The organism is Fusibacter sp. 3D3, assembly GCF_001748365.1.
Classification (GTDB): domain Bacteria; phylum Bacillota; class Clostridia; order Peptostreptococcales; family Acidaminobacteraceae; genus Fusibacter_A.
The window spans coordinates 1-57671 of the sequence record NZ_BDHH01000023.1 but is presented as its reverse complement, the minus strand read 5'-3'; the positions used below and the strand labels follow the sequence as shown (position 1 = coordinate 57671).

Below are 57671 nucleotides of genomic sequence, written 5' to 3'. Positions count from 1 at the left end.
TGGCTAGGACTATAGGGGTCCCTTCTATTCGGATTATGTTTGTGCATATTTTACCGAATATTATGTCTGCATTAGTGGTTGCCAGTTCCATCGGATTGGCATCGGCGATATTGTCAGAAGCAGGGCTAAGTTATTTGGGACTGGGTGTGCAACCCCCAAATCCAAGTTGGGGCAGGATGCTCAGTGAGTCACAAAAATATTTAATCAAAGCGCCTTATTATGCACTTGCTCCAGGCGTGATGATAACACTAGCCGTGTTGGGCTTTAATTTGCTCGGAGATGGCATTAGAGATTTAAGAGATCCTAGAAAGTAAGGTGACGTTATGAAAAAGATATTAGAAGTCAAGAATATGAGTATTGACTTTATCCATAAAAAAACGAAAATCAATGCAGTTTCTAAATTGTCTTATGAGCTCTACGAAAATGAAGTTTTGGGGATCGTGGGAGAGTCTGGTTGTGGGAAAAGTATTTCGGTGATGTCCTTACTGGGCTTATTATCATCAGGCGCAAGCGTTGAAGCGGATCATATTCAGTTCAAGGGTCGTGATATTAATGGGCTGGACGTGAAGGCACTTTCTAAAATTAGAGGGCAGGAGATTGCCATCATATTTCAAGAGCCGATGACTTCACTCAATCCCTTGATGACTGTTGGAAAACAAATTCTTGAAATGTATGAACTGCATACGGATTTATCATTAAAAGAAGCCCTGAACGAGACCTTAGAGATGATGGAAAAAGTGGGCCTTAAAAATGTGAGCTCACTTTATCATGCCTATCCGCATGAATTATCAGGCGGGATGATACAACGCATCATGATTGCCATGGCTATGGTTTGCCAGCCAAGTATCTTAATTGCGGATGAACCCACAACTGCACTGGATGTGACGATACAAGCTCAAATTCTCAATCTGATGAGAGCTTTAAATCAGAAAAGCCATACAGCGATTCTCTTTATTTCACATGATCTGGGTGTGATTAAAGAAATGTGTGACAGAGTGATGGTGATGTATCTGGGTTATGTAGTGGAAAGTGGCGATGTGATGGCGGTATTAAATGCACCTTATCATCCGTATACAAAAGGGTTGTTAAAATCTATTCCCAATCCCCAAAAAAGGCATGAACGGTTATACAGCATTCCGGGAAGAGTGCCCAATATGTCAGATAGACCAGTGGGCTGTCCTTTTTGTGAACGCTGTGAAAAGGCGACCGAAAAATGTAGCGCGCAACTGCCTGAATTAAGAGAGCTGGACAAAGGACATCATGTGAGATGTTTTTATCCAGAAATGGCCTCAGAAATGGAGAGCTTGTAATGTGTGAAAAAATACTTGAAGTTAAACACTTGAGTAAATCTTATCCATTGCCTAAAAAGAAATTGCTACAGAAGACGCGTGAGAAAAGTGTCATTATGGATATATCATTTGATATTACTAAAGGGGAAACCTTTGGTCTAGTAGGTGAGTCTGGCTGTGGTAAGTCGACCACTGCTAAAATCATCACACAATTGGTTAAAAAGGGCCGTGGGGAAATCCTATTTGAAGGTAAGAATTTGGAAACAAGGGAGCGACAGGTTCAAAATAATATAAAAAGAAATATACAGATGATTTTTCAAGACCCATTTGGCGTTCTGAATCCTAGAAAAACCATTGGATGGTTTTTAGAAGAACCGTTGAGAATTCATGAGGATCTCACTGCGGCAGAGCGAAGAGCACGTGTTCTAAAGATTTTGTCAGAAGTTGGGTTTGACGAACACTATTATGACCGATATCCGCATGAACTCTCTGGAGGTCAAAGACAAAGGGTGAGCATCGCTTGTGCTTTGATGCTCAATCCCAAACTCATTATTGCGGATGAACCGGTGTCTGCACTAGATGTTTCCGTACAGTCGTCAGTGCTGAATCTAATGAAGGACTTGCAAAAAAAGTACGCCTTAACCTATCTGTTTATTTCTCATGATCTAAATGTCGTGGCCTATATGAGTGATTGGATCGGGGTAATGTATCTGGGTGAGATCGTTGAGTTTGCAACTGTGGATGCCATATTTGATCAGCCACTTCATCCTTATACGCAATCGCTAATGGCTTCAATGCCCTCTGTTTATGGGGATAAAAAAAAGGAAAAGGTTCAAAGTTTAGGCGAAATCGGAGAAGTGGTTTTAAACGCCGACGGATGTCCTTTTTATGGGAGGTGTCCTAAAGGCAAGACCATATGCAAAATGCAAAAACCAATTAATAAAGCTGTTTATGAGAGCCATTTTGTAAGCTGTCATTTGTATTCAGAGTAAATAAGGAGAAAAGGGAAATGATTATAGGCATAATATCGGATTTACACGTGGATGTGAATTTTATTGAAGGGGATACGATTGAGGATGCCCTCCTAAAAGTGATTCACGAAAAAAAACTTGAGGTTTTAATTGTTGCTGGGGACATCTCTAACGACTATGTCAAGAGCTTGGAAGTGATTGACTATATAGAGCAGAATACCCCTTGTAAATGTCTTTTTGTTCCTGGAAATCATGATCTTTGGAATTTGGAACATGAGGACATGATTCATACCAGTGATATTTATGAACAGCTTAAGGCACATGACAGTTGCCTATGCGATGCCCCATATATATTAAATGATGAATATGTCATCGTTGGTGATGTGGGGTGGTACGATTATAGTTATGGAAGTGATGCGTACACGTTGGACCAGTATCTATTGGGAAAGCAATCTGAGCGTCAATGGCAAGATAAGAAGTATATCAAATGGCATGTTTCGGACAAAGAGAAGACTTTAGAATTTTATGAAAAGTTGGCCATGCAGTTGAGTCGATATCCTGATAAAAAAGTAATCTTTGTGACACATATGGTGACACATCAGCGGATGACTGTACCGCTTCCAAAAGAAAACTGGGATTATTTTAATGGCTTTTTAGGGAGTGGTCAATATGGAGAACTGTTTCATGATCAAGTGAAATATATTGTCATGGGACACGTCCATTACAGAGCAGATTTTGAAGAAAAGGGTAAAACTTATATTTGTAGATGTTTAAATTATAGAGAACAATGGGGAGCGGCGCAAGATGCAGGTGAAAATGTGATGGAAACCATGAAAATTTTAGAGCTCTAGCTTAAATATAGCGTAAAAAAAATAATTGAAAGATGCCTCTTATGGTAAACAACACATTGTATTTGTGGTTTACCATAAGGGGCGCTTTTTTAGCAGGAGTGATTATTGAGTCAATCACTTTATTGAGATGAGTGAGAAGTATATTGTGAAGTGAAGCGGACTGAGTATATGCTTTGATAATTCAAAAAAATGAAAAGGCCTTTAAAATTAAAGGCCTTTAACATTAGCATTTTTTTATTTTTGATTGCAACCTAATACGTTGAGCATTTTATGCTTAACCATACCGTAGATTGCTTCTCTAGCAGGTGCCAAGTATTTTCTAGGGTCAAAATTACTTGGGTCTTTCGCGAATTGTTGTCTGATTGTTCCAGTAAGTGCAAGTCTTAAATCAGAGTCGATGTTGATTTTACAGATACCGTATTTGCCAGCTTCTCTAAGTTGTGGCTCAGGGCATCCCTTTGCATCTACTAATTGACCACCAAATTCGTTACACATTGCAACGTATTCAGGAATTACAGAAGAAGCACCATGTAAAACTAATGGAAATTCTGGTAGCAATCCAGAGATTTCTTTTAATCTTTTGATGTCTAATTGTGGATCAGAATCAGCAGCGAATTTGTATGCACCATGACTTGTTCCAATCGCAATTGCCAATGAGTCACAACCTGTTTTTTCAACGAATTCAACAGCTTGTTTAGGATCCGTATAAGTTGCATCTTCAGCGGATACACTTACAGCATCTTCGATACCAGCAAGTCTTCCGAGTTCAGCTTCAACAACAACACCTCTTGCATGAGCATATTCAACTACTTTTTTAGTGAGTTCAATATTGCCTTCAAATGATAAATGAGAACCATCTACCATTACAGATGTAAAGCCATCATCAATACATGCTTTACAAATTTCAAAATCTTCACCGTGATCAAGATGAAGTGCGATATCAAGCTCTGGATGCTCGATTAAAGCAGCTTCAACTAATTTTTTCAAGTAAACAGGGCTTGCGTATTTGCGGGCACCTGCAGAAACCTGAAGAATCAATGGGGATTTTGTTTCAGCAGCAGCTTTAACGATACCTTGGATAATTTCCATGTTGTTTACGTTAAAGGCACCAACTGCATAACCGCCTTCATAGGCTTTTTTGAACATTTCTTTTGTCGTTACTAATGGCACTGTAATCACTCCTTTTAATATATGGATTAAGTGCAAATTTTGGTTACAATTTTTTATAAACAAAACACCTGCTATATATGATATTATAAAGCATATGCCGTTAAATGGCTAGACTAAAATAAAAGGATTAGAGAGATATATGAATTTGCCAATTGCGTTTTTAGAGAGAATGAAAATAAGGATGGGCACGGAATTCGAGGCTTTTTTGGCGTCTTATGAAGGCCCGATCTATACTGGGCTCAGGGTCAATACCCTCAAAATTTCAGTGAAAGCTTTTCTTGAAATTTTTCCTTATCCGCTGGAGCCCGTTCCTTGGACAGAGGATGGCTTTTATTATCGAGAGGAAGATCCAGTGACCAAACACCCTCTTTTTTACGCGGGACTTTATTACATTCAGGAACCGTCAGCAATGTCACCTGTGACTGTGCTGAGACCTGAATGTGGAGACCGGGTATTAGATCTTTGTGCCGCCCCTGGTGGGAAAACGCTTCAAATTGCTTCGTATACTCAAGATTCGGGATTACTTGTAACCAATGATATCAATGATAAACGCGTCAAGGCCATCGTGAGAAATGTGGAGAAATATGGCGTTAAAAATGTGTTGGTTCTCAATGAGGACCAACATGCAATCGCTAAAGCTTTACCTCATTTTTTTGATCGCATACTCATTGACGCCCCCTGTTCAGGTGAGGGGATGTTCAAGAAGGACCATAAAGCTGTAAAAGCATGGGAGGCCTATGCTAATGAAACTTGTGCGAAGATGCAGAGGGACATATTAGAAGTGGTCCCTAAACTGGTAAAAGAGAATACCAAACTGGTTTATTCCACATGTACTTTTTCAGAGGTTGAAAATGAAGCACAACTGTTGTTTTTAGAAGCGATAGATCAAGGGTTTAAGAAGCAAGCGATCGATTCCGATTTTTTTGATGTGACGGATGGGGTGGCACATTTGTGGCCTCACTTGCTCAAAGGTGAGGGACATTTTATAGGTGCAATGCTCTATCAAGGCGAAGAGGATCATGAGGTGTCTATTGAAACCTCTGAAAATGAGGTCACTTTTAAGAATCCAATTCAGGATGGAAAAATGAAGTCAGATAAAATAAAGCGTTCTCCAAACTCAATCGGTGACATTATGAATAATGCACTAGATGCTTTTAAGGTCTTTTCAGATCAATATTTGAATAAGAGCATTCAAGGCACTTTTAGTATAGAACGCGATAAAATTTACTTATTACCAGAACAACAAGTTAAAGTGAAGGCCTTACATGTGGCGCGATACGGCTGGCTTTTAGGCGAGATTAAAAGGGATAAATTTATACCGAGCCAAGCTTTTGCAATGGGGATTTGTAGGACTGATTTTAAAAATGTCATTGATATGCCCGCCGCTTCTGTTCAGGTTCTAAAATTTCTTAAAGGCGAAACACTGGATTATGATGCGGTGACAGAAGCGGGGCCTTTGTCAAAGGGATTTTGTCTGTTTTGCACAGACGGTTATCCGCTCGGGTTTGTGAAAGTAGAAGAAAATCTTATCAAAAATTTATATCCAATTTCATGGCGCATGATGTAAATCGGTAAAGGACGTTACAATATTTTAATTGAGGAGAAATACAATGGGTGAAAAAGTAAGAGTCGACAAACTGCTCTCCAATATGGGGAAGGGATCGAGAAATGAAGTGAGAGATGCGCTTAAATATGGACAGGTCAAAGTGAACGGCAATGTGGTAAAAAGCGGTAAGATCAAAGTTGATGTGGCAGAAGACGAAGTGCTTTTCCAAGGCATCAAAGTGTGTTATCAAAAAAACATTTATTTGATGATGAATAAGCCACAGGGCGTCATATCTGCAACAGAGGATAATCGGCATAAGACGGTAATTGATTTGCTTCAGGAGGATGTCAACTTTTATAACGTCTTCCCTGTGGGCAGATTAGATATCGATACAGAAGGTTTATTGCTGTTGACCGATGACGGCGATCTTGCCCATAATTTGCTTTCACCCAAAAAACATGTGCCAAAGCTTTATTATGCGAAAATAGATGCTCAGGTGACTGATTTAGATGTCAAGCAATTTGCAGAGGGCATCACGATAGATGATGGCTATCGGTGCAAGCCTGCGCAGCTTCATATTATATCGGCAAATGCGTCCGAATCTGAAATTGAATTGGTAATCTATGAAGGCAAATTTCATCAAGTCAAGCGTATGTTCGAAGCGGTTGAAAAGAATGTCCTCTTTTTAAAAAGAATGAAAATGGGGACGCTATCGCTTGATGAAACCCTTGATAAAGGGGCTTATAGAGAACTGACTGAAGCTGAGCTAGAAGGCTTAAGAACGGGGCATATGGCATGAAGAATCGCAATAAAAGGAGCTACTGCTCATCTAATTTCTTAGATTTGCAACAGCTCCTTTTTAAAGCATCACGGCTATATTCGTTTTCTATCGGCTTTGACCAGCAAGCACTTTGATAATGGTGTCAAGTGGATCGCTTTTACTGATTTTAAAGGTACCTGCTCTGAGCTTATTATCAAGTTTGAGCGCTACTAAACGATTCACAAAAGTATCAACATCAGCTACATAGCCTTCTGAAACCAATTTTTTACCAATACTATAACCTGTTGCACCGTCAGGAACCTCAAAAGCATTGATGGTGTCTGGTGTGGTAGCAGGTGGTGGGGATTCCGGAGTTGTATTGGAAACGGGATCACCGGCTGGTGGTGTATCACCGGTGGACTCTGGCGTACCTGATGCCGGATCAGACGAAGGCTCTGCTGGATCTGTAGTTTCACCTGCGGGATCAGTAGGTGTATCTGTCAAGGGATCTGAAATACCATTTGGATTGATCTCAGGAATGATAACCTTGATAGGGGGATCGGTTTCAGCTTCAACAGTGGGCCCCGTTAAGGTCTCTTTTAAATTGACATCTAAGGTATCCGAAATCTTCCATGAGACCGAAACAAAGATAACGGCAATTATAATTAAAGATACAACTATATCGCTTAAATCATATAAAATGTCTTTTATTTTTTCTATCATGGGACGCTCCAATTTATAAATATTAGTCAGAAGTTAAAAAAACGTGTCTTCATCTATTAGAATATCATAATTTATTCATTTCTTAAAGTAATGTTCTTTTCAAATTGATTACTTTCGTGTTACAATTTTTGAAGGAGGCGTGGACATGTTTGGAAAACTCGAAAAATCAGATATACAGCAAATTGAAGCCTATTTAGAAAACAATTTTGAAGAAACCCTATATTTTCAAAATGTTTATGAAGCATTAAAGCAAAATACCATGCAGGGCACTTTTTATGGTTATATACAGCAGGGTGATCTCGTTGGATTGTTCTACTTTTCAAATAAAAATTCTTTAACAGTACATTATTCAGATTCAGTTGTATTAGGCAACCTTAGTCTTTTGAAGGCCATTAAACACCATAAGCCCAAGTATATAAAAGGTGAAGTCAGTGTGATAGAGGGCATCTATAGAGTCATCTGTAGAACGCTTGACTCCATTCACGAAGACGACAGTATTTTAATGCGCTATGAGTCAAATCAAAAAATAGAGGATATCAAAATCCCGTTTGAATGGATTAGTGCGGCATCAGGAGATGTTTTTCAGGAGCTCAAATTCTTTATAAATGTTGAAAATCAGTTTGGGCGAAATGTAAAGTCCATTAATGACATCTCAAAAGATCTTAGGGAAATGTTGAAACAAAAAAAATATTACCTCGTTAGATCAAACCAAGGGTTAATCGGTCAAGGTTTAATTGAAGAAGAGACCAGCTTGATAGGGATCATTGGTGGTATTTATGTGGATCCCATGTATAGAAAGAAAGGCATTGGTGAGGCAATTTCGTTAAAGTTAACACAGCAATTATTGGAAAAAGAAAAAACACCATACCTGTTTGTTATGACAAATAACAAGAACGCGATACATCTTTATGAAAAAATTGGGTATAAAGTGAGTACCCCCTACCGAATATTAACTGTGAGGTATCAATGAAAACCATAATAATAACCAAAAATGAAGCAGATCAGAGATTGGACCGATTTTTACTCAAATATTTTAACAATACCACTAGAACCAATGTATACAAACTTATCCGTAAAAAGATGTTCAAAGTGAACGGCATCCGTGTTAAAGAAGATTATTTTCTTAAAGATGAAGACAAACTTGATATTTTTTTGCAAGATGAGACCATTGAAGGTTTGATGAAGGAAATTGTGACCGTAAAACCAGATCAAATCGGTCTGGATATCCTATTTGAAAATGATGATATGCTCATTGTCAACAAACCCAAGGGCATGTTAACACATCCAGATAAAGATGAATATAAAAACACGTTAGCCACAATTGTGCATTACTATCTTGCAGATCTATGCACGAAAACATTTAGACCGGCTCCGGTGCATAGACTGGATAAGAACACCAGTGGTCTTATTCTCTTCGCGAAGACTTATGAAAGTTTAAAGTTATACAATGCACTTATGAGAGAGCGCAAAATCGGCAAGTACTACTTGACTGTGGTAGAGGGCACCCTAAAAGGACCGGGCGAGGTGAAAGGGTATTTGATTAAAGATGAAGTTAAAAACAAGGTGACCATTTTAAAATCAAATCAAGATGAATCTAAGTTTTGCCATACCAAGTACAGTGTTTTGAAACGCTATAGAGCGTATACGCTCGTAGAAATAGAACTTTTAACGGGTAGAAGTCATCAAATTAGGGCCAGTATGGCGAGTATTGGACATCCTATAGTGGGAGACGTCAAGTATGGTGGCAAGAAAGTAGACGACATTAGCACGCAGCTCTTACATGGTTATAAGCTCATTATTGATGGCAAAGTATATCAAACTCAATCCAAAGAAATTGAAGCATTTGTTCAAAAACTATAGTAAAAGTTGGTGATTGCATGACTGAATCAATGCAAGTAATGAAGAAATTAATTGAACGCTATGACTACGGTGGTGCATTTGAACTGTTAAAGGAAAAGGGGTTTGAAAGATCAGATGCCGGTGTGTTGATGGATTCTTGTCGATATGCTGTGAATTTTGACTTTGAAACAGCACGTAAGATTTTGAATCATGTTTCTGAAAAGACAAGAAACAATGAAACGTGTGTAGCACTAAAGAAAAATTTAGAAGATTTGAATAACGGTCAGCCTGATGCTTTGTTTTCTGAACTCTTAGAAAACGTCAAATTTCAAATTGTCAATGAAGAATATATTGATTTTTTAGGGCGTGTCTATCGGTTTAAGGAAGCAGTATACAAATATATGTTTATCAAAAAGCATTTAAAGGATCGTACTTTCACATTTCACATACGGTTTATACAAAAAAAAGAAGTCTTAAAAATTCTTAGAAATCACTATAAAATTTTCAATAATAATTTGATTTACGGCATAAACACCTACTTTAGAAAGTATGCAAAACAAGATGTAAAAGGTGAACGTGTCATTAAGGTTTTAAGCTCAGAGAAAATGAATCAACTGATAGAGTTGAGACATGAATCTTTGATAGGACACGGGTTTAAAGGGGTGAGTATTGACGAAATTCAACGTGTCTATGGAAACCCCTATTGTGTTTTGGATGATTTTAGAGAATGCTTAGAATTGCTTGAAGTGGACATCTACAGATACAAGTACTCCTATCTAAATGAATACATCATCACTTTACTTGAGAATGAGTATTATGGCTATGTTCAAGCTTCAAATACTCAGATGGCACATTTTGAATAAACATAAATGGAGGCAAAAATATGATCAAAGTCAATGTAAGAGGATTCGGAACATTTGAACTTGAAGAGGGCGTAACCTATGAAAGTTTGGCCAAAAAAATACAAAAAACAGAAAAGCCTTTGATTGTGGCCGTTAGATGTGGCAATATCCTCAAAGAACTGACAGAAGTTGTTGAGGTGGGCTGCGAAATACAAATGGTTGATTTGGCAACATCAGATGGTGAAAAAATATATCAGAGAAGTTTGTCTTTTATCATGATCAGAGCTGCAATTGAAAGTTTTAAGGCTATAAAAGTCAAAATAGAACATTCTTTGAGCAAGGGCTTATACTGTGAATTTGAATACGAGCGCAAATTGACACATGATGATTACGAGGTTATCAGAGCAAAAATGCAAGCGATTATTTCTAATAATGAACCTTTCATAAAAAAGAAAACCTCTATAGAGATGGCTAGAAATGCATTTGAAAACTATAAGATGCAATCTAAAGTAGATCTTTTAAAATACCGCGATACTGATTATATCAATTTGTATCAATGCGGAGAACTTCAAAATTATTTTTATGGTTATATGGTGCCAAGCACTGGTTATATTCAGAGTTTTGATATGGTTAAATACGACAATGGCATGATTTTAATGCATCCTACAAAATATTCTCCTTTTGCACCCCCTATTTTTGTTGAATCGCCTAAAATTGCAGATATTTTTAACGAAAGCGAACGTTGGGGTGAGATCATGGAAATGGCTTATGTCAGCAATCTCAACAAGCTCATTGAGCAAGAGGCACATCCAGAGCTCATTCAAATCGCTGAAGCCCTCCATGAAAAGAAAATCGCTTATATTGCAGATCAGATTTCGAAAACGGGGAAGCGTGTTATTTTAATCGCAGGGCCCTCTTCTTCTGGTAAGACGACATTTGCCAATCGATTGAGGATACAGCTTAAGGTCAATGGCCTTCATCCAATTACCATTTCAACAGATAATTATTTTGTGGATCGAGAAAAAACGCCAAAAGACGAGCGCGGCGATCTTGATTTCGAATCTATCGATGCGGTAGATGTTGTAAAGTTCAATCAAGATTTGATGATGCTATTAGATGGTGAGATGGTGGATTTACCCGTGTTTAATTTTCATGTGGGTAAACGGGAAATTAGAAATAAACCGTTTTCTATTAAAAATGATCAACCCATTATTATTGAAGGCATCCATGGATTAAATGAACAACTGACAAGCAAAATATTTAAAAGAGATAAATTTAAAATTTATGTCAGTGCGTTAACGCAACTCAACATAGATGAGCATAATAGAATACCTACAACTCAAACGAGGCTTTTGAGACGAATTGTAAGAGATAATCAGTTCAGAGGGCATTCGGCTAAAAAGACAATTGGGATGTGGAGCTCTGTCAGAAGAGGTGAAGAACGCAATATCTTTCCGTATCAAGAAGAAGCCGATGCGATGTTTAACACGGCATTGCCATATGAACTGGCTGTACTGAAAAAACATGCTGAGCCACTCCTGAGAGAAATTACACCAAGCGATTCAGAGTATGGGGAAGCCGTCTTGCTCCTTAAATTTTTAAGCTATTTTAGGTCTATTGACGATGATGAGTTGGTGCCTTATGTATCCATTTTAAAAGAATTTATCGGAGGAAGCTGTTTTGATGTTTAAAATTTGGGGTGAATGATGTATCAAATGCATATAAAGGGAAAACAATATCAAAAAATATTGATCATTTGTGCATGCCTGATAGGGATGCTATTATTAGAGCGTTTTTTGTTGCTGGGATTACTTCGGACGTATTCAAAGATCGTACTTGGTGGGATTGTGATGTTCAATATTGTCATCTGCTCTTTTCTGGCCAATACGGCTTTTTATGCAAGTCGGATCAATATTAACAGGCAATTCATGGCGATTGCTTTTGGGACCTATCTATACGTGATAAACATGGTCATTGCAGTTACTATTCTGATGAGCAGTAACATCATACTGGTCCGAGAGGTAACCTTTTTTTTAACGACGGGAAAATTACTTTTTTTAGCTGGATTGGTGATTCCTTTTATGCTTGCAAAGAGCCCTGTTTTTAAAGAAATTTCATATTTGAAAATGGCTTTTATTTCAATACTGATCATGATGGTAGTATTTTTTCTTTATGCGGTGACTTTTCGGCTTTTGATCATGCCTGATGAGATCATATACTTTATGAATATTCTCTATCTTTTAGGATTGATGATTTTTTTGTTAGAACTCATCTTGAACGAACTGATAGAAAGCAGTATCAACACCTATATGATGATTTTTAGCTTTTTCCTGTTGTTTATTGCTCAGTTTTATCTGACGGTGCTGCCGCTTTCAACACAGACGCTTATCCAAAGTTCAGTGATCAATGCAGTTGCATTGATCATCCTTGTAATAGAGATTCACGCATTCAATATAGAAATCCCAGAAGCCAAAAATAGAAAATTGCAAAAACAGTTTAATATCTACTCAAAGTACTTAAAGCGTATTATTGATAAGAAAACACTACTGGTAAGAGAGGTCAACCAGAAAATCATCGATGAACTCGAATATGCTAAAATCATTCAACAATCTTTACTGCCAAGCAATAAGATTACACATAGAGATGTTAGCTTTACATCTGCATATTATCCCTGTGAAAGACTAAGTGGCGATTTTTATGACATTTACAGTATAGATGATGACAACGTAGCGCTCTATCTACTGGATGTATCGGGACATGGTATTTCAGCGGCATTGATGACCATGCTCAGCAATAATTATCTCAAATCAAATGAGCGTGTGATCAAACGGTTTAGAGGGATGCACCCCGACAAAAATCTCAAATACTTTTATGAACAATTTAATCGCATGAATTTTCCCGATGAAATGCACATGGTTATATTTTATGCGACACTGAATTTAAACACCAAAGTGTTGACTTATTGTTCTGGAGGCATGAATTGCAATCCGATTAGATTTAAAAGCGATGGTAAAGTTGAATTCCTAGATCAGAGTAGAGGTTTTCCAATTTGTAAACTTGAAGGTTTTTTCACACCAGAGTATACCAGTGAAACCATCCAATTACAGCATGGAGATCGAATCCTTTTCTATACGGATGGATTGACAGATAAGGAGAAAAATGCAATTTTTGATACGGATGAAATAATTGAATTGTTTGTAACATCTAGGGACTTAACCTCCAGGGAGATAAACGATATTATAGTAGATAAAATCAACGCTCAGAGAGGTGATTTAAACGATGACATTACTTATATCCTTATGGATATTTAGTGGCCCGAAGCATTATTATTTCTAGGTTCTATTGACTGGCTTAGTTTAAAGAATTATAATGTGTGTATAAAATAATTTTTACGAGAAAATTAATTTATATGGGTTGCAAAGCAAATTTTAGATGGGGAAGGTGCTATGAAAGAAGTTCTTGTTCTTAAAGATTTAGAACAAATCAAGGCCGTATCTCAGCAATACCGTTTGGAGATTTTAGAAGCATTTGACAGCAGTGCAAAGACAGCAAAACAAATTGCAGAGGTTATGGATGAACCTCATGGTAGGGTTAATTACCATATTAAAATGCTCGAGAAAGTTGGGATCATCGAGCTCATTGAAGAAGTTACTAAATTTGGTGTCGTAGAGAAATACTATTGCCCAGTAGCCTACAAGCTCATTATTGATAGCACTGCTGTCACATTAGATGATGAAATGAGTGATTCTATTAATAAAGTTTCTTTAGCTTTCTTTGAGACCATTTCTAGAGAGTTTTACGACTCCATTGAGAATTTTTCAAGTGGACCCTCTCGAAAAATTTCTTATTCGGTGGATTACTATCTCACGGATGAAGAAGCAAAAGAACTTTATGATAAATTAAGTCACGTCGTGGATTCCTATCTCAAGGGTAAAGAAGACCCAAGAGCAGGAGCACATAGACACTTTGCGGCTCATATGGTGGTACCATTACCACCGAAGGTATGATGAGTAGCTATTCCAATTTTAAGGGGGATTACAATGAAAAAATCACTAGTATTATTGCTTGTATTTGTGATGGTCTTTTCTTTAGCGCTCACAGGTTGTGGCGGTGCTAAAACTGAACCAGCTCCAGCAGATAGTCAAGCACCTGCTGCAGAACCAACAGGCACAGATGCAGCAGAGACTGCACCAGCACTTGATGCAACCCAAAACCCAGCGCTATCAAGAGGTAACGTTTTAACGGTTGCAACATCTTCTTTAGACGGAAAATTCAATTCAATCATGTCAGATAATGTCTATGATTCTTGGGTTACCGAATTAGTATTTGAGCCACTTATCAATAATGATGCTCAAGGCAATCCGATTCCTGCTGCAGCAAAAAGCTGGGATATTTCTGAAGACAAGCTCACTTACACATTTCATTTAAGTGAAGGTATGACTTTCCATGATGGCACACCTGTAACAGCAGATGATGTTGCTTTTACTTACACGACAGTTGCGGATCCCGATTATGATGGTCCAAGAGGAACCATTGTAAATGATATGGTTGGTGTTGAAGCTTACAGAAAAGGCGAAGCAGATTCAGTTGAAGGGATCAAAGTAATTGACCCGAATACAATCAGCTTTACAATCGTAGAACAAAATGTTCAAAAAATTTGGGATTTTAACTATGGAATTTTACCACAACATATTTACAAATATGACAACTGGGAGTCATTCAAATCGACTATGAACAATCCTGTGGGATCTGGTATCTTGAAATTTGAAGAATTCAAAGTGGGTGAATATGTAAGACTCTCTAGAAATGATAATTTCCATGGTCAAAAAACAAAGCTAGATGGTGTTATTATTAAATTGCAACCAACAGAAACTGCGACAGCTGCATTCGCTGCTGGTGACATCGATTTAGTAAACCCACCTGCAAATCTTGAAAATTACGATATCATGACTTCAACAGGCCTTGGTACAGTTCAAGAATTTACAGGTAATGGTTACAACTTTGTTGGTTTCAATTTAAGAAACCCTAAATTATCTGACAAACGCGTTAGACAAGCTTTAGCGTATAGTTTGAATAGAGAATTATTTATTGAAAACCAATGGGAAGGTTTCGCATCTACGTGTAACACGCCAATTTCTCCTGTATCTTGGGCATTCCCTGATCCAACAATTTTAAACAACTATGATTATGATGTTGAAAAAGCAAGAGCTTTACTTGATGAAGCGGGTTGGAAGGATACAGATGGAGACGGTATTAGAGATAAAGATGGCGTTAAATTGTCATTAGTATGGACGGCTTATAACGATGTAGATTGGCCACTTAATCTAATTGCACTTGCAAAAGAAAATTGGAAAGAGATCGGCGTTGAACTTGAGCCTGAATTGATGGAATTCAATGCAGTTGCTGAACGCGTATTCGATAAGCAAGAATTTGAAATGTTCAACATGGGCTGGTCTTTATCTATAGATCCAGATCCAACACCAATCTTTGGTGGAGAATCAGATGTTCTTGGAGGTTACAATGCAATTGGTTTCCACAATGAAAGAGCAGAAGAAATCTTCGCTTTAGGCACTCAAGAATACGATCAAGATAAAAGAGCTGAATTGTATAAAGAGTGGGCAGTTATTGCCAATGAAGAGCTCCCATACCTTTTCAACGCTTATAGAAATGAAACTTGGGGCGTTAATAACCGAGTTAAAAACATGGAATTAGGACCATACTATAGATGGACCTATACGATTAAAGATATTGAATTAGATTACGTTCAATAATTGGATCGGATATCTTTTTAAGCAAGATGGACCATTTAATAATAAAACAGCAATGCACCATAATGAGATATAGGATAGCCCAGCAGTAGCTGGGCTATCTAAATATTCGGAACATGTTAATAAATTGTAAACAAAATTATGGATTTGTAAAGAATGATCACAAGACCTTAACGATACGTCATTATTCGCTTGAAACGTTAAAAAATGAATGGCTATGTGCTATAATAATCTTGTTATTTTTAATGCATAACAAATATATTTTTTTACCCGTGGATATAAAAAATTTTTTATGACAATACGCTAAATTTAGAAGGGGTGTTTAAATGAGAACGTATTTACTGAGAAGAATACTGCAAATAATTCCTGTAATGTTTGGGATTACAATACTTATATTCTTTATTGTACATGCTGCACCGGGGGATCCAACGACTAAGATGATGGACCCTAAAATGACTGTGGAAGAGAAGATAAGACTTAAAGAAAAATTTGGGGTGGATAAGCCCGTTATTGTTCAATATGCGGATTGGATTACTGAAGTGATGAAAGGTAATTTGGGTTTTTCTTGGAAATTCCAAAGACCTGTTGCTCAGGTTATGGGAGAAAGAATGTTATCTACATTCTATTTGGCAATCGTCTCATTGTTACTCGCATTGCTTGTGGGCATACCCGCCGGAGTCATATCCGCCACGCGGCAATACACCGGTCTCGATTACTTCTTTACGATTTTTGCACTTATAGGGATATCGATACCAAGCTTCTTCTTTGCACTTTTGTTAATTAAGTTTTTTGCAATTGATCAAGGCATATTCCCAATTTCAGGGATGAGAACACCTGGGGCATCGGATTGGGCCGTGTGGGAACAAGTTAAAGATGTATCGGTTCATACTGTATTGCCAGCCATCGTTTTGGGGCTTGGATCTACAGCGAGTTTCATGAGATATACGCGTTCAAGTATGCTTGAAGTTATTCGTCAGGATTATATCAGAACGGCACGTTCTAAAGGTCTTAGCGAACGTGTGGTGATTTATAAACATGCACTGAGAAATGCATTGATTCCTATTATTACACTATTAGGATTTTGGATTCCAGGACTCTTTTCTGGTGCTTTAATCGTAGAGCAAGTGTTTGCATGGCCTGGAATGGGGCTGTTGGGTTATCAGGCTGTCACGGATAGAGATTATCCTCTATTAATGGGCGTAAACCTATTTTTAGCGTTTTTAACCCTTATTGGAAACTTGCTTGCAGATTTATTCTATGGATTAGCAGATCCGCGAATTAAATACGATTAGGAGGAGCAGTCGATGTCAGAATCAGTCAAAAAGAAACAAGAGGCAAACGCGAAACTTGATGCAAAGCAGAAGATTGAATCACCGTGGACGATTGCATTCAGAAGATTAAAAAAGAATAAACTGGCAATGATGAGTTTGGCAATTTTAGGTGTGCTGGTGTTGTCTGCGATCTTGGCGGATTTTATTACACCATACGATAGGGACCAAATCAATTTAGCGGATAAAGAAGTGCGTGGCAAAATAATGGAGCTTCCTGTTAAAAAAGAAGCCCCAAACTCTAATTTTATTTTAGGAACAGATGAATTGGGGAGAGATATCTTTACGAGACTTGTATATGGCGGGCGTATTTCTTTAACCGTTGGACTTGTCGCTGTATTTTTACAGGTGATCATAGGCATTATTGTTGGCTCTGTTGCGGGATTTTATGGAGGCATCGTAGATGCCATATTGATGCGGATCACGGATATTATCATGTGTTTTCCATTCTTATTAATTGCGATTACGGTGGTTGCCATTTTAGGACCAAGCATTTTTAACGTTATGCTCGTTATTGGTCTATTAGGATGGACAGGTATCGCAAGGATAGTTCGCGGCCAAATATTATCCCTTAGAGAACAAGAGTTTATGGAAGCAGCTGAAGCATTAGGCATCAGAGATTCCAGAAAAATCTTTAAACATCTTTTACCAAATGTAATGGCATCCATTATCGTCTTTGCAACAATGGGTATGGCAAGTGCTATTTTAACGGAGTCCGCATTATCTTATTTAGGTATGGGTGTGACACCACCAACACCTACTTGGGGGAATATGATGCAGTCTGCAAGGTCAATTTATTCATTGCAACACCATTGGTGGTTATGGATCCCACCAGGTTTCTTGACGTTCATTACCGTAATGAGCTTCAATATCCTAGGTGATGGTTTAAGAGATGCCCTTGATCCAAAGATGAAAAGATAGGGGGAGAAAAGATGGCGTTATTAGAAGTAAAAGGGTTAAAGACTTATTTCTACACGGATGGCGGTGTGGTTAAAGCGATAGATGGTGTTGATTTTACAGTGGATGAGGGGGAAACCCTTGGTATAGTTGGAGAATCTGGCTGCGGCAAAAGCGTCACATCCATGTCTGTTTTAAGGCTTGTGGCAGGACCTGCTGGGAAAATTGTTGAAGGGAGTGTTGTCTTTGACGGCATGGATATATTGTCGCTTTCCGAAAAAGAAATGAGAAGTATCAGAGGCAATAAAATCTCGATGATTTTCCAAGAGCCGATGACTTCATTAAATCCTGTTTTCACCATTAACCAGCAAGTATCAGAGGTGTTGTTGCTTCATAAAAATTTGACTAAAGAGCAGGCGAGACAAGAATCTATAAAACTACTTGAAACGGTGGGCATTCCAAGAGCTAAAGATGTCGTTAACGATTATCCTTTTGCACTTTCTGGGGGCATGCGTCAACGTGTTATGATTGCAATGGCACTTGCCTGTAACCCAAAACTTTTGATTGCAGATGAACCCACAACGGCCCTGGATGTAACCATTCAAGCACAAGTACTCGATCTTATGAATAAATTACAAAAAGAATTTGGCACCGCAATTATGTTCATTACACATGACTTAAATGTCATAGCAGAGATGGCAAGTAGAGTGATCGTTATGTATGCTGGAAAAGTGGTTGAGGAATCTTCTATTGTGGAATTATTTGATAAACCTTATCATCCTTATACTATTGGTCTGATGAAATCAAAACCGGATCTCAAGACTTCAGATGAGAGACTGTATATGATCCCAGGCGTTGTTCCCAATCCGCTTTACAGACCTGCTGGATGTCAATTTAACTCTAGATGCGAATATGCAATTGAAAAATGTTTCCAAATGGAACCTGATTTAATTGAAATTGGCGCCAGCAGAAAAGTACGTTGTTTCCGTTGGCAAGAAGTTCAAGAGTTGAGAGGTGGCAAGTGATGAGTGAAAAAGTTAATGTTAAATCGGATGCATTGCTGAGCATTAGAGGTTTGAAAAAATACTTTCCAATCAAATCAGGCGTGACCAGAAAAACAATTGGACACGTCAAAGCCGTTGATGGCCTTAATTTTGATATTAAAGCAGGTGAAACGTTTGGTCTCGTTGGAGAATCGGGCTGCGGTAAGTCAACCACAGGTAGAACGCTGTTGAGATTATTAGAAGCAACCGAAGGCGAAGTTATTTTTAATGGTGAAAATATCTTGAATTATGACAAAGCAAGATTAAGACAGCTCCGGACAGAAATGCAAATTATTTTTCAAGATCCCTACTCTTCGTTGAATCCAAGAATGACTGTTGGTGAGATCGTTGGAGAGGCATTGTTAGAGCATGGCCTCGTTAAAAACAAAAAAGAACTTGAAGAACGTGTTGTCTCTATCATTGAAAAGTGTGGCTTAAGTGGTTATCATATTAAACGCTATCCACATGAATTTTCAGGTGGTCAGAGACAGCGCATTTGTATAGCGAGAGCACTTGCATTAAACCCTAAGTTTGTCGTTTGTGATGAGGCGGTATCTGCACTGGATGTTTCCATTCAATCGCAAGTGATCAATCTTTTGAAAGACTTACAAAAGGATATGGATTTAACCTATTTGTTTATTTCTCATGATCTTGGTGTTGTTAAATACATCAGCGATAATATTGGCGTTATGTATCTAGGCAGTATGGCAGAGATGGCTGGAAAAGATGAATTGTTTGAAAATCCAATGCATCCTTACACCCAAGCCTTATTATCAGCCATTCCGACATCACATCCCCTTGAGAAAAAAGAGCGCATTATCTTACAAGGCGATATTCCATCACCTGCAAATCCACCTTCTGGTTGTCGATTCCATACAAGGTGTCCTAAAGTAATGCCTATTTGTAGTACGGAAATTCCTGCTTTTAAAAATGTCGGGGAAGGGCATTTTTGTGCTTGTCACCTATACAAGTAGAGGCATGTTGTATTAGATGTAAAACCACTATTTTGAAGATATAAGGAAGGAAAAGCGATGGATCCAATAAATTGGGAAGCTTATAAAGGGCTCCAAGACAAAAAGGACGACAGTATCAACAGACTTGATATGAAAGATGTCATTGCCATGAGTATTGCGATGCTACAATTGGTTTTACCCATTGCTTTAGGCTTTATTGTCATTACGTTTTTGACCATTCTTGCTTTTAAGTGGTTCTTTGGGTGATAAAATGAGGTTTTAATTAATAGAAAAGAGCTACACTAATGATTTTTCAGGAGACCGGTCCTCGGCTTGAGCCTGCGGAGCTCCTTCTCAAATCATTAGTGTAGCTCTTTTTCATATCTATAAAACTGCATTTTAGAGGACATAAAAGCAAGCCTGTGTAGCCTCCTACTAATAGTCTTTATACAGCGCACTCAACTTTGTAATCTCCACTTCGTGGCCTTCAAGTTCGTTTGGCGTTTCTAAGAAGAAGGGGAGGTGGCGGAGTTTGGAGTGATTGATTACACGCGTGAGTGCTTCGATGCCGATGGTGCCTTGACCTATGATTTCGTGACGGTCTTTGTGGCTTTCGAATGGCACTTTGCTATCGTTTAGATGTATAGCTTTAAGGTGATCAAGACCGATGATTTGGTCAAAGTGCTCTATGACATCATCCGGTTGATTTACGATGTCATAACCTGCACTATATAGATGACAGGTATCAAGACATACGCCAAGCACATGGCTTTGAGTGACTTGATCTATGATTGATCTGAGTTCTTCGAAAGTTGAACCAATTTCGGTGCCTTTACCAGACATGCCTTCAAGCAGTACATATAATTTTTCGTCTCCTGTGAGTACCTCATTTAAAAGTGTGGTGATGCGCTGGATACCATACTCTATGCCTTTGCCAGTATGCGAACCTGGGTGGAAATTATAAAGGGCACAAGGTAATGCTTCTAAGCGTTTCAAATCATCTGCAAAGGTTGATTTTGCAAAAGCATAAACATCGTCCTTTTGTGCAGCTTGGCTAAAACCTTTTGCGATGGAAATATGTGGTCCTAATCTTAACATAAGCGCTCCTTTTCTAAAATATACTCTTATTATGTGAAAGTATTAAAGTTTAATCAACGGTTAAATAGGCAATAGGCTAAAAATTAAGGGTGATATTAATGCTTATTTACCCTATAATAAAGTTAGTACATCAAAAATCATAAGTGTAAGTATTTCGAATGCGTTCTATTTGCGATTACAAAAGAATAGAACAAAGCCTATAAAAACACAGATGATTTGCAATATAGTAAAATGTTTACAAGAGGGCCTTTAATGGATCAAAATATGAACAATAATAAAGCAAATGCTAACACGAATTATGGTACTAATATACGCGCATTATTTGCTCAGATGGATAATATCTTAATTCGGGGACAGCTTTCATACTATGATTTTTTGTATATGGGATTTGATGAGCTAAAAAAAATGAGTGTTCATGAACGCAATCTGTTAAAACATATAAAACTCAACCCTTTCAAAACTGAGTTTGAGCCAGAACCCGATCAGCGCTTCTTCTTTAGAATGCTTGAAGCAAAGGTCAATTCAGATGAGAGCGTCCTTCTTTTATCAGTGGCACTTCCTTATCCAAGGCAAAGAGCAGAAGTAAGTAAATCAAAAGGATTTATAGAGGGGTCGAGTTGGTATTATGATTATCATACTATTTTAAGGGCGCGCATGAATCAAATTCTGGTTATGTTTTCGGAGATTGGAAGGGACGCTGTTAAGGAAAGTGGATGCTTTGTGGATACTTCGGACTATATTGATCGAGAACTTGCCTTTCTCTGCGGCCTGGGCAATTATGGTAAAAATCAAATGTTGATCCACCCAGACTTAGGAACTCAGTTTCATATAGGACATTTGTATATAATATTGGAAGAACGTATGGATCCTTTACTTTCTAAGATGGAATCTGAAATCGAATTGGACGGTAGAAGATTATATAGTGGATGCCAAAATTGCGATAAATGTGTAAAGGCATGTCCAGCAGAAATTTGTGGGACCATACAAATGAATCGATTGGAATGTATTTCCTATTTGACACAGACTAAGAAAACACTGACCTTCGAAGAAATGAAAATGATGCGTAACAAGCTTTATGGATGCGATATCTGTCAAAATGTATGTCCAACGAACTTGACTCAAAACAAAAGCGGGGTGAATTCACTAAATATAGACCACTGGCAATTAAATGATTTTGAAGGGATAGAATTACTAGAAACATTAAAACTGTCGCAAAGCGCATTTAAGCGCCAATATGGCGACCGCGGATTTGCTTGGAGAGGCGTTAAAGTATTCAAGAGAAATGCTTTGATTGCAATGGGGAATTCAGGAGACAACATTTTTTACGAAAAACTGAAAATGTTTTCAGAACTCAAGGAAGATGATTTTTTGAAGTCATATTATGAATATGCACTTAGAGAGACGAAGCCTGATTAAGTTTTCAAGGTGAGCGAATCCTTGATTTTGTCCACGTCTTTTTTAATTTTGTGAATGGTAATGTGCAATATGGGTATAAGGTCCATGTATAACCAGAAAAAAATATTTATAACTCGTTAAAATAAGGGTATAATAGTTATTATAATACAGGAGTGGAGGGTTTGAGATATGATGCTTGATAAAAAAGAGGGAATATTACTCGAAAGTGGAACTGGTGAAGTTGAAATTCTACATTTTACAGTTGCAGGAGAACATTATGCTATCAACGTTGTAAAAGTAAAAGAATTGTTGCAGATCGAAAATGTTTCTAAAGTACCGAATTCTCATCCAGCGGTATCAGGCATCTCTTTGATTCGAGGCGAGATGATTTCTGTTGTGGATTTGATGTATGTCCTTGAAAACAGAAAGAATGAAAAAGTAAGAGGTGGCATGACTTTAGTTTGTGAATTTAATAAAATCAAAGTGGGTTTTGCAATTGATTCAGTACTGGGCATTCATAGGATTGGTTGGAACAAAATCATGAAACCAGATGACATTACTTCTAATTCACTCATTATTGGCAATATTAATCTCAATGAACAGATCATCATGTTGTTGGATTTTGAAAAAATCGTCATGGATATCAATCCGAATACAGGCATCAACATGGAACGTGCTAAGAATATAGCGGTTAAAGATCGTTCTAAGTATAAGATTGTCTTGGCAGATGATTCACCGATGATTCGCAAGGTTTTATTGGATACATTGACCTCAGCTGGATTTACGAAGCTCAAGTTCTTTGACGATGGGATGCAAACCTACGATTATCTCATGCTATTAGCAGAGAAAAAAGGTGAAACTTTTGTAGATGATATTGATCTTCTGATTACAGATATTGAAATGCCTCAGCTCGATGGTCATGCACTGACGCGAAGAGTTAAAGAACATAAGATTCTTAAGAAGTTGCCTGTTATTATATTCTCATCATTGATCACCAATGATTTACTCCACAAAGGCGATGCCGTAGGCGCTGATGCGCAAATGAGCAAACCTGAAATTGAAAATTTGGTTGTGCTCATAGATAAACTGTTAAAAATAAAAGGTTAATGAGATTAGATTTAAGCCTATTAACACACATAAAACCCTAGAAATGATCGCATAGAAATGCGTCTTAATTCTAGGGTTTTTATATTTTAGAATGAATAATGAATTATTTTTGTATAAAAGTGTAAACGGAGGGCCCTTATACAAGAATAGATACATATGAAAATTAAGTATTATTAAACAAAATACTTAATATCATATTGACGTGTATAAAATCATAAAGTATAATAAATCGAGTGAAAAGTTTAGTAATAATAAACAACAAAATGGAGCGTTTTAAGAAAGTAAGAATGCTTATAAATCTTGATGATACAGTTAACATAAGTGGATATTTGTTCACTTTTCAGACCTACAATAAAGGAGAATTGGTTGTGAATATTGGAGAAAAGATAAAAAGGCTCAGACTTGAAAACAACCTAACACAAGAAGAATTAGCAGATCGATGTGAGTTATCAAAAGGATTTATATCTCAGCTTGAAAGAGATATGACGTCACCTTCGATTGCGAGTTTGGTGGATATACTTGAAAGTTTAGGGACGAATTTACAAGAGTTTTTTAGTGAAACTGTAGATGAAAAAATCGTTTTCAGAAAAGAAGATTTTTTTGAAAAAGAGGATGAAGAAGTGGGTTATAGGCTAGAATGGATCATTCCAAATGCTCAAAAGAATATGATGGAGCCCATTATGCTGACTTTGGCACCAAATGGCGCCTACGATGAACACGACCCTCATGAAGGCGAAGAATTCGGATTTGTAATATCGGGTTCTGTGGTAGTGAGATTAGGCAGCAAAAAGTATGTGGCCAAAGCTGGCGATACTTTTTACTACAAAGCGAATAAGAACCATGAAATTGTAAACAAAGGCAAACGTGAGGCGATTATTATATTAGTGGGAACACCGCCAAATTTTTAGACATCGGAGGACGTTATGAAAGATAAAATTGTAATGGGGAGAAGCTTAACTAAAAGCTATAATGGCATAGAAGTTGTAAAGGGCATTGATTTTTGGGTTAAAAAAAATCAATTTTTGACCATTTTAGGTCCAAGTGGTTGTGGAAAAACAACGACACTTAGAATGCTTGCAGGGTTTGAGAGTCCCAGTAGTGGTCAGATCTTTTTTGAAGGCAATGAAATCACAAGTCTGCCACCCTATCAAAGACATATCAATACAGTTTTCCAGAAATATGCGCTATTTCCTCATATGAATATCTATGAAAATATTGCATTTGGACTTCGAATAAATAAGGTTTCAGAAAAAGAGGTTAAAAGCAAAGTTGCAAAAATGCTTGAACTTGTTAATTTAAGCGGATTTGAAACGCGCAAAGTCAACTCGCTATCAGGTGGACAACAACAAAGAATTGCAATTGCAAGAGCACTTGTCAATGAACCTAAGGTGTTATTATTAGATGAACCTTTAGGCGCACTTGACTTAAAACTCAGAAAAGACATGCAAATTGAACTTAAAAATATGCAAAAAGAACTGGGCATTACGTTTATTTATGTGACCCATGATCAGGAAGAAGCTCTGACGATGTCAGATAAAATAATCATTATGAATCAAGGTGAGATTCAACAAATAGGAACGCCGACTGATATTTATAATGAACCCGAAAATGCATTCGTGGCGGATTTCATAGGTGAGAGTAATATTTTGGATGGCATTATGCATAAAGATCGACTTGTGACCTTTGCTGAAAAGCAATTTGAGTGTGTCGATGGTGGCTTTAAAAAGGATGAACCTGTGGATGTTGTTATTAGACCCGAAGATATTAAAATGGTAAATGTAGACGAAGGCATCTTAAAGGGTGTTGTTAAGTCAGTTGTTTTTAAAGGGGTTCACTATGAAATGATCATAAAGGGCGCTTCAAAAGAATGGATGATCCATAGTACTCAGATGGCTGAAGAAGGGAGTACAGTTGGACTGTTGATACTGCCTGATGATATTCATATCATGAGCAAGGAGGCAGGATATGCTTAGAAAAATAGCGTCAAGTTCTTATTTAGTGTGGAGTTTTTTATTCATTATAATTCCAATTCTAATGATTGGTTTTTTAAGTTTTACATCATCAGAAGGAAGCGTCAATACAGGTTTTTCCTTTGACAATTATAAGCGATTTATGGAACCCATTTATTTGAAAGTGTTGCTTCGATCGGTGGAAATCGCTTTTAAGGCGACGCTCATCTGCTTTTTAGTGGGATATCCCATGGCGATGATCCTTGCTAAAATGGACAGTAAAATTAGAAATTTAGCCGTGATGTTATTTGTAGTGCCCATGTGGATGAACTTTTTATTAAGGACATATGCTTGGATGACAATTTTGGGCAAAAACGGTATTTTAAATAAATTTTTATCTTTATTTCACATAGCACCCATGACATTTTTATATTCTGAAGGGGCAGTTCTTTTGGGAATGGTTTATAACTTTTTGCCCTTTATGGTTTTGCCAATTTACACTGTCCTGACAAAGATGGATAAAAGTTTAATAGAAGCGGCTGAAGATTTAGGCGGCAACAAAGGCACTGTATTCAGAAAAATTATTTTTCCGTTATCCTTGCCCGGTGTCGTTTCAGGCTTTTCGATGGTGTTTATGCCTGCAGTGAGTACATTTGTCATTACCAATTTACTCTCTGGAGGACAATATATGCTTGTTGGCAATCTCATCGAGCAACAATTTTTGGCGGTGAATGATTGGCACTTTGGTTCTGCAATTTCGATGCTCCTTATGGTTTTAATCCTTCTAACCATGTCTGTAATGAATCGGTTGGGAGCGGGGATTGGTGAAGAAGGGAGTGCAGGGCTATGGTAAGAAAGTGGATTAAATGGTTCTATACAATGCTTATCTTTGCCTTCTTATACGCCCCTATAGTGGTTTTGATGGTATTCTCGTTCAATGATTCAAAAAACACGGCTAAATGGGAAGGCTTTACTTTCAGATGGTATCAAACGTTAAGTGAAAATGGGTTGATTATGAAAGCACTCTATTATACAGTGCTTGTGGCCATTGTTTCTGCCCTTATAGCGACAGTGATGGGGACACTGGCTGCCTTTGGTATTCATTATATGAAAACTTGGCGTCAAAAGCTTGTTTTGAACATCAACAGTATTCCCATTTTAAATCCCGATATTGTAACAGGGATATCGCTAATGACCTTGTTTGTGGCTTTTAAAATGGAATTAGGACTCGTTACGATGATCTTAGCGCATGTGGCCTTTAATGTACCCTATGTGGTCCTGTCGGTGTTACCAAAGCTCAAACAGATGTCTGGAGATACTCTTGAAGCGGCAATGGACCTTGGGGCAACACCTTGGTATGCGTTTCGAAAGGTGATTTTACCAGAAATCAAATCGGGAATTATCACAGGTGGGCTGATTGCCTTTACACTTTCAATTGATGACTTTGTGATCAGTTATTTTAACACTGGCAACGGTGTGACGAATTTGTCGATTGCCATTTACTCTATGGCAAAACGGGGCATAAAGCCAGAAATAAACGCACTTGCAACACTTATGTTCATATTCGTATTGGTGATGCTGATCTTGATTAATAAACGCACAAAAATTGAAGAAATTTAATCGTATAGAGGCGAGATAGAGAATACTCATTAGAGAGGAGAAAAGTGAAATGAAAAAAAGCATAGCGCTATTAGTAATGATTGCACTTTTAGCAACTGGATTTGTAGGGTGTAAAAAAGAAGATCAAGTCGTTTTAAACGTATACAACTGGGGTGATTACATCGATGATAGTATATTCGATACTTTTGAAACAGAAACGGGTATAAAAATCAATTATGAAACATTTGCCACAAATGAAGAAATGTATACGAAACTCAAAAAGGGTGGCACACAATACGATGTTGCTATTCCATCGGATTACATGATAGAGAAGATGATTAAAGAAGAGATGCTTGAAAAAATTGATTTATCTAAAATTCCTAATTTTTCTAATATTGACGATCAGTATAAGAACTTAGCTTTTGATCCTAAGAATGAATATTCTGTGCCTTATTTCTGGGGAACGGTGGGTATTATATACAATACAAATCTGATTTCAGAAGATATAGATTCATGGGATGCACTTTGGGATGAAAAATACAGTGGCATGTTCACCATGGTGGACTCACAAAGAGACTCTATTATGGTTGCGCTAAAAAAACTGGGATATTCTATGAACACTAAAGAGGTAGCGCATCTTGAAGAAGCGAAGCAGCTGCTGATTGAGCAAAAACCATTAGTACTTGCATATGTAGGTGATAATGTTAAGGATATGCTCATAAGCGAAGAAACTGCCATGGCTGTGGTTTGGTCTGGTGAAGCCAGTACGGTTATTCAAGATTACGACTATTTTAAGTATGTACTTCCAAAGGAGGGTTCAAATAAATGGTTTGATAATATTGTCATTCCAAAAGGCGCGAAAAATATAGAGGCTGCGCATCAATTCATCGACTTCCTCTGTAGAGGTGATATCGGCTTTAAAAATGCGGATTATGTAGGGTATTCTACTTGTAACAATGAAACATTAAAATTGATTGATCCTGCCTTAATCGATACGACCTATGCATATCCTAAGGCAGAATGGACGAGTAACTTTGAAATTTTCTTAGATCCGGGTGATTTTGTTAAGGAATATGATCGTATTTGGACTGAAATAAAAGCGAATTAGTCACTTGAGGCTAGAGCTCTGATAGTGTTACGAAGTTAGCGAAGCGGACTGAGTATACGCTTTGATTAAAGTGTATCCAAAAGCCCAATGACTTGGGCTTTTTATCTACGAATTTATGAGGAGGCAAAATCTTGATTATAGACGGACGTGAAATTGCAAAAAAAATAAAAAGCGATGTAAAGCAGCGCATTGAGGGGTGTGAAAGCAAACCTAAGGTGACTGCAATCCTTTTAGGGGACAATCCTTCTTCTGAATCGTATCTAAAAATGCTTGAAAAAACATGCGAGAGTGTCGGCTTTGGATGCGAGATTTGTAGACTACCCAATACGACATCAGAAATGCAGCTCTTATCGTTAATAGATGAAAAGAATAAAGATGAAAAAACAAATGGGATTTTGGTACAGATGCCATTGCCAGCCCATATTAGTGAAGAGCAGGTGATCATGCAAATTGATCCGATAAAAGACATCGATGGATTTCATCCGATGAACGCTGGCAGACTCTTTAAAGGGGAAAAAGCCATGAGGCCATGCACACCACTAGCCGTGATCACTATTTTGGATGCTTTAGATATGGAGTTAACGGGTAAGAATATAGTAGTTATTGGCAGAAGTAATATTGTAGGGAAACCACTTGCGATTATGTTAATGCAAAAAAATGCCACTGTTACAGTTTGTCATTCACGTACAAAGAACCTTGCCAAGCATACAAAGTCGGCTGACATTGTGATACTGGCAGTGGGTAAACCAGGATTCTTAAAGCAGGAAATGGTTACCGAAGAGACGGTTGTCATTGATGTTGGTACGAATGAAGTGGATGGAAAACTGGTCGGAGATGCTGATTTTGAGTCATTAAAGGATTATGTGAAGATGATTACACCTGTACCTGGAGGTGTGGGACCCGTGACAAATGCAGTCCTTTTATTAAATGTTTTGGAGCACTTTAAATTTTAGATAAGTGGTGAAGTTGCTAAAAGGAGAAGGGATACCTGTGAATATTTTTGGTGTTATATTAGCAATTGGATCAGTGATTGGAACCTTAATTTACTATGTGAACCAATCCAAAGAGCACATTGAGATTGATCCCTATCATGATTATGAAGCAATATTGGACGCTGCATTGGCTTATAAAGAAGAACGAGAAGAGTATGCTAAAGATTTCTCGAAATTGATACCCTATCTTTCAAAAAAAGAAATCGTATCATCAGGGCGATACGCCCTGTCATTAGATGGTAAATTTTTAACAATCGCTCATTTAGAAACTGAAGACGCCGCCAAACTCATCAATGAAATTGGTGGTGAATCCTATATTAATGGAAAGTTTACGTATTTGACTTTAATGCGCAGAAATGATTTGAGCAAGATAAAACCGATTGCACATTTTAATATAAAACCAGATTCAAAAATCAATACCACAAGCGTGCTACAATATGATACGAGCGGCTGTGTTGCTGAAGATAATGAAATTGTTGAAAAAAGATGGGAAAACAAACAAATGACCTTCAAAGAACCTGGTGTTTATACGATACGGTTAAAGATTAAAGACCGAAATGGAAATTGGTCTGATTCTTTTGAACGGGACATTAAGGTTACTGAGGAAATTGGAATTAAAAGTATTGAATGTTATGATTCAACGATGTTTATCCTCTATAGAAACGGTAAGGTCATCTCAAAAGGCAAAAATGAGTTTGGACAATTGGGGATTGGTAATTTGAATGCGATCCCTGAACTTAAATACAACAGCTTGCATGATGGTGTTTCGCAAATCGCCTGTGGTGAGAATTTCACAATATTCAAATTAAATGATGGTACGCTTTGCGCATCTGGTAGCAACCGTTATGGTGAACTGGCTTCTGGAGATAAAAATTCGAGTCGAACGCTCAATGTGATCTGGGGATTAGAAAACGTCAAACAAATTGCTGCGGGCAAACATTTTGCAGCGGCGTTAGATTTTGATGGCAATGTCTATGTCTGGGGAGATAATTCTGAGAATCAGCTTATGAAAGAGGATTTACAAGACTCTGTTATGCCGTTAAAATTAGAAGGAATTGAGGGTATAAAATCCATAGCACTTGGGTCGAATTTTGGATTCGCTGTAAAATATGATGGCACGGTTATTGGATGGGGAGATAATACCCACGGTCAACTTGGACTTGGGTTTAAAGGCCGTATATCAGAGCCAGCGATGACGCTCTACAAAAATGTTGCTTTTATGACAGCAGGAGAAAAATTTTCAATTGCAGTAGCTGAAAGTGGACGGGTCTATGGTACGGGGAATAACGCATATGGGCAACTTGGGACAAAAGGTAAATCAGAGATTTATTTTCCAACAGAAGTTTTGAAAGTTAAGGATATAGCGACCGCTTATGCAAAAGAATCTGTGGTTTTAGCGATCAACACAGTCGGGAAAGCATTTATTTGGGGTAATTTTAGTTCTCCTGGTACAAAACCCATCAACGAACCCGAAGAAATTCCAGGTGTTAGTTATATCTCTGTTGCAGTGAATACAGGGAAAAAATGTTATCTGTTGGATGGCAACAATAAGTTACAGTCCATATCTGATATGTCGGGCAAGAATGAAATGCAACAACTTTATCAAAGTTTTTATGAATTTTGTGATTTTGAAGTAAAATTTAAATAAAGCGTTTAAAGCTTGTCTTTTTTATGTATAATAGTAATATGACTCATATAAGAACAAGGAGAGATTGGAATGAGGGAGAGAAGAAAAGCACACAGAATACCTTATCAAGCAGTTATGACAGTAGATGAGGTTTATAATCAGCAAGATGTCATCAAAGAATCCAGAAAAATTTCAATTGAAGTTGTGGATATTTCCAAAGGTGGTATTGGGTTCATCGCAAAAGAGGAATTGCCATTAAACTATTATTTTAATGCTAAAATTGATTTGGGAAATGGGCGTCAATTTTACAGTGTTCTCAGAATCATGCGCAAAGAATTACTGCCTCAAGGTTATAATTACGGCTGTGAGTTTACAGGATTAGCAGATATTCTCTCTCTTTATATTGATGAGTTTGAAGAAGAAGTTCTTAATGATGAATAAATCTACTTGTAGTAACAGAAGCCAGCGATTTCGCTGGCTTTAATTGTCAAAAATATAGACAGGTTGTTTAAAATGAATTGAAATGGAGGTCAAAGTGAAAGCACTATTTACTTACGATTATGGCGATGAACAAATGGCTCAGATTGAAACACTAGGCTATGAGATTCTGTATATTAAAGAAAATGAAATTTCTAATAAGCTGTCTGAGATCATCGCTTTTGATCCAGAAGTGCTCGTCTGTTATGATCCGTTTGCGCATTTACCTCTTAAGCAATTAACGCAACTTAAATGGATACAACTTTCCAGCATCGGCGTGGATCAGGTGCCGATTGATATTGCTTTAGAGAGAGCGTTTATAATCACGAACAATAGAGGCGGCTATGCCATTCCCATGGGGGAATGGATCGTTTATCAGATGCTTTACCATTACAAGTTTGGTCAATACTTTCAGCAGATGAAATCTGAAAGAAAATGGAAAATTAATACTGAAATTCGAGAATTGACACACAGAAAAGCACTTTTTATTGGCACTGGCACGATTGCAAAAGAGGCGGCAAAAAGGCTTAAGGGATATGACATTAAGTGTATTGGCATCAACACGGATGGACGGGACACGGTGTATTTTGATAATTGCTATCCCATGTCCTCACTGGATGAAATTTTAGGAGAAATGGACTTTGTTATTTTGACAATTCCACATACCAATAGGACTGAAGGGTTGATTTGCAAGACGCGTCTAAGCATTATAAAAGAGGATGCAGTGCTTATAAATGTAGCTAGAGGGCGTCTTATTGTGGAAGAGGACTTAGTTGAAGCCTTGGATCAAGGTAAATTTTTAGGGGTATCTTTAGATGTCTTTGAAAATGAACCTTTAGAATCTACGCATAAACTTTGGCATTATGACCGTGTGACCATAACACCTCATAATTCATGGATATCTGAATTTAGAAATATAAGACGATTTGATTTGATCTATAGAAATTTGAAAGCTTTTCATGAAAATCATGAATTGGAAAATAGAGTGGATTTGAAAAGAGGTTACTGATAAAATGCCAGAAAGAGACGTCAATAAAATCGATATAAGAAATTTAACACAGGAAATGCTCACAGAACAATTGGTGGCACTTGGGGAAAAAAAATTTAGGGCAAAACAAGTATGGGATTGGATTAATAAAGGTGTTCAGTCGTTTGATGCAATGAAGAATTTGCCCAAAGGCCTGGCAGAACTATTGAAAGCACATTACTATTTGGATAATGCGACCATTATTGAACAACTAGAGTCTGAAGATGGTACGATCAAATCACTCCACAAACTTTTTGATAACAACGTGATCGAGTCCGTTTTTATGACGTATAAACATGGCTATAGTGCCTGTATTTCAACACAGGTCGGCTGTAGGATGAAATGTGTATTTTGTGCTTCAACACTTAATGGAATGGTTAGAAATTTAACAGCGGGGGAAATGCTTGGGCAGCTCTTTGAGATGCAGAATATGACTGGAAAGCGGATTGATCATGTGGTTTTAATGGGAAGCGGAGAACCCCTCGATAATTATGACGAAGTGATTCTGTTTTTAAAGATGGCATGTTCAGAAAAAGGTCTTAATCTATCGGGTCGCAATATAACGCTTTCAACTTGTGGCATCGCGCCTCAGATTTATAAACTTGCAGACGAAAAGCTTCAAATCACACTTGCGATATCGCTTCACAATCCATTTGATGAGGAAAGAACACAAATTATGCCCATTAATAATAAGCATTCAATCAGTGCACTTATGGCGGCAGTGGATTATTACATTATGAGCACGAATAGACGTGTTACTTTTGAGTATGCGCTTATTGAAGGTGAAAATGATTCAGATAAACATGCGGAGGCGCTGGGGACTAAATTAAAGGGCAAATTGGTACACGTTAATCTTATTCCAATTAACGCTGTTAAAGAAAAACAGATGCGACCTTCACAAAATTCTAGAATTAATAGATTCAAAATGATATTAATGGATAAGTATAATGTAAATACAACCGTCAGGAGGGAACTTGGATCTGATATCAATGCAGCGTGTGGTCAATTGAGAAATCAACATATTAAAACAAACGTATTTTTAGAATAAAATATTTTTAATGTTTTAAAGGAGAATCTGTTATGTATCTAGAATAATACATTAAGTGCTAAAACTAAAGGAGGAGATTCACATGGTTACTTTAATAGCGGGAAAAAAGGGAACAGGAAAATCCAAAGAAATAGTTAAGATGGCAAATGACATGGTTGCACAGGTAAAAGGCGACGCTATTTTCATTGATGACGATAACAGAGCGATGTACGATTTGCTTCATGAGTTAAGATTTATTAACATAAAAGAATTCCCAATAGAGACAGGTGAGGAGTTTCTCGGCTTCATCTGTGGCTTGATTTCCAATAATTACGATATTCAAAAGATCTTTATAGATGGTATTTTGAATTGTGTCAAAATAGAACCGGACAGATTACCTGCTTGGTTTAAGAAAATCGAAGACATATCAACCGCTTTTTCTGTTGATTTTATTATAACGATGAATTATGAGTTACCACTTCCAGAAGCTTTACAGAACTATATGCGCTAGTTGAATCCTTTACTTATCCAAAAAGGTCACCTGCAATTGGCTAAATTGCAGTGTGACCTTTTATATTTATAAGAATTTTTTCCCAAGATATTGCTTGACAAGTTCTTTATCAGAAAAATCATCGATGATGATTTCTTCACCAGTCTCTTCAAAAATAACTAAAATTTCAGTATTGCCATCTTTGAAAGCTTTAATGACAGTGTCCTCGTTGAGTTCACGCACTTTGTTTTTGTGATGTTTGATTTTCTCGAATTCTTTAGTATAGATGGCACCAGTAAGCCCGATGACTTTAGTATATTGATTCATTTATTCCCCTCCTTGCCACTCCTATTATACAGGAGATTATTCTGTAATTCAATTAAACTAAGAATGGTTAAGAAAAGTTTACTAATTTTTAATTTTAGAACATCTTTTATTTGGTATAATAATAATAGTACGGATTTACAGAGAAATCTATAAGGAGATAAAATATGAGAAGAAAGAAAAAAGTCATGGTCTGCGTCACACAACAGAAATCGTGTGAGCGACTAATTGATTATGGTGCTAGCCAGATTTCTTCTGAACACGATGAATTGCACGTTGTGCATGTCGTTAAAGAAAATTGGAAGTTTTTCGGACAACTTAAGGAAGAAGATGCTCTTGAGTACTTATTTGACGTATCCAAAAGTCATCAAGCTTCACTTTCTGTTATTAAAGCAAAAGATATTGAGAAAACACTTTCTGATTATGCTGAGAAGTATAAAATCAACTGCATTATCATGGGGGAATCTTTTGAAAAAGATGAGCAACAAAATATGATCAATAGGCTTCAAGAGAAGACTAAATTTAAGGTGAATTTTCAAATTGTTCCGCTTAATTTCGATGACGAAAATGATATTATTTCAATAGAATAGAGGGTTAGAGTGTTCGGGTGAAATTGGATTTTGACACTTTAACGATAGAGGCGATAAAAGAGATGCTATAGAGGTTGAATAGCATCTTTTTTTTAGTGCGTGCAACTAGAATATAATAAATTTAGGTAAGCAAAACGTTATGTAAATGTTAAAAAATCAACTGTATAAATATATTTTTATAAAATAGTTACAAATTTTAATAAAATGTTTGTATTCCCTATCTTGTGGTTATAAAATAGAAGAGAGTTAAATTATATTAATAGGAGGCGACACATGTTTAATGGTAAAAAAGTACTTGTTATGATGATGACTTTAGTTTTAGTCATGTCAACAATCTTACCTGCAATGAGTTTTGCAGAAGAAGCAGTAACGATTGATATTTACTCATTTAATGATTTTCATGGGGCATTAATTGAAAGTGGTAAAAATGTGGGGATGGCTAAACTTGTTGGTGCAGTAAATGCATTGAAGGCAGCAAATCCAAATACATTAGTTGTTTCTGCTGGAGATAACTATCAAGGCTCTGCAATGTCTAACCTTTCATATGGGGAACCGGTTAGCGAGATGTTAAAACTTTTGGGTGTCACTGTATCTGCAGTTGGAAACCACGAGTTCGATTGGGGCACAGACAAAATCACCAAATGGACTGAAGATGGTAATTTAACTTTTCTTGCATCTAACATCTATGATAAAACTACTGGAGAGCCTGTAGCATGGGCTAAACCATATGTGATTAAAGAACAAGAGGGTAAGAAAATCGCATTCATTGGTCTTACAACTCAAGAAACTGCTTACAAAACAAAAGCAGATAACGTTTCAACTTTAGAATTTAAAGACCCTGCTGAGGCTGCTCAGATATGGGTAGATTACTTGATGGCAGGTAAAGATGCTGCGGGTAAACCAGATGCAATTATTGCTTTAACACATATACCCGCATCACAAGAAGGTTATGGTGAAGATGTCAACAAGCCTGTAACGGGTGATGAAATTAGTGCAATTACTGCGGTTAAAGGCATTGATGGCGTTGTGTGTGCACATAACCATGCAACAGTAGCGGGTTATAGCAATGGGGTAGCTGTTGTTGAAGCTTACTATAGTGGTAGAACACTGGGTCATTTATCTTTGAGTTTTACAGGATCAACTTTGAAAGTAACGCCTTCTGTTGATAATTTGTACAAAAGAAGTGAAGAGATCACTCCAGATCCAGTGGCACTCGCAGCTTTTGAAAAATGGAACAAAGATTTGGCACCAACGCTAAATGAAGTTTTAGGAAAAGCAGATGGCACTTTCACACATGATAGATACACAGGGGCATCTACAACTGTTCTTGGAAGATGGGTATGTGAAACGATGGCAAAAGCTGCTGGTACACAAATCGGACTTCAAAACGGTGGTGGTTTGAGAAGAGACATCCCTGCAGGCGATATCACCTATGGTATTTTATATGAAGTGATGCCATTTGATAATACACTTGTAACTTTAAAATTATCAGGTGCTGACCTTCTTAAAAACATCGAACATGGTATTGCAAATGCTGAAATTGGAAATGCATCTTTTTCTGGTCTTCAAGTAGATTACAATTCATCACTTGAAGCGGGGAGCAGAGTTCTTTCATTAAAACTGGCAGATGGTACACCTGTAGCAATGGATCAATACTATACCGTTGTGATTAACGATTTTATGTATCCAAAAGGCGATAATTTTGACTTTACAGGCGCGATTGATGTTAAAGATACCTTTATTCCAATCAGAGACGTACTTGTAAATGAAATCAAAGCATCTGGTACGATTAAGGCATTGCCAGCGGGTTATGCTAAAGATTATGTCAATGAATCGGCTAAAGCATATGACACATATACAGTTCAAGAGGGTGATGTGCTTTGGAAAATAGCAAAAAAACTAGGCACAACTTATCAAAATCTTGGTGAAATTAATGGCCTTAAAAATGTGAACTTAATCTACGTAGGTCAAAAATTATTAGTACCACAAAAATAGAGTTAAAAATGAGCTGAATCAATCACTAAGGAGCTTTTATCAGACGATTTTAAATCGTTATGATAAAAGCTCCTTTTTCATCTAATGTCATAGATGAAAAGCGGTAGATGAAGCAAAGTCATGGCGTAATTTGTTAACCCAAAAGGGCATTTTTATGGTAAAATAAGATGAAAATACGATGCGAGGCGATTCATGAGATATCAAAAGTACAGTGCTTATTTAGTTGAAAAATATGGCGAAAAAGTTTACAAGATTCCAGTTAATTTGCCCTGTTCTTGTCCAAATAGAGATGGTACTTTGGGTAGTGCTGGCTGTATATTTTGTGGTGATGTGGGTGCTGGATTTGAAGCTCAACCTTCAGAGTTGTCTATCTCTCAACAGATTAATAGGAATTGTGAATACATTCAAAAAAAATATAAAGTCAATAAATTCATGATTTATTTTCAGAATTACACCAATACTTATATACCGATAGAACAATTTGAGGCTAATCTACATGAGGCTGTAAGAACGCATGTCGTTGGTTTGAGTATTTCAACGAGACCAGATTCGATTTCAAATCAGTATCTTGAGGTTTTAAAAAATATTCAGGCAATATACAACATAGATATCGAAGTGGAGCTTGGATTACAATCTATTAATATTAATACTTTAAAACAAATTAATAGAGGCCATGGGCTTGCTGAATTTATTGATGCAGTTCAGCGGATTCATACGTATGGCTTTACGGTGTGTGCGCATCTCATTGCAAATTTGCCTTGGGATACCGATGCGGATTTCATTGAAGCAGGTCGCGTTTTATCCGCTTTGAAGGTGGAGTCTGTAAAAGTACATTCACTATACATTTTAAAGAACACAAAACTTGGCGAGCTTTATAACGCGGGCGCAATAGAACTCATATCAGCGGAGGCTTATTTAGAACGTTTGGTAAAATTTATACAAAACATTTCAAGTGAAATGGTCATTCAGAGACTATTTGCTAGAGCACCAGAATCTCAAACCTTGTTTTGCAATTGGGGTATGAGTTGGCGAAAATTACAAAATCAATTCGAAGCAATACTTGAGGAGAGAAATATTGATCAAGGGATGCACTTCGAACTTGGGCTTAATAAAAGCGTTAAAGTAGAGTGAATTTTACGTTTAGGAGGGGTATTTATGAAAGTCATAAGAGAATGGAAGACCATGTTAATTCCATATGAACAAGCAGTTGAAGAATTAAAAGTAAAATTTAAAGCAATAAGGAATCAGTATAGAGAATTGAGTGAATATTCTCCGATAGAATTTGTGACTGGGCGTGTAAAGAAAATTTCGAGTATTATAGAAAAAGCTGAGCGCAGTAATATTGCCCTTGACCGTATAGAAGAAGAAATGGAAGATATTGCAGGATTAAGAGTGATGTGCCAGTTCATTGACGATATTTATCGTGTTGTAGATTTGATTCATGAAAGAAGCGGCAAGGACTTTGAAGTCTTATATGAAAAAGATTATATTAAATCGCCGAAAGAAAGCGGCTACAAGAGTTATCACATTATCGTACAATATCCAGTACACACGGCACTTGGCACCAAGAAAATCTTGTGTGAATTTCAAATACGAACACTGGCGATGAATTTTTGGGCAATTATTGAACATTCTCTAAGTTACAAGTACAAGTCTCAAATTCCAGATAATATTAGAGAAAGACTTCGCAATTCTGCAATTGCAGCAACTCAGCTTGATGAGGAAATGACTGCAATCAGTAAAGAAGTCATTAATGCACAGCTTTTGTTTGAAGAAAAATCGAATACGATAAGAGATATTACAACGCATATTCAAATCTTATTTTCTCAAGGCTTTGAACGTGAAGCAATTGATTTTGAAAAGCGATTTGAGAATATTAAAGATGATGATAATATGTTAGAATTAGAAATACTTTTGGCGGATATCAAAAAAGCACTTCCAAGATATAATCTCTTTGAGAAAGGTGCGCTTAAATGAAACGTTGGATGCAGACCCTTTTTTTAAAGCCTATTCGTTATGCGATTGATACGTATAATCTCATAGAACCAGGGGATCGCATTTTAGTAGGTGTTTCAGGTGGAAAGGATAGTAGTTTGCTTTTCTTTGCACTTGGACTTTTAAAAAAGTTTAATATCTATGACTTCGAACTGACGGGTTATATGGTCGATCATGGGATGTTAGAAGGGATAGAACCACATCAAGACTTTTATAAAAATATGGGATTATCTATAATAGTGCATGAAGAGCCATTTGTTTTCCTTTCAAATGATGTCAGTCCGTGTTATACTTGTTCACGTATGAGAAAAGGGATTATGCGAAAGTATGCTCTAAATAATGGGTATAATAAAATTGCATTTGGTCATACCAAGGATGATGTTGTGGAGACTTTCATGATGAATCTGATAAAACAGGGCAGAATTGCTGCAATTCCACCTGTTGTTAGAGATGAGACATCGCATCTCAAGATCATTAGACCGCTCGTATTTTTAGATGAAACTTCAATTGTGAATGCAATCCATACGCTTGAGGTTCCCATTGTAGCATCAAAATGTGAGCATGCAAAGACCAAGATCAGAGAACGTTCAGAAAAGATGATCTCAATAATAGAAGCTGAATTTCCTGAGTACTCAAGTCAAGTTATAAAAGCACTTTCCAATATAGACTTGGAGAGAACACTTGTAAAATTAGAGGAGCAATGAGTTTCATGAGCGTTTATGTGATAGGGGATCTACATCTTAGCTTTAATACGGATAAACCAATGGACGTTTTTGGAGAAGATTGGATAGAACATTATAAAAAAATAGAGATAGACTGGAAAGAGCAGATTAAAGATGAGGATCTTGTTATTATTCCTGGAGATACCTCGTGGGCTATTAGTTTTGAGGAAGCGCAGACGGATCTCAAGTGGTTAGATGCATTGCCAGGCAAAAAGGTTTTGGTAAAAGGCAATCATGATTACTGGTGGACCTCTAAGAAAAAAATGGACGATCAATTTGAGTCAATTTTCTTTATACACAACTCTTTCTTTGTATATAATGATTTGGCAATCTGTGGGACAAGAGGATGGTTATGCCCTAACGAAATACAATTTTCAGATAATGATGAAAAGATTTACAAAAGAGAGGTCATTAGACTTGAAAATTCATTAAAGCAGGCAGTGGCGCAAGGCTATGATCAAATTGTAGTGGCATTGCATTTTCCGCCAACAAATGATAAACGTGAGCCATCAAGGTTTACAGAGATTATAGAAAAATATCCTGTGACACATGTGGTTTTTGGCCATATTCATTCAAAAGAATATTTTAATGCCACACTTAAAGGCCTTTATAAAGGCGTTTCATATTATTTAACCTCATGTGATTATTTAGAATTTAAGCTTCTTAAGCTTGAGATTTAGAAAGGTAAAACATTGAACAGAGTTTATGAATTTGGTAATAAAAGGTTGGAATTGATACAGAGATTAGAAGTCGGAGAATTAGATAAAGAAACGTTTATTTTAGAAAATTACAGGCTGATTGGCAGTTATACACCTCAGAATTTTAATGTGAACTCTGTGGAAGAAGGTGTTGTGAAGTATCATTATTTCAATACTAAAGCGAAGAAGCTCATGCTTGAGGCCGATGAGCTGGAATTTAGAGATCCTAGGATGTCGGATCGTCTTAAAAATAATGCTTATGACTTTTATGTAAAGAAAGATAAGATCACACTGGCCATGCTTGAATATGTTAATTTTGAAGATGTAACCGCTTATTTTATTAATATGAACTCAAAATATCTTGAAGGTTCAATCTATGAGATTTGTTTTAAGGAACATGATAAGGTGATATTACATTCTAGGGATCGACGTATTTTATACAAGCTTAAATGTGCAGGTTGTTATGACGAAGAAACGCGCGATTCCATAATTGGCGATTATGTCAATACCAAAATTTAGATAATGGCGTTCCTATAGTGTGTCTGCACTATGAGAACGCCATCATGGATTAAGATACATTTTCATACCTATACGCCATGGAAGCTCCTTGAGTATGCTGCTTCACTTGGCGATGTTCACGATGTCGCTATAAAAAAAGGTTGTCCGATTTGGACGACCTTTTTTTATGAGATATCATCTATGGTTAGAGCATCAAAACTCAGTTTCGCATAACCCTCTACCCTATGTTGTATCGCATAGTCCGCCAAACTAATTCTTCCAAATAAATAATTTTAATTTTCCAATTATTTCAAAAAGGATTTTCTTCATTTATAGCGAATTATACAAGTATCACTAATTCGAGGAGAAATTCTATGGACGTTACTTTTGATCAAATCACACCTTATCGTAATGGTAAAGCAGGTTTAATAGCTGGCCTGTGTCAACAAATTGGACTGGATAAAATTTTTGATGAATTACTAACACCGCACACAGGACGACCATCGGATATTTCTTATGGTGTGCTGGCTCAGATGATGCTAGTTACTATGGCTGATGATCACCATCCACTTAGTAGAATCGGTGATTATTTCAAGACCATTGATGTAGGCTCGATCTTTAATACGCCCATCGACCTTGGYAAACTTAATGATGATAGATTTGGTGGTTTTTTAGATTTAATGCATGAAGCAGGTGGCTCTAAAATCATGTCCGCTATTGCGGTTAACGCTTTTAAACATTATGGAATCACCTTAAGTAGCGTGAACTTTGATACAACCTCAAAAATTATGTGGGGCGAATATAAAACTTCTGAAGGCGCAGTTGGAACGATTGATATTACTTTTGGGCATTCCAAACAACATCGTCCTGATAAAAAACAGATGAAATTATCCATGGGAACAACTCAGGGCATTTGCATCGATGGGAAAATTCACTCTGGAAATATGAGTGATAAAACTTATAATGTAGATAATCTGGAACGTGCCGTTGAACTTAAATCTCTTTTTAAAAGAGATGAAAATCCKTTTTTCTATATCGCAGATAGTGCTGCATTTACAAAAGATTTTTTGCAAAAGGCTCGCACCCTTGAGATGGACGTCATTACACGTATGCCAGATAATATTTTAGAGTGTAAACACGCCATTGAAAAAGCRCTTGATCAACTCGAAGAATTAACAGTTTWCGARATACCTTCTTCAACCACGCCATCAATCTATCGAATCCTCTCAGATCAGTGYGTATATCAGGATATAACGCTTAATATGGCGGTCTGTTATTCTCAAAAACTTGAAAAAACTAAGAGTGAAACAATTAAAAAACGTGTTTTAAAAGAACGTGAAGACCTTGAAAAACAACTTAAGTTATTATCAAAACGACCATTTGCATGTCTTGATGACGCATTAATCGAAATGGATGCTTTTAATAAACACGCTCTTAAGAAAAATAAATATCACACAATTTCACTTGAGTCTAGCGAAGAAACCATTAAGAGAGCTGGCCGCCCTAGTAAAAATCCAGAATTAAACACAACAAGAAATGTATACAAAATTCTTTATGAAATAAAACAAGAAACAGCTGTGATTGAACGTGCTATAAAAGAAGAATGTATCTTTGTAGTYGTTTCAACCAATCTAGACTTTAGCGGATATGATATTTTGCGCGAGTACAAAACACAAGGTGCTGTTGAACGCAAATTTCAGTTTCTGAAGTCCCCACAGTTTGTAAATTCATTATATGTTGATTCACCAAGACGCGTTGAATCTTTGGGGTACTTAATGCTCATTCTAATGCTTGTTTTAAGTGTTGGCGAATACGTTGTTAGAAGAGAAATGAACAAAGAATCTGCTACCATTATTGGTCCTGGAAACAAGAAGATGACAAGACCYTCTTTGATWGCKATTTTTCGTATTTTCTATTCAGTAGAATCGGTAGCGATCAATATAAACGGCAAGCTACACCGAGGATTAACTCAACCCTTGATGCCCAATGTCAAATCTGTAATGAATTATTTAGGAATACCAGAAGAAATTTTCATCCGTGGTTAAAAATAAAAACCATAAATTAACTATTGGGGATGTACGACACGTTCAGCGGACTATGCGTTCTAAAAAGAATTTTGCTTTTTATGATCCTATTTATAGCTTTAAGTAATAAATTTACTTTTTTTTACAGGTAGCATTGTTTCTTTCAATCAATCTGATAATTGGATTTGGGAATTGACGATTATCTTATGCCTCTCAATCATCTACAGTATAATAGAATTTTTTTATCTAAAAAATCTAATCCTTATTAAAAAAAGTTCAAATAATCTATTTAATAATATTGCTTTCTTTGTATTTCAGATTATAATCTTTTTAAGTTATAATCTGAGTATTTATCCTCAATTCGAAAATCATAATGATACGAGAACCTATTTTTCAATTTTTATCTTTTCAATATTAATCAGTGTAACGAGATCTAATTTTATGAAAAAGGTGATTTCAAATTAGAAAGCATTTCCAACTGCATACTATAACAGTCAGTAAAATATTGCTGCAGATTAAAAATCAATTATAAGTTACATAACGCATGCATTGGTAATGAGAAATTGGAAAAAAAATATTTTATGAAGATACAACAGATGTTTAAAGAATTAGAAATGGACGAAATGATGGATGTGAATGGTGGAGCTACTGCAACCGATATGGGCGATGGAACTGGAAATACAGTAGATAGAGGATTTGTTAGCAACATGAAATCTGGACTTGAATCTTATTGGAAAGAATCTAGAGAATATTTACCTAAAATTGGGCACGTATCTACAGGGGACCATTACGGAGTTGGTACTAATGTAATTTCGAACAAAGAAAGATCTGGCGGTAGTTTACAAATTGGAAATCACGAATTTAACATAACATTCAAAAACTAATGCGTTAATTTTTCAGCAAGGTGCAGTCATTCTATAAAATTAGTTATAGGATACTGTGCCTTATTCTTTAATAAGAGAGGCTCATACTATAATGATTAATTTTCTTAAGTCCCGCAGAAGCAATGACTTCCTACTGCTTTTTTTAAGTTGTGCCATCATAACTTCTATTTTAGTGCCGCCAACAATGACTCTGAATTTTTTGATAGCTGCGATGGTTATGATCATTTATTTAATTTCTATGTTTTTTACAAAAAAATATACCGCTACAGACGTTGAACACTCTTTTAAGCGTGCGATCTATTTGAGTATCAATCTCCTATTTCTAAAGAATATCATTTTTTCCGCGACTGAGCTTGCGCCGAATATAAGAAATGGCATTTTTGTGGAAGGACAATTGGCACTCCTAACACTACTCATTCCAATTAATTTCTTTCTATTCTATTACTGTTTGGAAATGGGGTTCTCTGTAGCTGAATTAGGCTTTAAATTTTCAAATATAAAGTTTGGAAAAACGATCATCATGATCATTACGACGATAAGTCTTTGTTATTTATTAATGCTGCTCAATCACAAGAAAATACTTTTGCCTCAAATAGGCACAACTTCATTCCTAATCAGCTTTTTAATCGCTATTATTGTACCCGCTTTCGCAGAAGAAGTCTTATTTCGCGGCGTGTTTCTCACGCAATTATTAGAATCTACTTCAAATTTAAAGTCTAAGCATTTAAGGATGATGCTTATTATTTCACTCGATTCATTTTTCTTTATTATTTTGCACTCATGGCTCTATATTGGTCATTTCAATTGGCTAGTGGGCGCTATTGTCATCTCCATTTTCGGTTGTATCTCAAGATTTTATATGGGAAATATTATCTATGCTATTATTTTACATGCTTTTATGAATACTATTTTAACTTGGTAAGTGCACCTATAGTGTACTTACTACCTCTTTGGGTGTACACTTTGGGTATCCGACACCAAAAGAGATATGCATCATCGGTTGAAGGTTGATTAAATTCTTAACAGGATCTACAAAATAAGCGAGCAAAGCATTAAAAACCAATAATTGTCCAATGGTCAAATTGCCCCGCATCGCATTTAATGCACCGATCCATAAAATAACAATGCCGCCGCCAATCGCCATAAGTGTATCAATCATAATCGTCAGTGTGGCACCTGAAATGGCATCTCTTATCTTACCCGCATCCATAAATCGGGATATAATCTCCCCGACTTTACGTGTCCCGAAAAAATTCATCGGTAAATCCAAAACATGATTATAATAGCCAAGGATCATCGGAACGTCTATCCGTTGACTCAAATAAAGGAGCAAATAACTTCTAAATGAATTCAATATAATTTTAAAGACATTAAGTAGTATAATCCCTATCGAAATCACGTGAAGTGAGTTTAATAAGCCATAAGGTAAAATATCATCCAATAGAAATTTAAAGTAAAATGCCCCTMATATCCCTAAGAATGTATAGAGTAGAGATGCTAAAAATACATGTATTAYTAAATTTTTTTGAGGTACAAGCAAACCAAAAAAACGTTTAAAAATACCTTGTGTCATGTCTCCTTTTTCAAATTTCACATCAGGGACTAAGAGGATTAAAACGCCTGTCCATAACTTCATAAAGTCATCGAGTTCATAGGTTATCAAGCCTTTGGCAGGATCTGCTACGATTATTTTATCTTTCGCAATTTTATGTATCACCATATAATGTAGCAGCGAACCCTCCACGACTAYGTGAGCGATTGCAGGTAATGGAAAYTCAGAAAAAAGTGCTTCTTTATCTCCTTTGACCCMTTTTGCTGAAAAGCCCAATTCTTCTGCTGCCTTAATGACRCCATARGCATTTGTCCCCTGCTTATCCGTTCCAGCGATTTCTCTAATTCTCGTTATTGGTATTTTAAGACCMTATTGTTTTGAAACTGTGGCAAGACATGCTGCACCACAGTCCGTTGTGTCGTATTGCTTGACGCAATGAAACTTTTCTTTTATAAAAAACATGAAACCCTCCGATGCGATTTATGAGAATTTTAATGCAATGAACACTTGTTGGACACATAAAAATTGTAATATAGTGTAAGAGTGAATAGGTTATACCCATTTTCAAGATAACATAGCCCGCCTGGTTTTACAATAGGCTATATGCATTTTGTTCTATTTTTTACTTTTTTTGTTTTTGTTATTGACAGATTATTTCCCATCTGGTACCATAAAATTAATCTTGTGGCAATTATTCTAGAAAATATTGCTGCAGATTAAAAATCAATTATAAGTTACATAACGCATGCATTGGTAATGAGAAATTGGAAAAATGATATTTTATGGAGGTATAACAGATGTTTAAAGAATTAGAAATGGAAGAAATGATGACAATTGAAGGTGGTCACTACGGCTATGCTGAACAATTTGAAAATAGTGAACAATTTCCTGATGCAGTAAATACTGCAATGGCTTGTGCTGGAGAAATTGCTTATAAAGAAGTAATAGAACCCGTCTATAACAATATAAAAGCAAAAGTTGAGGAAGTTAGTGAAATTTTCCACAAATGGTATTAGCAAAATAATTAAAGGTAGCGGTTTCTCCGCTACCTTTATTCAGGAGTAAATATGAAAAAAAAATTTATTTTTTTTAGCACAATATTCTTTTTTTTAACATTGATCGCTTTTTTCAATATAAACCACCAAGAAACACCAACTATCAATCCCGCTATCGAAACAGCTTATAATGCTACATATAAAATGTTGGATTCAGTAAAAGAAAAATCCGATTTTGGAATGAATATAACAGGTAATCTAATTTTTGAAGTCCAAGGCAATCAGCTTGCAGTTTTTGATACTAATATGAATAATATTGGAAACATATCACTACCGTTTTCTAGATCAAACATAATAAAATACAAGCAATCATCAGAAAAAAATATAATCTATATCATCACTATTGATTCTGAAAATTATAAGAAAATATATAGCGAAACAATGTTAACGCCTAAAAATATCTATGAAATAAATCTATCTACATTTGAGTTCAAAAAGATGGTTACCGACTCATCTATTGTATTAGATATTATGTCTCAGAAAATTGAAAATGGAAAAATTTACGGAAAATATATTAAAGAAGATAAAATATATTATGGTTATCTTGACACAACAATAAATATATTCACTGACATCGTTAAATTAGATCAAATTAACTTCCATGACATTTATTATAACGATCAACTTCTCGCTAAAGTTCAAATTTCAGAATCTGGAAACATTTTAGTAACCGCTCCATCAGGAACTCTTATTTATCAAAACAGAATAAAAGTTGGCTATACAAATCTATATTCTTCTTTAAAGCCATTTGAATATACCGTTGGCGATAATTGTATCTATTTTCTTGATGAGACTAAAGAACAATTCGGAAATTTACGATGCTTTAATACGTTATTAAATAAATTTTCAAGCTTTGATTATGAAATTTCAGCACCTCTTCACAGTATAAGCTATATTTCAAAAAATCGTATTAAAGCCCTATTTTATAAAGAATCTAATGTGTTTCATTTTTCTGAACAAACATTTAGTTTTGATACTCCAACAAATACAAGGGAATGTGATTCTGATAGAATCACATTCGTTGAGTCAAATACTGAAAATATAGTACTATATTTTCAATGCCTAGAAACTAAAATCAATATAATATATGAAGATATATCTCAAAATATGAGCTTAACACTTGATACTCAACCTTATTTAGAATATGATATTGAAAAAAATCGCCATGAACTTATTGATTCCAGCGGAAATAGTATCTCTACATATATTTATATTCATACTGATAGCAATAGTAAGAATCCTGTAGTGATATTCCTTCATGGTGGTCCCTTTAACAGATTCTATCTTGACGATATGAATGAGCAAACCTTTTTTCTATACAAACTTGGTTATAACATAGTCGAGCTAAATTATTTTGGTTCTGAAGGTTTAGGTTCAAACTATCGCAACTTAGCAGGTCAGAACCTCCCCGAAGCAGCACTAATAAATGTTGGTACTGTAATAGATTGGATCAGTACCGTTCCTTCAATGGATAAAAACAACATTTCTGTTATTGGAAATTCATTTGGAGGGTATTTAAGCATGCTTTCCAAGCTTAGATACCCTGATAAAATAAAATGTGCAATTGCTATATCACCATCTTCAATTTATGATATCGAAGCCGCCGATATCTATGAATATCAGGATACTATTAAAGACTCAGATAATTATGATGTTATTAATTTATTAAGAAAGAATCCACAAAAAATTGGCATCATCTTCAATCCACTTGATCCCAGTCTTAAAGTAAAAATTAATTGGAAAACTATATCAAAATCAAATCCCACACTTCATATTATCGATACCTTTAATAAGGGACACTCAGCTTCCTTAGTATCATTTAAGAAGGCCGTTTATTATTTAGTTGAACAGACAAATGTTAAAAAATAAATAAGCTAATCTCTTTTGGTGTCGGACACCAAAAGAGGTTATAAGCCATAAGGTAAAATATCATCCAATAGAAATTTAAAGTAAAATGCCCCTAATATCCCTAAGAATGTATAGAGTAGAGATGCTAAAAATACATGTATTACTAAATTTTTTTGAGGTACAAGCAAATCAAAAAAACGTTTAAAAATACCTTGTGTCATGTCTCCTTTTTCAAATTTCACATCAGGGACTAAGAGAATTAAAACGCCTGTCCATAACTTCATAAAGTCATCAAGTTCATAGGTTATCAAGCCTTTGGCAGGATCTGCTACGATTATTTTATCTTTCGCAATTTTATGTATCACCATATAGTGTAGCAGTGAACCCTCCACGACTACGTGAGCGATTGCAGGTAATGGAAACTCAGAAAAAAGTGCTTCTTTATCTCCTTTGACCCCTTTTGCTGAAAAGCCCAATTCTTCTGCTGCCTTAATGACGCCATARGCATTTGTCCCCTGCTTATCCGTTCCAGCGATTTCTCTAATTCTCGTTATTGGTATTTTAAGACCMTATTGTTTTGAAACTGTGGCAAGACATGCTGCACCACAGTCCGTTGTRTCGTATTGCTTGACGCAATGAAACTTTTCTTTTATAAAAAACATGAAACCCTCCGATGCGATTTATGAAAATTTTAATGCAATGAACACTTGTTGGACACATAAAAATTGTAATATAGTGTAAGAGTGAATAGGTTATACCCATTTTCAAGATAACATAGCCCACCTAGTTTTACAATAGGCTATATGTATTTTATTCTATTTTTTACTTTTTTTGTTTTTGCTATTGACACGACATTTCCCATCTGGTACCATAAAATTAATCTTGTGGCAATTATTCTAGAAAATATTGCTGCAGATTAAAAATCAATTATAAGTTACATAACGCATGCATTGGTAATGAGAAATTGGAAAAATGATATTTTATGGAGGTATAACAGATGTTTAAAGAATTAGAAATGGAAGAAATGATGGATGTGAATGGTGGACATTACGGATACGGAGAAAGTCCTGAAAACAATAAACTCTTTCCTGACGCCGTAAATAAAGTAATGGCATTTGTAGCAGACGTCGCTACAAGACCAATTAGAGACGCTATAACAACTGTTTGTGACGCGTACAACACACAGTGGAATCCAGAATAATTAATAAAATCAGGTGGCAGATTTACTTTCTGCTACCTGGTTTTTAGGAGTATTTATGAAAAAAAGAATAATCTTCGTATTTCTATTACTATCTGCAGTAATCATGAATCAAATTAATTTCAAATCAGAAACTCAAACACCTATAAATCAGTATATCGAGAATGCATATAACGAAATCTACAACAGTGGTTCTTATGCCTTCGAAAGTGATTATAGCATAAATGCTACTGGTTCAAAAGTATTTAAAATAAGCAAAAACATTATGAAAGTTTATAATCCTAATTTGGTTGAAATCGATGAGATTGAACTTCCCTTTGATCGAAATGATATTGTTAAATACATAACCCCAACAAATGAAAACATTAAATATATAGCAACTGTAGATTACTCGAATTACACAGCTGTTTATAATGAAACTTCATTGACACCTAAAAGTATTTACTCAATTGACTTTTCCACCTCTGAAGTAATAAAACTCAGTAATGATGAATGTCTCATATTTGATATTATGAGTTCCGTTGTAGATGAGAGAAAGCTTTATATAAAGTATGCCTTTGACGATCACCTATATTATGGTTATCTTGATCTTTTTACTGGAAAATTTCAATCGGTTGTTGAGTTGAATAAAGATAATTATTATGATATTTATGATAATTCTACTCTATTAGCTACCGTTGAAACTACTGATGACAAAAGAATTGAAGTTAATTCTGTATTAGGTACATCAATATATATGAATAGAATCGTATCCAATCACCCAGAGCGTTCATTTGCATTAACGCCATTTAAATATATTGTACAAGACGGAAAAATTTACTTTTTAGATGAAACAAGAGGTTCATATGGCACACTTAGGTGTTTTGATACACTTTCAAATCAGTTTAGTGCGATCACCTATGAGCTAACGGCTCCACTTTATAAAATTGGGCTTCGTAGTGGTAGCGATGAAATCAGGGTTTCATTTTATGATGACTCATCCCAATCCCCGTATGTTGAACATACCTATTCTTTCAACGAATCCCTCACGGATGATCATTCTACAGAGATAGTGAAAAAAAATACATTCTCAAGATTACAATTCGTCTCCTCAACGGATCAAAAAGTTGGAATAACCTATCAGTTTTCTGAGAAAAGTATTGAAATTATATATACCAATTCAAACACCAACACAGAACAGATCTTAGAAACAGTCCCGTTTCCTGAATATAGAGTGAACAAAATCGCACAAGAAATCAAAGATAAAAAAGGTAATACAATTTTAACCTATATATACAAACATCCCGATTCTGAAAAATACCCCGTTGTGATTTTTATTCATGGAGGACCATTTACAAGATATACCAAGAACCAAATAGATCCCCAAGCCTCTTTGATCTATAAACTTGGTTACAATATTATTGAACTCAATTATTTTGGTTCKGATGGTTTAGGCATATATTACCGTGAATTGGCTGATCAAAATCTTCCAGAAGCTGCCTTAGGWAAYGTAGAAGCATTRATAGATTGGATTGATCAAACACCTGAAATGGATGGAGATAATATCTCTGTTTTCGGAAATTCGTTTGGAGGYTATTTGAGCATGCTCACAAAGCTCCGTTTTCCTGACAGAATCAAATGTGCAATTGCTATAGCTCCAGGCTCAATTAATGACATTAAARCWGGGAACTTGTATGAATACAAGGAAACACTAGAAAATTCAGATGATTATGATGTCATTCATTTATTGAAACAAAACCCTCAAGAAATTGGTATYGTTTACAACTATCTTGACCCTCAATTGGCTGTTAAGACTGATTGGAAAACTGTTGCTAAAACAAATCCATCTCTAAAGATCCTCGATCAATTTGATCAAGGACATTTTGTGCCTCCAGATTCATTTAAAAAAGCTGTCTACTATTTAATAGATCAGACAAAATGAAGACAACTTGAGAGCTTCTATTGTAAAGAAGGGGGGGCTATAAAATGAACACCCAAAAAACTCACTTTATGTTCTAATTTTAACCTTGAGCCCGATCAATTCATTTTCATTGCACTTTTCTCCTCGGGCTCAGGATTATAGCTTCTCGAAACTATTGGTATTAATTACGATGTCTTTCAGAAGCAAAAGAAATACTTAGTCTGAAGTTCAACCGTACAAGCTCAGATATTCTAAATGCTGTCCTCAGCTTACCCGCATCCATAAATCGGGATATAATCTCCCCGACTTTACGTGTCCCGAAAAAATTCATCGGCAAATCCAAAACATGATTATAATAGCCAAGGATCATTGGAACGTCTATCCGTTGACTCAAATAAAGGAGCAAATAACTTCTAAATGAATTCAATATAATTTTAAAGACATTAAGTAGTATAATACCTATCGAAATCACGTGAAGTGAGTTTAATAAGCCATAAGGTAAAATATCATCCAATATAAATTTAAAGTAAAATGCCCCTAATATCCCCAATAATGTATAGAGTAGAGATGCTAAAAATACATGCATTATTAAATTTTTTTGAGGTACAAGCAAACCAAAAAAACGTTTAAAAATACCTTGAGTCATGTCTCCTTTTTCAAATTTCACATCAGGGACTAAGAGGATTAAAACGCCTGTCCATAACTTCATAAAGTCATTGAGTTCATAGGTTATCAAGCCTTTGGCAGGATCTGCTACGATTATTTTATCTTTCGCAATTTTATGTATCACCATATAGTGTAGCAGTGAACCCTCCACGACTACGTGAGCGATTGCAGGTAATGGAAACTCAGAAAAAAGTGCTTCTTTATCTCCTTTGACCCCTTTTGCTGAAAAGCCCAATTCTTCTGCTGCCTTAATGACGCCATAGGCATTTGTCCCCTGCTTATCCGTTCCAGCGATTTCTCTAATTCTCGTTATTGGTATTTTAAGACCATATTGTTTTGAAACTGTGGCAAGACATGCTGCACCACAGTCCGTTGTGTCGTATTGCTTGACGCAATGAAACTTTTCTTTTATAAAAAACATGAAACCCTCCGATGTGATTTAAGAAAATTTTAATGCAATGAACACTTGTTGGACACATAAAAATTGTAATATAGTGTAAGCGTGAATAGGTTATACCCATTTTCAAGATAACATAGCCCGCCTGGTTTTACAATAGGCTATATGTATTTTGTTCTATTTTTTACTTTTTTTGTTTTTGCTATTGACACGATATTTCCCATCTGGTACCATAAAATTAATCTTGTGGCAATTATTCTAGAAAATATTGCTGCAGATTAAAAATCAATTATAAGTTACATAACGCATGCATTGGTAATGAGAAATTGGAAAAATGATATTTTATGGAGGTATAAAAGATGTTTAAAGAATTAGAAATGGAAGAAATAATGGATGTGAATGGTGGAGCTACTGCAACCGATATGGGCGATGGAACTGGAAATACAGTAGATAGAGGATTTGCTAGCAACATGAAATATGGACTTGAATCTTATTGGAAAGAATCTAGAGAATATTTACCTAAAGTTCATGTCGACTTCAATCCTCCAGTCAAAGTAGAAATAACTGACGGTAATATTCACGTCGAAGGCACTACTGGTATGATTAAAGGTAGCATAGACTTCAAATACTAGTAAATAATAAATTGATCAACAAACACACAGTTGGGCTTGAGCTTTTAAGTAAAATTCAAGCTCATCTGTGCTTTTTTATTTTAGAAAGGTGGGGCATATTGCTTAATTTTAAGATTTCTCTGAATAATTCCAACTTATATTTGCTAATTTTTCTGCTTATATCTGCATTAGAAGCTATTTTTCTCCCACAGATGATTCCATTATCTGTGATTTTAGGAATCATTGCTTTGCTTATGTATTTGTTCTCTCATTTTTTAACCAAAAAATATCTGTCAACCTCTACTAATGATAAAATAACACAAACCTCATTTTTAATTCTCACGATCTTTGCGTTAAGATTTATGACCTTTAGTTCATCTGATTTAGCTAACAATATCACTAATGGTATTTTTGTAGCTGGGCAAATTGCATTCTTAATTCAAATAGTGCCCTTAAATCTCTTTATCATTCAGCATTGTATCAATATGGGATTTTCATTTGATGAATTGGGCCTTAAGTTTAAAAAAATGAACTTTCAGAAGACTTTTACTATGACTGTTGCTACCGCTTCTCTATGCTTTTTTTATGCATTAATGAGCAATCAGCTTCAAGTTTTCAGTCACTTATTTACAATTTCCTTTGCGTTAAATATTCTGGTAGGGATTATTACAACGACATTTATAGAGGAATTGTTGGTACGCGGTGTACTCTTCTCACATTTAATGCGTATAACAGGGACGATAGAGCCTACACGTTTAAGGTTCACAATTATAGTCTGTGTTAATACGCTCGTTTTTGTATTGCTACATAATTGGTTTCTTGTTTTCAATATTCAATGGCTATTAACCGCCATCTTGATTTCACTCTTTGGATGCATTTCAAGATTTTACTGCAACAACATTAGCTTGGTTATTATCTTGCATGCATTTATCAATTTCTTGGTCTCTCAATAGGAGATTATTCATGATCATCACGTTACATCAATCGCTTATAATTATTCTAAATTTGTAACTATTCAGTCGCATGATCTAATATCAAGCAAAAAATCATCATAATAAGTCACATCACAACTAGAAAAAACAACACTGTGAAACCCAATTCGTTATTAATAAAAAAATGGCTTTAATCCTTTGAAAACACTGTTTTTGTCTGTTGATTAATGGTATAATTATAGTAGATAAAACAGGAAGGAAAGTCGTGAAAATGAGTGAAAATCTAAATTCTAAAACAATAAAAGAGCTTATTGAGAAAATTGATGATTTAACATCAATTATTAGTACCTCTTTGGGTGTCCGACACCAAATGAGGTACGACACCAAATGAGGTAGAAATCACGTGAAGTGAGTTTAATAAGCCATAAGGTAAAATATCATCCAATAGAAATTTAAAGTAAAATGCCCCTCATATCCCTAAGAATGTATAGAGTAGAGATGCTAAAAATACATGTATTATTAAATTTTTTTGAGGTACAAGCAAACCAAAAAAACGTTTAAAAATACCTTGTGTCATGTCTCCTTTTTCAAATTTCACATCAGGGACTAAGAGAATTAAAACGCCTGTCCATAACTTCATAAAGTCATCGAGTTCATAGGTTATCAAGCCTTTGGCAGGATCTGCTACGATTATTTTATCTTTCGCAATTTTATGTATCACCATATAATGTAGCAGCGAACCCTCCACGACTATGTGAGCGATTGCAGGTAATGGAAACTCAGAAAAAAGTGCTTCTTTATCTCCTTTGACCCCTTTTGCTGAAAAGCCCAATTYTTCTGCTGCCTTAATGACRCCATARGCATTTGTCCCCTGCTTATCCGTTCCAGCGATTTCTCTAATTCTCGTTATTGGTATTTTAAGACCATATTGTTTTGAAACTGTGGCAAGACATGCTGCACCACAGTCCGTTGTGTCGTATTGCTTGACGCAATGAAACTTTTCTTTTATAAAAAACATGAAACCCTCCGATGCGATTTATGAGAATTTTAATGCAATGAACACTTGTTGGACACATAAAAATTGTAATATAGTGTAAGAGTGAATAGGTTATACCCATTTTCAAGATAACATAGCCCGCCTGGTTTTACAATAGGCTATATGCATTTTGTTCTATTTTTTACTTTTTTTGTTTTTGCTATTGACAGATTATTTCCCATCTGGTACCATAAAATTAATCTTGTGGCAATTATTCTAGAAAATATTGTTGCAGATTAAAAATCAATTTAAGTTACATAACGCATGCATTAGTAATGAGAAATTAGAAAAATGATATTTTATGGAGGTATTAAAGATGTTTAAAGAATTAGAAATGGAAGAAATGATGGATGTGAATGGTGGTAATGCACTTGATACTATTGAACAATTAATTGGAGGTGTTGTTGCAATTGCGGCTGTGTCCTCATATTTACAGCAAGGCTCGCCTTCAGCTAAATTAACAAATACAGGAGCGGCAGCAGTTGGTGCTGTTGGCGCTGGTATAGTGGCGGTTGCGCAAGATCATAGAAATTCACCTTCTGGTACTCCATTTATAGAATCTGATGGGTTTTCTAGTCACTAATTAAAAACTAGAAGTACTAAGGTGTATCCTAAGCCTTAGTACTTCTTTCTGAACTTCTTATGAAAGGTACACTAAAAACCTGAAATGCCTATACGCCAAAGGTTTTGTCCGGTTTCCGTGTAATTGTTTTAGTGTAACCATTACACTAAAAATAGAAACTCACTGTGAGTAGAAACACTTGCTAATTCAGCATTGCTATGATTTAGTGTAACTTCCTTGCAAAGTTCAGATTCTTATCACATATAATATAAAAGAGGAGCAAACTATGTTGTTAAGCGATCAAAAAAAAGCATTATTACGAATGATTTCTCCGAATCCAATTTTAACACTAGGAATATTGTTTATAGTATTATGGTTAAACGGATTGCATACCCTGATCTATTTAGTGCCTTTAATAGTATTTTTATATATATTAATCACTTCTTTTATATTCTACAACACAAGTTCTACATTGCTCAGAAACATTAAAAAATATAACAGCAACAAACTATTTATCCAAATAAAATCTAAAAATATTTTTGCAATAGAAATTAAATATTACACAGAAGATAGACTAGATGAAATATTGGTAAATTTTAGTATAACTACACAAAAAGAAATATTGGACTTAATCGAATCTAATAAAAATTATCATTTTATAGTTCTACCTAGTCTTAAAAAGCAACTAATACTTAAAATTATCTCTTAATCTATATAAATTGCGAATAATAATTCACATTAAACGGGACCAAAATGGAATTTCGTTATTTATCCTACATTCCGCTGAATGGGTTACAAAAATTCAACATTTAAATCCAATATTTTTTACACCTTAACTAGAACCTCTGATAAAGATATTGAGAGGTATCTCTAAATTGTTTAAAATTTTTATAAGAGATTCATCAAAGTTGCTGACATAGCTCCGCTTCCACGATTTGTTAGGATGTTTTATAACACGTACACGAATAGAATAGAACATGTCGTATATCGCTCTTTGAGTAGGGTTTTTCATTTTTACTTGACTAGGTCTAATAATTTGATCTCGATACCCTCTACGGACAACATACCCAGCTGTGGATAGCAACAACATTAGATGAGCATTCAAATACGAAAAAAATGAAGTACGACCACGTCTGCGCTTGAGTTTGGATTATATCGTAAAATCTATCTTATGGTATTTGAAATTTCTGAGATCTTTCAATTTGAGTTTTATATTTTGTGCTATAAGTAGGTTGCATTTTTTAACGAGTGTCCTTTGTAACCCAGTAATCATAGGATTGACCCTTGTGATCTTTAATTGTAATCGTATCAAGATCATCAAGATGTTTTATAACCTCATCAATTGCATCTTTGGCAAGGAGTACATTGTCTGGCATGCGTGTAATTAACTTGATTGAACGGTCTGTTGCCATATCTAAATTTTTTTTGGAGAACAGGGCACTACCAGCTCTATAGTAAAAATCAGATTTTTCAACTTGAAGATTTTCTAGAACTCCATTCAACCGTTCAATCTTTTTCAGTATGACAGATCCTTACAAGAATAAGTTCTGTTTGTGGTTCTTAATATGCTCCAAGCGAACAACTAGGTTATGTCGATCCATCAAAACCTCAGTATTTTGCTTGGGGACTTGCTGGATTAGTTACTAGTGGACCTGTTGGCTATGTCGCTGGAGTTCTTGGTTCTTATGCATCTAGAAAATTAGACGAAGCTGGATACTAAGCCAATTTAATAATGATCTAATTCAATATTAAAGTACACATTGTTGTATATTTATAGACACAGATATTAGTATTCACATACATATCTGTGTCTATATTCACATTACAGTAATCATTAATTTTATTATAGAGGTAACCTTTCTATGTTATATAGTTCAGCAAGCTTAAATGAATTGAAAGAAAAAGAAAAAAGAAAATATTTTTTTCTAACGCATAGTCCGCCAAACTAATTCTTCCAAATAAATAATTTTGATTTTCCAATTATTTCAAAAAGGATTTTCTTCATTTATAGCGAATTATACAAGTATCACTAATTCGAGGAGAAATTCTATGGACGTTACTTTTGATCAAATCACACCTTATCGTAATGGTAAAGCAGGTTTAATAGCTGGCCTGTGTCAACAAATTGGACTGGATAAAATTTTTGATGAATTACTAACACCGCACACAGGACGACCATCGGATATTTCTTATGGTGTGCTGGCTCAGATGATGCTAGTTACTATGGCTGGTGATCACCATCCACTTGGTAGAATCGGTGATTATGTCAAGAACATTGATGTAGGCTATATCTTTAATACGCCCATCG

The 57671-nt window shown here is 35.9% G+C and carries 55 protein-coding genes and 5 pseudogenes (1 of these 60 running past the window's edge); 51 read left to right on the top strand and 9 right to left on the bottom strand.

Going from position 1 to position 57671, the window contains the following annotated elements; translation table 11 throughout:
• The 4 genes in view from F3D3_RS20095 to F3D3_RS20080 are tightly spaced (at most 17 nt apart) and all read left to right on the top strand, a layout consistent with a single transcriptional unit that may run on beyond the window.
• Positions 1-314: the 3' end of an ABC transporter permease gene (locus F3D3_RS20095; RefSeq protein ID WP_069876225.1), read on the top strand. Its footprint begins 496 nt before the window's first position; 314 of the gene's 810 nt are visible here — the last part of the coding sequence; its start codon lies off the left edge, out of view; it ends in the stop codon at positions 312-314.
• Positions 315-323: 9 nt separating this feature from the next.
• Entirely contained in the window at positions 324-1310 is a 987-nt protein-coding gene (locus F3D3_RS20090; protein WP_069876224.1) for an ABC transporter ATP-binding protein, read from the top strand.
• Entirely contained in the window at positions 1310-2281 is a 972-nt protein-coding gene (locus F3D3_RS20085) for an ABC transporter ATP-binding protein (protein ID WP_069876223.1), read from the top strand. Before F3D3_RS20090 ends, F3D3_RS20085 begins: the two co-directional genes overlap by 1 nt.
• Before the next feature lie 17 nt (positions 2282-2298).
• Positions 2299-3111: a metallophosphoesterase gene (locus F3D3_RS20080; RefSeq protein WP_069876222.1), complete on the top strand. Its 813-nt coding sequence runs from the start codon at positions 2299-2301 to the stop codon at positions 3109-3111.
• 234 nt (positions 3112-3345) lie between these two features.
• Here F3D3_RS20080 and fba read toward each other — a convergent pair whose 3' ends face one another.
• Entirely contained in the window at positions 3346-4281 is a 936-nt protein-coding gene (fba, locus tag F3D3_RS20075) for a class II fructose-1,6-bisphosphate aldolase (protein ID WP_069876221.1), read from the bottom strand.
• Between the two features lie 139 nt (positions 4282-4420).
• On the opposite strand from fba, the gene F3D3_RS20070 reads away from it, so the two are divergent.
• Positions 4421-5848: an RsmF rRNA methyltransferase first C-terminal domain-containing protein gene (locus tag F3D3_RS20070; protein ID WP_069876220.1), complete on the top strand. Its 1428-nt coding sequence runs from the start codon at positions 4421-4423 to the stop codon at positions 5846-5848.
• A gap of 43 nt (positions 5849-5891) precedes the next feature.
• Positions 5892-6626, top strand: a complete 735-nt coding sequence (locus F3D3_RS20065) for a pseudouridine synthase (RefSeq protein ID WP_069876219.1) — start codon at positions 5892-5894, stop codon at positions 6624-6626.
• Between the two features lie 87 nt (positions 6627-6713).
• Here the strand turns inward: F3D3_RS20065 and F3D3_RS20060 are convergent, their stop codons facing one another.
• Positions 6714-7310 (bottom strand): hypothetical protein, encoded by a 597-nt coding sequence (locus tag F3D3_RS20060; RefSeq protein WP_069876218.1) that lies wholly within the window; start codon positions 7308-7310, stop codon positions 6714-6716.
• Positions 7311-7455: 145 nt separating this feature from the next.
• Between F3D3_RS20060 and F3D3_RS20055 the strand changes: the two genes are divergently transcribed.
• The 12 genes from F3D3_RS20055 (at position 7456) to F3D3_RS20000 (ending at position 20247) form a co-directional block, all read left to right on the top strand.
• Complete coding sequence (locus tag F3D3_RS20055; RefSeq protein WP_069876217.1) at positions 7456-8280, top strand: GNAT family N-acetyltransferase; 825 nt, start codon at positions 7456-7458, stop codon at positions 8278-8280.
• Positions 8277-9170: an RluA family pseudouridine synthase gene (locus F3D3_RS20050; RefSeq protein ID WP_069876216.1), complete on the top strand. Its 894-nt coding sequence runs from the start codon at positions 8277-8279 to the stop codon at positions 9168-9170. Before F3D3_RS20055 ends, F3D3_RS20050 begins: the two co-directional genes overlap by 4 nt.
• 38 nt (positions 9171-9208) lie before the next feature.
• Positions 9209-10012 (top strand): hypothetical protein, encoded by an 804-nt coding sequence (locus F3D3_RS20045; protein ID WP_175438435.1) that lies wholly within the window; start codon positions 9209-9211, stop codon positions 10010-10012.
• A 20-nt stretch (positions 10013-10032) separates the two neighbouring features.
• Entirely contained in the window at positions 10033-11682 is a 1650-nt protein-coding gene (locus F3D3_RS20040) for a nucleoside kinase (protein WP_069876214.1), read from the top strand.
• A 12-nt stretch (positions 11683-11694) separates the two neighbouring features.
• Positions 11695-13302 carry a PP2C family protein-serine/threonine phosphatase gene (locus F3D3_RS20035; protein WP_084389193.1) on the top strand — a complete coding sequence of 536 codons (1608 nt, stop codon included), beginning with the start codon at positions 11695-11697 and terminating at the stop codon, positions 13300-13302.
• Between the two features lie 135 nt (positions 13303-13437).
• Entirely contained in the window at positions 13438-13998 is a 561-nt protein-coding gene (locus tag F3D3_RS20030; protein WP_069876212.1) for a transcriptional regulator, read from the top strand.
• A gap of 33 nt (positions 13999-14031) precedes the next feature.
• Positions 14032-15762, top strand: coding sequence for an ABC transporter substrate-binding protein (locus F3D3_RS20025; RefSeq protein WP_069876211.1), 1731 nt, complete (start codon positions 14032-14034; stop codon positions 15760-15762).
• Positions 15763-16085: 323 nt separating this feature from the next.
• On the top strand, positions 16086-17051 hold the full coding sequence (locus tag F3D3_RS20020; protein ID WP_069876210.1) for an ABC transporter permease: 966 nt from the start codon (positions 16086-16088) through the stop codon (positions 17049-17051).
• Positions 17052-17063: 12 nt separating this feature from the next.
• A complete protein-coding gene (gene opp4C / locus F3D3_RS20015; RefSeq protein ID WP_069876209.1) occupies positions 17064-18008 on the top strand; it encodes an oligopeptide ABC transporter permease in 945 nt (314 codons plus the stop codon).
• 11 nt (positions 18009-18019) lie between these two features.
• Positions 18020-19009: an ABC transporter ATP-binding protein gene (locus F3D3_RS20010; protein WP_069876208.1), complete on the top strand. Its 990-nt coding sequence runs from the start codon at positions 18020-18022 to the stop codon at positions 19007-19009.
• Positions 19009-20001, top strand: a complete 993-nt coding sequence (locus F3D3_RS20005) for an ABC transporter ATP-binding protein (protein WP_069876207.1) — start codon at positions 19009-19011, stop codon at positions 19999-20001. Before F3D3_RS20010 ends, F3D3_RS20005 begins: the two co-directional genes overlap by 1 nt.
• A 57-nt stretch (positions 20002-20058) precedes the next feature.
• Positions 20059-20247: a hypothetical protein gene (locus F3D3_RS20000; RefSeq protein WP_069876206.1), complete on the top strand. Its 189-nt coding sequence runs from the start codon at positions 20059-20061 to the stop codon at positions 20245-20247.
• A 168-nt stretch (positions 20248-20415) separates the two neighbouring features.
• On the opposite strand, the pseudogene F3D3_RS19995 reads toward F3D3_RS20000, so the two are convergent.
• Positions 20416-21027 (bottom strand): annotated as a pseudogene (locus F3D3_RS19995) (deoxyribonuclease IV); the annotation flags it as partial.
• 303 nt (positions 21028-21330) lie between these two features.
• Between F3D3_RS19995 and F3D3_RS19990 the strand changes: the two are divergent.
• The 13 genes from F3D3_RS19990 to F3D3_RS19930 all read left to right on the top strand — a co-directional run bounded on the left by F3D3_RS19990 (position 21331) and on the right by F3D3_RS19930 (position 33897).
• Positions 21331-22494, top strand: a complete 1164-nt coding sequence (locus F3D3_RS19990) for an epoxyqueuosine reductase (protein WP_069876204.1) — start codon at positions 21331-21333, stop codon at positions 22492-22494.
• 168 nt (positions 22495-22662) lie between these two features.
• Positions 22663-23580: a chemotaxis protein gene (locus tag F3D3_RS19985; RefSeq protein ID WP_374700095.1), complete on the top strand. Its 918-nt coding sequence runs from the start codon at positions 22663-22665 to the stop codon at positions 23578-23580.
• Between the two features lie 368 nt (positions 23581-23948).
• Positions 23949-24488 carry a helix-turn-helix domain-containing protein gene (locus F3D3_RS19980; RefSeq protein WP_069876236.1) on the top strand — a complete coding sequence of 180 codons (540 nt, stop codon included), beginning with the start codon at positions 23949-23951 and terminating at the stop codon, positions 24486-24488.
• 15 nt (positions 24489-24503) lie between these two features.
• The gene (gene potA, locus F3D3_RS19975) at positions 24504-25553 is read left to right on the top strand and encodes a spermidine/putrescine ABC transporter ATP-binding protein (RefSeq protein ID WP_069876203.1); all 1050 of its coding nucleotides are present in this window, start codon (positions 24504-24506) and stop codon (positions 25551-25553) included.
• Entirely contained in the window at positions 25546-26382 is an 837-nt protein-coding gene (locus tag F3D3_RS19970; protein WP_069876202.1) for an ABC transporter permease, read from the top strand. Before potA ends, F3D3_RS19970 begins: the two co-directional genes overlap by 8 nt.
• Entirely contained in the window at positions 26376-27149 is a 774-nt protein-coding gene (locus F3D3_RS19965) for an ABC transporter permease (protein WP_069876201.1), read from the top strand. The genes F3D3_RS19970 and F3D3_RS19965 overlap by 7 nt, the downstream gene beginning before the upstream one ends.
• Before the next feature lie 49 nt (positions 27150-27198).
• Positions 27199-28236, top strand: coding sequence for a PotD/PotF family extracellular solute-binding protein (locus F3D3_RS19960; RefSeq protein ID WP_069876200.1), 1038 nt, complete (start codon positions 27199-27201; stop codon positions 28234-28236).
• A 131-nt stretch (positions 28237-28367) separates the two neighbouring features.
• A complete protein-coding gene (locus F3D3_RS19955) occupies positions 28368-29189 on the top strand; it encodes a bifunctional 5,10-methylenetetrahydrofolate dehydrogenase/5,10-methenyltetrahydrofolate cyclohydrolase (RefSeq protein ID WP_242877177.1) in 822 nt (273 codons plus the stop codon).
• A 37-nt stretch (positions 29190-29226) separates the two neighbouring features.
• On the top strand, positions 29227-30876 hold the full coding sequence (locus F3D3_RS19950) for a hypothetical protein (protein ID WP_069876198.1): 1650 nt from the start codon (positions 29227-29229) through the stop codon (positions 30874-30876).
• A gap of 69 nt (positions 30877-30945) precedes the next feature.
• Positions 30946-31296, top strand: a complete 351-nt coding sequence (locus tag F3D3_RS19945; protein WP_069876197.1) for a PilZ domain-containing protein — start codon at positions 30946-30948, stop codon at positions 31294-31296.
• Positions 31297-31390: 94 nt separating this feature from the next.
• Positions 31391-32341, top strand: a complete 951-nt coding sequence (locus F3D3_RS19940; RefSeq protein ID WP_084389191.1) for an NAD(P)-dependent oxidoreductase — start codon at positions 31391-31393, stop codon at positions 32339-32341.
• Between the two features lie 4 nt (positions 32342-32345).
• Positions 32346-33407 carry a 23S rRNA (adenine(2503)-C(2))-methyltransferase RlmN gene (gene rlmN / locus F3D3_RS19935; RefSeq protein ID WP_084389190.1) on the top strand — a complete coding sequence of 354 codons (1062 nt, stop codon included), beginning with the start codon at positions 32346-32348 and terminating at the stop codon, positions 33405-33407.
• An 82-nt stretch (positions 33408-33489) separates the two neighbouring features.
• Positions 33490-33897, top strand: a complete 408-nt coding sequence (locus tag F3D3_RS19930; RefSeq protein ID WP_069876195.1) for a hypothetical protein — start codon at positions 33490-33492, stop codon at positions 33895-33897.
• Between the two features lie 66 nt (positions 33898-33963).
• Here the strand turns inward: F3D3_RS19930 and F3D3_RS19925 are convergent, their stop codons facing one another.
• Entirely contained in the window at positions 33964-34203 is a 240-nt protein-coding gene (locus tag F3D3_RS19925) for a hypothetical protein (RefSeq protein WP_069876194.1), read from the bottom strand.
• A gap of 164 nt (positions 34204-34367) precedes the next feature.
• Here F3D3_RS19925 and F3D3_RS19920 point away from each other — a divergent pair, with 164 nt between their 5' ends.
• The 11 genes from F3D3_RS19920 to F3D3_RS19875 all read left to right on the top strand — a co-directional run bounded on the left by F3D3_RS19920 (position 34368) and on the right by F3D3_RS19875 (position 44528).
• Complete coding sequence (locus F3D3_RS19920; RefSeq protein WP_069876193.1) at positions 34368-34790, top strand: universal stress protein; 423 nt, start codon at positions 34368-34370, stop codon at positions 34788-34790.
• Between the two features lie 273 nt (positions 34791-35063).
• Positions 35064-36785, top strand: coding sequence for a 5'-nucleotidase C-terminal domain-containing protein (locus tag F3D3_RS19915; protein WP_069876192.1), 1722 nt, complete (start codon positions 35064-35066; stop codon positions 36783-36785).
• A 192-nt stretch (positions 36786-36977) separates the two neighbouring features.
• A complete protein-coding gene (locus F3D3_RS19910) occupies positions 36978-37916 on the top strand; it encodes a TIGR01212 family radical SAM protein (protein ID WP_069876191.1) in 939 nt (312 codons plus the stop codon).
• A gap of 24 nt (positions 37917-37940) precedes the next feature.
• Positions 37941-38762 carry a GTP pyrophosphokinase family protein gene (locus F3D3_RS19905; protein WP_069876190.1) on the top strand — a complete coding sequence of 274 codons (822 nt, stop codon included), beginning with the start codon at positions 37941-37943 and terminating at the stop codon, positions 38760-38762.
• The gene (locus F3D3_RS19900) at positions 38759-39484 is read left to right on the top strand and encodes a tRNA 2-thiocytidine biosynthesis TtcA family protein (protein WP_069876189.1); all 726 of its coding nucleotides are present in this window, start codon (positions 38759-38761) and stop codon (positions 39482-39484) included. Before F3D3_RS19905 ends, F3D3_RS19900 begins: the two co-directional genes overlap by 4 nt.
• Positions 39485-39489: 5 nt before the next feature.
• On the top strand, positions 39490-40182 hold the full coding sequence (locus F3D3_RS19895) for a metallophosphoesterase (RefSeq protein WP_069876234.1): 693 nt from the start codon (positions 39490-39492) through the stop codon (positions 40180-40182).
• 12 nt (positions 40183-40194) lie between these two features.
• Positions 40195-40719 carry a DUF6648 family protein gene (locus F3D3_RS19890; RefSeq protein WP_069876188.1) on the top strand — a complete coding sequence of 175 codons (525 nt, stop codon included), beginning with the start codon at positions 40195-40197 and terminating at the stop codon, positions 40717-40719.
• A gap of 30 nt (positions 40720-40749) precedes the next feature.
• Positions 40750-40932 carry a hypothetical protein gene (locus F3D3_RS24770; protein ID WP_242877178.1) on the top strand — a complete coding sequence of 61 codons (183 nt, stop codon included), beginning with the start codon at positions 40750-40752 and terminating at the stop codon, positions 40930-40932.
• 140 nt (positions 40933-41072) lie between these two features.
• Positions 41073-42743 (top strand): IS1634 family transposase, encoded by a 1671-nt coding sequence (locus F3D3_RS19885; RefSeq protein WP_069876187.1) that lies wholly within the window; start codon positions 41073-41075, stop codon positions 42741-42743.
• A 575-nt stretch (positions 42744-43318) separates the two neighbouring features.
• Complete coding sequence (locus F3D3_RS19880) at positions 43319-43606, top strand: hypothetical protein (RefSeq protein WP_069876186.1); 288 nt, start codon at positions 43319-43321, stop codon at positions 43604-43606.
• 238 nt (positions 43607-43844) lie between these two features.
• Positions 43845-44528: a CPBP family intramembrane glutamic endopeptidase gene (locus F3D3_RS19875; protein ID WP_175438434.1), complete on the top strand. Its 684-nt coding sequence runs from the start codon at positions 43845-43847 to the stop codon at positions 44526-44528.
• Positions 44529-44597: 69 nt separating this feature from the next.
• Here the strand turns inward: F3D3_RS19875 and F3D3_RS19870 are convergent.
• Positions 44598-45620: pseudogene (locus F3D3_RS19870) on the bottom strand (cysteine peptidase family C39 domain-containing protein); the annotation flags it as partial.
• Positions 45621-45955: 335 nt separating this feature from the next.
• On the opposite strand from F3D3_RS19870, the gene F3D3_RS19865 reads away from it, so the two are divergent.
• On the top strand, positions 45956-46174 hold the full coding sequence (locus F3D3_RS19865; protein WP_069876183.1) for a hypothetical protein: 219 nt from the start codon (positions 45956-45958) through the stop codon (positions 46172-46174).
• A gap of 51 nt (positions 46175-46225) precedes the next feature.
• Positions 46226-48082 carry a S9 family peptidase gene (locus F3D3_RS19860; protein ID WP_069876182.1) on the top strand — a complete coding sequence of 619 codons (1857 nt, stop codon included), beginning with the start codon at positions 46226-46228 and terminating at the stop codon, positions 48080-48082.
• Positions 48083-48123: 41 nt separating this feature from the next.
• Here the strand turns inward: F3D3_RS19860 and F3D3_RS19855 are convergent.
• Positions 48124-48723: pseudogene (locus tag F3D3_RS19855) on the bottom strand (cysteine peptidase family C39 domain-containing protein); the annotation flags it as partial.
• Between the two features lie 335 nt (positions 48724-49058).
• Between F3D3_RS19855 and F3D3_RS19850 the strand changes: the two are divergent.
• Both F3D3_RS19850 and F3D3_RS19845 read left to right on the top strand, forming a co-directional pair.
• Positions 49059-49262 (top strand): hypothetical protein, encoded by a 204-nt coding sequence (locus F3D3_RS19850; protein ID WP_069876180.1) that lies wholly within the window; start codon positions 49059-49061, stop codon positions 49260-49262.
• Between the two features lie 55 nt (positions 49263-49317).
• Positions 49318-51180 carry a S9 family peptidase gene (locus F3D3_RS19845; protein ID WP_069876179.1) on the top strand — a complete coding sequence of 621 codons (1863 nt, stop codon included), beginning with the start codon at positions 49318-49320 and terminating at the stop codon, positions 51178-51180.
• Positions 51181-51415: 235 nt separating this feature from the next.
• On the opposite strand, the pseudogene F3D3_RS19840 reads toward F3D3_RS19845, so the two are convergent.
• Positions 51416-52246, bottom strand: a pseudogene (locus F3D3_RS19840) (cysteine peptidase family C39 domain-containing protein); the annotation flags it as partial.
• Positions 52247-52581: 335 nt separating this feature from the next.
• Between F3D3_RS19840 and F3D3_RS19835 the strand changes: the two are divergent.
• Both F3D3_RS19835 and F3D3_RS19830 read left to right on the top strand, forming a co-directional pair.
• Positions 52582-52854 carry a hypothetical protein gene (locus tag F3D3_RS19835; RefSeq protein WP_069876177.1) on the top strand — a complete coding sequence of 91 codons (273 nt, stop codon included), beginning with the start codon at positions 52582-52584 and terminating at the stop codon, positions 52852-52854.
• Positions 52855-52952: 98 nt separating this feature from the next.
• A complete protein-coding gene (locus F3D3_RS19830) occupies positions 52953-53786 on the top strand; it encodes a CPBP family intramembrane glutamic endopeptidase (protein WP_069876176.1) in 834 nt (277 codons plus the stop codon).
• 373 nt (positions 53787-54159) lie between these two features.
• On the opposite strand, the pseudogene F3D3_RS19825 reads toward F3D3_RS19830, so the two are convergent.
• Positions 54160-54783 (bottom strand): annotated as a pseudogene (locus F3D3_RS19825) (cysteine peptidase family C39 domain-containing protein); the annotation flags it as partial.
• Positions 54784-55117: 334 nt separating this feature from the next.
• Between F3D3_RS19825 and F3D3_RS19820 the strand changes: the two are divergent.
• On the top strand, positions 55118-55384 hold the full coding sequence (locus tag F3D3_RS19820; RefSeq protein WP_069876174.1) for a hypothetical protein: 267 nt from the start codon (positions 55118-55120) through the stop codon (positions 55382-55384).
• Positions 55385-55649: 265 nt separating this feature from the next.
• A complete protein-coding gene (locus tag F3D3_RS19815; protein ID WP_069876173.1) occupies positions 55650-56072 on the top strand; it encodes a hypothetical protein in 423 nt (140 codons plus the stop codon).
• Positions 56073-56604: 532 nt separating this feature from the next.
• On the opposite strand, the gene F3D3_RS19810 is transcribed toward F3D3_RS19815, so the two are convergent.
• Positions 56605-56865: a hypothetical protein gene (locus F3D3_RS19810; RefSeq protein ID WP_069876172.1), complete on the bottom strand. Its 261-nt coding sequence runs from the start codon at positions 56863-56865 to the stop codon at positions 56605-56607.
• A 547-nt stretch (positions 56866-57412) separates the two neighbouring features.
• Between F3D3_RS19810 and F3D3_RS19805 the strand changes: the two genes are divergently transcribed.
• The coding region (locus F3D3_RS19805) for a DUF4277 domain-containing protein (protein ID WP_139132155.1) at positions 57413-57671 on the top strand (259 nt) is incomplete at its 3' end.

Bases quoted from the DNA above. Each gene is read 5' to 3' on its own strand.
- F3D3_RS19925 (WP_069876194.1), bottom strand. From the start codon at position 34,203: ATGAATCAATATACTAAAGTCATCGGGCTTACTGGTGCCATCTATACT.
- F3D3_RS20020 (WP_069876210.1), top strand. From the start codon at position 16,086: ATGAGAACGTATTTACTGAGAAGAATACTGCAAATAATTCCTGTAATG.
- F3D3_RS19920 (WP_069876193.1), top strand. From the start codon at position 34,368: ATGAGAAGAAAGAAAAAAGTCATGGTCTGCGTCACACAACAGAAATCG.
- F3D3_RS20090 (WP_069876224.1), top strand. From the start codon at position 324: ATGAAAAAGATATTAGAAGTCAAGAATATGAGTATTGACTTTATCCAT.
- F3D3_RS24770 (WP_242877178.1), top strand. From the start codon at position 40,750: ATGAGAACGCCATCATGGATTAAGATACATTTTCATACCTATACGCCA.
- F3D3_RS19900 (WP_069876189.1), top strand. From the start codon at position 38,759: ATGAAACGTTGGATGCAGACCCTTTTTTTAAAGCCTATTCGTTATGCG.
- potA (WP_069876203.1), top strand. From the start codon at position 24,504: ATGAAAGATAAAATTGTAATGGGGAGAAGCTTAACTAAAAGCTATAAT.
- F3D3_RS20000 (WP_069876206.1), top strand. From the start codon at position 20,059: ATGGATCCAATAAATTGGGAAGCTTATAAAGGGCTCCAAGACAAAAAG.
- F3D3_RS20035 (WP_084389193.1), top strand. From the start codon at position 11,695: ATGATGTATCAAATGCATATAAAGGGAAAACAATATCAAAAAATATTG.
- F3D3_RS20030 (WP_069876212.1), top strand. From the start codon at position 13,438: ATGAAAGAAGTTCTTGTTCTTAAAGATTTAGAACAAATCAAGGCCGTA.
- F3D3_RS19880 (WP_069876186.1), top strand. From the start codon at position 43,319: ATGTTTAAAGAATTAGAAATGGACGAAATGATGGATGTGAATGGTGGA.
- F3D3_RS19965 (WP_069876201.1), top strand. From the start codon at position 26,376: ATGGTAAGAAAGTGGATTAAATGGTTCTATACAATGCTTATCTTTGCC.
- F3D3_RS20085 (WP_069876223.1), top strand. From the start codon at position 1,310: ATGTGTGAAAAAATACTTGAAGTTAAACACTTGAGTAAATCTTATCCA.
- F3D3_RS20005 (WP_069876207.1), top strand. From the start codon at position 19,009: ATGAGTGAAAAAGTTAATGTTAAATCGGATGCATTGCTGAGCATTAGA.
- F3D3_RS20070 (WP_069876220.1), top strand. From the start codon at position 4,421: ATGAATTTGCCAATTGCGTTTTTAGAGAGAATGAAAATAAGGATGGGC.
- F3D3_RS19815 (WP_069876173.1), top strand. From the start codon at position 55,650: ATGTTGTTAAGCGATCAAAAAAAAGCATTATTACGAATGATTTCTCCG.
- F3D3_RS19945 (WP_069876197.1), top strand. From the start codon at position 30,946: ATGAGGGAGAGAAGAAAAGCACACAGAATACCTTATCAAGCAGTTATG.
- F3D3_RS19835 (WP_069876177.1), top strand. From the start codon at position 52,582: ATGTTTAAAGAATTAGAAATGGAAGAAATAATGGATGTGAATGGTGGA.
- F3D3_RS19930 (WP_069876195.1), top strand. From the start codon at position 33,490: ATGGTTACTTTAATAGCGGGAAAAAAGGGAACAGGAAAATCCAAAGAA.
- F3D3_RS20010 (WP_069876208.1), top strand. From the start codon at position 18,020: ATGGCGTTATTAGAAGTAAAAGGGTTAAAGACTTATTTCTACACGGAT.
- opp4C (WP_069876209.1), top strand. From the start codon at position 17,064: ATGTCAGAATCAGTCAAAAAGAAACAAGAGGCAAACGCGAAACTTGAT.
- F3D3_RS20065 (WP_069876219.1), top strand. From the start codon at position 5,892: ATGGGTGAAAAAGTAAGAGTCGACAAACTGCTCTCCAATATGGGGAAG.
- F3D3_RS19820 (WP_069876174.1), top strand. From the start codon at position 55,118: ATGTTTAAAGAATTAGAAATGGAAGAAATGATGGATGTGAATGGTGGT.
- F3D3_RS19910 (WP_069876191.1), top strand. From the start codon at position 36,978: ATGAGATATCAAAAGTACAGTGCTTATTTAGTTGAAAAATATGGCGAA.
- F3D3_RS19875 (WP_175438434.1), top strand. From the start codon at position 43,845: ATGTTTTTTACAAAAAAATATACCGCTACAGACGTTGAACACTCTTTT.
- F3D3_RS20040 (WP_069876214.1), top strand. From the start codon at position 10,033: ATGATCAAAGTCAATGTAAGAGGATTCGGAACATTTGAACTTGAAGAG.
- F3D3_RS19865 (WP_069876183.1), top strand. From the start codon at position 45,956: ATGTTTAAAGAATTAGAAATGGAAGAAATGATGACAATTGAAGGTGGT.
- F3D3_RS20080 (WP_069876222.1), top strand. From the start codon at position 2,299: ATGATTATAGGCATAATATCGGATTTACACGTGGATGTGAATTTTATT.
- F3D3_RS19915 (WP_069876192.1), top strand. From the start codon at position 35,064: ATGTTTAATGGTAAAAAAGTACTTGTTATGATGATGACTTTAGTTTTA.
- F3D3_RS20060 (WP_069876218.1), bottom strand. From the start codon at position 7,310: ATGATAGAAAAAATAAAAGACATTTTATATGATTTAAGCGATATAGTT.
- F3D3_RS20045 (WP_175438435.1), top strand. From the start codon at position 9,209: ATGAAGAAATTAATTGAACGCTATGACTACGGTGGTGCATTTGAACTG.
- F3D3_RS20025 (WP_069876211.1), top strand. From the start codon at position 14,032: ATGAAAAAATCACTAGTATTATTGCTTGTATTTGTGATGGTCTTTTCT.
- F3D3_RS19960 (WP_069876200.1), top strand. From the start codon at position 27,199: ATGAAAAAAAGCATAGCGCTATTAGTAATGATTGCACTTTTAGCAACT.
- F3D3_RS19850 (WP_069876180.1), top strand. From the start codon at position 49,059: ATGTTTAAAGAATTAGAAATGGAAGAAATGATGGATGTGAATGGTGGA.
- rlmN (WP_084389190.1), top strand. From the start codon at position 32,346: ATGCCAGAAAGAGACGTCAATAAAATCGATATAAGAAATTTAACACAG.
- F3D3_RS19905 (WP_069876190.1), top strand. From the start codon at position 37,941: ATGAAAGTCATAAGAGAATGGAAGACCATGTTAATTCCATATGAACAA.
- F3D3_RS19970 (WP_069876202.1), top strand. From the start codon at position 25,546: ATGCTTAGAAAAATAGCGTCAAGTTCTTATTTAGTGTGGAGTTTTTTA.
- F3D3_RS19860 (WP_069876182.1), top strand. From the start codon at position 46,226: ATGAAAAAAAAATTTATTTTTTTTAGCACAATATTCTTTTTTTTAACA.
- F3D3_RS20055 (WP_069876217.1), top strand. From the start codon at position 7,456: ATGTTTGGAAAACTCGAAAAATCAGATATACAGCAAATTGAAGCCTAT.
- F3D3_RS19985 (WP_374700095.1), top strand. From the start codon at position 22,663: ATGATGCTTGATAAAAAAGAGGGAATATTACTCGAAAGTGGAACTGGT.
- F3D3_RS20050 (WP_069876216.1), top strand. From the start codon at position 8,277: ATGAAAACCATAATAATAACCAAAAATGAAGCAGATCAGAGATTGGAC.
- F3D3_RS19895 (WP_069876234.1), top strand. From the start codon at position 39,490: ATGAGCGTTTATGTGATAGGGGATCTACATCTTAGCTTTAATACGGAT.
- F3D3_RS19990 (WP_069876204.1), top strand. From the start codon at position 21,331: ATGGATCAAAATATGAACAATAATAAAGCAAATGCTAACACGAATTAT.